Annotated in this window: 43 protein-coding genes and 8 pseudogenes (2 of these 51 cut by a window edge); 21 read left to right on the top strand and 30 right to left on the bottom strand. The window is 58.7% G+C overall.

What is annotated here, in order from left to right:
• On the top strand, positions 1-135 hold the 3' portion of the coding sequence (locus GA0061098_RS19310) for an extracellular solute-binding protein (RefSeq protein ID WP_245323432.1). 618 nt of this gene lie to the left of the window's left edge; 135 of the gene's 753 nt are visible here — the last part of the coding sequence; the start codon falls outside the window, past its left edge; its stop codon occupies positions 133-135.
• A gap of 44 nt (positions 136-179) precedes the next feature.
• Positions 180-470, top strand: coding sequence for a type 2 periplasmic-binding domain-containing protein (locus tag GA0061098_RS46165; protein ID WP_245323431.1), 291 nt, complete (start codon positions 180-182; stop codon positions 468-470).
• 608 nt (positions 471-1,078) lie between these two features.
• Here the strand turns inward: GA0061098_RS46165 and GA0061098_RS19305 are convergent.
• On the bottom strand, positions 1,079-1,972 hold the full coding sequence (locus tag GA0061098_RS19305) for an N-acetylglucosamine-6-phosphate deacetylase (protein WP_245323437.1): 894 nt from the start codon (positions 1,970-1,972) through the stop codon (positions 1,079-1,081).
• A gap of 316 nt (positions 1,973-2,288) precedes the next feature.
• On the opposite strand from GA0061098_RS19305, the gene GA0061098_RS47235 reads away from it, so the two are divergent.
• From GA0061098_RS47235 to GA0061098_RS19295, 3 genes are read left to right on the top strand one after another with little or no spacing between them, the layout of a single operon-like run.
• Entirely contained in the window at positions 2,289-2,771 is a 483-nt protein-coding gene (locus tag GA0061098_RS47235; protein ID WP_347337534.1) for a glucosamine kinase nucleotide-binding domain-containing protein, read from the top strand.
• Positions 2,768-3,922: a hypothetical protein gene (locus GA0061098_RS47230; protein WP_347337535.1), complete on the top strand. Its 1,155-nt coding sequence runs from the start codon at positions 2,768-2,770 to the stop codon at positions 3,920-3,922. The genes GA0061098_RS47235 and GA0061098_RS47230 overlap by 4 nt, the downstream gene beginning before the upstream one ends.
• Before the next feature lie 14 nt (positions 3,923-3,936).
• Positions 3,937-4,959, top strand: a complete 1,023-nt coding sequence (locus GA0061098_RS19295; RefSeq protein ID WP_245323430.1) for an SIS domain-containing protein — start codon at positions 3,937-3,939, stop codon at positions 4,957-4,959.
• 153 nt (positions 4,960-5,112) lie between these two features.
• Here the strand turns inward: GA0061098_RS19295 and dapB are convergent, their stop codons facing one another.
• From dapB to GA0061098_RS46150, 5 genes and pseudogenes are all read right to left on the bottom strand, one after another.
• Positions 5,113-5,928 (bottom strand): 4-hydroxy-tetrahydrodipicolinate reductase, encoded by an 816-nt coding sequence (gene dapB, locus GA0061098_RS19290; RefSeq protein WP_091959574.1) that lies wholly within the window; start codon positions 5,926-5,928, stop codon positions 5,113-5,115.
• 1,778 nt (positions 5,929-7,706) lie between these two features.
• Positions 7,707-7,976, bottom strand: a pseudogene (locus GA0061098_RS46155) (hypothetical protein).
• Between the two features lie 123 nt (positions 7,977-8,099).
• Positions 8,100-8,827 (bottom strand): annotated as a pseudogene (locus tag GA0061098_RS19275) (SOS response-associated peptidase).
• Between the two features lies 1 nt (position 8,828).
• A pseudogene (locus tag GA0061098_RS19270) lies at positions 8,829-9,240 on the bottom strand (hypothetical protein).
• Between the two features lie 8 nt (positions 9,241-9,248).
• Positions 9,249-9,452, bottom strand: a pseudogene (locus tag GA0061098_RS46150) (hypothetical protein); the annotation flags it as partial.
• Positions 9,453-9,645: 193 nt separating this feature from the next.
• Here GA0061098_RS46150 and GA0061098_RS19260 point away from each other — a divergent pair.
• The gene (locus GA0061098_RS19260; protein WP_165637469.1) at positions 9,646-10,551 is read left to right on the top strand and encodes an FkbM family methyltransferase; all 906 of its coding nucleotides are present in this window, start codon (positions 9,646-9,648) and stop codon (positions 10,549-10,551) included.
• Between the two features lie 54 nt (positions 10,552-10,605).
• Here the strand turns inward: GA0061098_RS19260 and GA0061098_RS45085 are convergent, their stop codons facing one another.
• Complete coding sequence (locus tag GA0061098_RS45085) at positions 10,606-10,761, bottom strand: hypothetical protein (protein ID WP_165637468.1); 156 nt, start codon at positions 10,759-10,761, stop codon at positions 10,606-10,608.
• A 126-nt stretch (positions 10,762-10,887) separates the two neighbouring features.
• Between GA0061098_RS45085 and GA0061098_RS43885 the strand changes: the two genes are divergently transcribed.
• Together GA0061098_RS43885 and GA0061098_RS19250 are read left to right on the top strand one after the other, a co-directional pair.
• Positions 10,888-11,190 (top strand): hypothetical protein, encoded by a 303-nt coding sequence (locus tag GA0061098_RS43885; RefSeq protein ID WP_129590892.1) that lies wholly within the window; start codon positions 10,888-10,890, stop codon positions 11,188-11,190.
• Positions 11,191-12,240: 1,050 nt separating this feature from the next.
• Positions 12,241-12,474, top strand: a pseudogene (locus GA0061098_RS19250) (hypothetical protein); the annotation flags it as partial.
• Positions 12,475-13,337: 863 nt separating this feature from the next.
• Here the strand turns inward: GA0061098_RS19250 and GA0061098_RS19245 are convergent.
• From GA0061098_RS19245 to GA0061098_RS19225, 5 genes are all read right to left on the bottom strand, one after another.
• Positions 13,338-13,874, bottom strand: coding sequence for a hypothetical protein (locus tag GA0061098_RS19245; RefSeq protein ID WP_129590891.1), 537 nt, complete (start codon positions 13,872-13,874; stop codon positions 13,338-13,340).
• A complete protein-coding gene (locus tag GA0061098_RS43875) occupies positions 13,852-14,076 on the bottom strand; it encodes a hypothetical protein (protein WP_129590890.1) in 225 nt (74 codons plus the stop codon). The genes GA0061098_RS19245 and GA0061098_RS43875 overlap by 23 nt, the downstream gene beginning before the upstream one ends.
• Positions 14,077-14,730: 654 nt before the next feature.
• Complete coding sequence (locus tag GA0061098_RS19235) at positions 14,731-14,958, bottom strand: hypothetical protein (protein WP_091959290.1); 228 nt, start codon at positions 14,956-14,958, stop codon at positions 14,731-14,733.
• 668 nt (positions 14,959-15,626) lie between these two features.
• The gene (locus GA0061098_RS19230; protein WP_091959287.1) at positions 15,627-16,055 is read right to left on the bottom strand and encodes a GlcG/HbpS family heme-binding protein; all 429 of its coding nucleotides are present in this window, start codon (positions 16,053-16,055) and stop codon (positions 15,627-15,629) included.
• The gene (locus GA0061098_RS19225) at positions 16,048-19,059 is read right to left on the bottom strand and encodes an FAD-binding and (Fe-S)-binding domain-containing protein (protein ID WP_165637467.1); all 3,012 of its coding nucleotides are present in this window, start codon (positions 19,057-19,059) and stop codon (positions 16,048-16,050) included. Before GA0061098_RS19225 ends, GA0061098_RS19230 begins: the two co-directional genes overlap by 8 nt.
• Positions 19,060-19,277: 218 nt before the next feature.
• Between GA0061098_RS19225 and GA0061098_RS19220 the strand changes: the two genes are divergently transcribed.
• Positions 19,278-20,477: a pyridoxal-phosphate-dependent aminotransferase family protein gene (locus tag GA0061098_RS19220; RefSeq protein ID WP_091959284.1), complete on the top strand. Its 1,200-nt coding sequence runs from the start codon at positions 19,278-19,280 to the stop codon at positions 20,475-20,477.
• 63 nt (positions 20,478-20,540) lie between these two features.
• Positions 20,541-21,338 (top strand): enoyl-CoA hydratase/isomerase family protein, encoded by a 798-nt coding sequence (locus tag GA0061098_RS19215; protein ID WP_091959281.1) that lies wholly within the window; start codon positions 20,541-20,543, stop codon positions 21,336-21,338.
• Between the two features lie 698 nt (positions 21,339-22,036).
• On the opposite strand, the gene GA0061098_RS19210 is transcribed toward GA0061098_RS19215, so the two are convergent.
• The 4 genes from GA0061098_RS19210 to GA0061098_RS19195 form a co-directional block, all read right to left on the bottom strand.
• Positions 22,037-23,404: a transposase gene (locus GA0061098_RS19210; RefSeq protein WP_091959279.1), complete on the bottom strand. Its 1,368-nt coding sequence runs from the start codon at positions 23,402-23,404 to the stop codon at positions 22,037-22,039.
• Positions 23,405-23,645: 241 nt separating this feature from the next.
• The gene (locus GA0061098_RS19205) at positions 23,646-25,022 is read right to left on the bottom strand and encodes a hypothetical protein (RefSeq protein WP_091959276.1); all 1,377 of its coding nucleotides are present in this window, start codon (positions 25,020-25,022) and stop codon (positions 23,646-23,648) included.
• A gap of 1,177 nt (positions 25,023-26,199) precedes the next feature.
• Entirely contained in the window at positions 26,200-26,694 is a 495-nt protein-coding gene (locus tag GA0061098_RS19200; protein ID WP_091959273.1) for a hypothetical protein, read from the bottom strand.
• Positions 26,695-26,949: 255 nt separating this feature from the next.
• A complete protein-coding gene (locus tag GA0061098_RS19195) occupies positions 26,950-27,303 on the bottom strand; it encodes a hypothetical protein (protein ID WP_091959268.1) in 354 nt (117 codons plus the stop codon).
• A gap of 298 nt (positions 27,304-27,601) precedes the next feature.
• Here GA0061098_RS19195 and GA0061098_RS19190 point away from each other — a divergent pair, with 298 nt between their 5' ends.
• From GA0061098_RS19190 to GA0061098_RS19180, 3 genes are all read left to right on the top strand, one after another.
• The gene (locus GA0061098_RS19190; protein ID WP_165637466.1) at positions 27,602-28,576 is read left to right on the top strand and encodes a Bug family tripartite tricarboxylate transporter substrate binding protein; all 975 of its coding nucleotides are present in this window, start codon (positions 27,602-27,604) and stop codon (positions 28,574-28,576) included.
• 179 nt (positions 28,577-28,755) lie between these two features.
• Positions 28,756-29,298, top strand: a complete 543-nt coding sequence (locus tag GA0061098_RS19185) for a tripartite tricarboxylate transporter TctB family protein (protein WP_091959262.1) — start codon at positions 28,756-28,758, stop codon at positions 29,296-29,298.
• Positions 29,299-29,309: 11 nt separating this feature from the next.
• Positions 29,310-30,830: a tripartite tricarboxylate transporter permease gene (locus GA0061098_RS19180; protein WP_091959259.1), complete on the top strand. Its 1,521-nt coding sequence runs from the start codon at positions 29,310-29,312 to the stop codon at positions 30,828-30,830.
• 1,040 nt (positions 30,831-31,870) lie between these two features.
• On the opposite strand, the gene GA0061098_RS19175 is transcribed toward GA0061098_RS19180, so the two are convergent.
• Entirely contained in the window at positions 31,871-32,353 is a 483-nt protein-coding gene (locus GA0061098_RS19175) for a hypothetical protein (protein WP_091959256.1), read from the bottom strand.
• 1,127 nt (positions 32,354-33,480) lie between these two features.
• Here GA0061098_RS19175 and GA0061098_RS19165 point away from each other — a divergent pair.
• Positions 33,481-34,353, top strand: coding sequence for an outer membrane protein (locus tag GA0061098_RS19165; RefSeq protein WP_091959253.1), 873 nt, complete (start codon positions 33,481-33,483; stop codon positions 34,351-34,353).
• 66 nt (positions 34,354-34,419) lie between these two features.
• Here GA0061098_RS19165 and GA0061098_RS19160 read toward each other — a convergent pair.
• Positions 34,420-34,894 (bottom strand): annotated as a pseudogene (locus tag GA0061098_RS19160) (CoA transferase); the annotation flags it as partial.
• Between the two features lie 4 nt (positions 34,895-34,898).
• Here GA0061098_RS19160 and GA0061098_RS19155 point away from each other — a divergent pair.
• From GA0061098_RS19155 to GA0061098_RS19140, 3 genes and pseudogenes are all read left to right on the top strand, one after another.
• A complete protein-coding gene (locus GA0061098_RS19155) occupies positions 34,899-35,336 on the top strand; it encodes a tripartite tricarboxylate transporter permease (protein WP_091959250.1) in 438 nt (145 codons plus the stop codon).
• Between the two features lie 523 nt (positions 35,337-35,859).
• A pseudogene (locus GA0061098_RS47225) lies at positions 35,860-36,077 on the top strand (tripartite tricarboxylate transporter permease); the annotation flags it as partial.
• A 1,153-nt stretch (positions 36,078-37,230) separates the two neighbouring features.
• Positions 37,231-37,533, top strand: a pseudogene (locus GA0061098_RS19140) (tripartite tricarboxylate transporter permease); the annotation flags it as partial.
• Between the two features lie 94 nt (positions 37,534-37,627).
• On the opposite strand, the gene GA0061098_RS19135 reads toward GA0061098_RS19140, so the two are convergent.
• Positions 37,628-38,821, bottom strand: coding sequence for a CaiB/BaiF CoA transferase family protein (locus GA0061098_RS19135; protein WP_165637465.1), 1,194 nt, complete (start codon positions 38,819-38,821; stop codon positions 37,628-37,630).
• 979 nt (positions 38,822-39,800) lie between these two features.
• Here GA0061098_RS19135 and GA0061098_RS19125 point away from each other — a divergent pair.
• Positions 39,801-41,705 (top strand): nucleoside-diphosphate sugar epimerase/dehydratase, encoded by a 1,905-nt coding sequence (locus tag GA0061098_RS19125; RefSeq protein ID WP_091959237.1) that lies wholly within the window; start codon positions 39,801-39,803, stop codon positions 41,703-41,705.
• A gap of 280 nt (positions 41,706-41,985) precedes the next feature.
• Positions 41,986-44,280: an FG-GAP-like repeat-containing protein gene (locus GA0061098_RS19120; protein WP_091959234.1), complete on the top strand. Its 2,295-nt coding sequence runs from the start codon at positions 41,986-41,988 to the stop codon at positions 44,278-44,280.
• 54 nt (positions 44,281-44,334) lie between these two features.
• On the opposite strand, the gene rfbB is transcribed toward GA0061098_RS19120, so the two are convergent.
• Positions 44,335-45,426, bottom strand: a complete 1,092-nt coding sequence (gene rfbB / locus GA0061098_RS19115; protein ID WP_091959231.1) for a dTDP-glucose 4,6-dehydratase — start codon at positions 45,424-45,426, stop codon at positions 44,335-44,337.
• Positions 45,427-45,449: 23 nt separating this feature from the next.
• A complete protein-coding gene (rfbA, locus tag GA0061098_RS19110; protein ID WP_091959228.1) occupies positions 45,450-46,325 on the bottom strand; it encodes a glucose-1-phosphate thymidylyltransferase RfbA in 876 nt (291 codons plus the stop codon).
• Between the two features lie 103 nt (positions 46,326-46,428).
• On the opposite strand from rfbA, the gene rfbC reads away from it, so the two are divergent.
• Together rfbC and rfbD are read left to right on the top strand one after the other, a co-directional pair.
• The gene (rfbC, locus tag GA0061098_RS19105) at positions 46,429-46,983 is read left to right on the top strand and encodes a dTDP-4-dehydrorhamnose 3,5-epimerase (RefSeq protein ID WP_091959225.1); all 555 of its coding nucleotides are present in this window, start codon (positions 46,429-46,431) and stop codon (positions 46,981-46,983) included.
• On the top strand, positions 46,983-47,891 hold the full coding sequence (rfbD, locus tag GA0061098_RS19100; RefSeq protein WP_091959222.1) for a dTDP-4-dehydrorhamnose reductase: 909 nt from the start codon (positions 46,983-46,985) through the stop codon (positions 47,889-47,891). The genes rfbC and rfbD overlap by 1 nt, the downstream gene beginning before the upstream one ends.
• Positions 47,892-48,038: 147 nt before the next feature.
• Here the strand turns inward: rfbD and fcl are convergent, their stop codons facing one another.
• The 9 genes from fcl to GA0061098_RS19055 form a co-directional block, all read right to left on the bottom strand.
• On the bottom strand, positions 48,039-49,004 hold the full coding sequence (gene fcl / locus GA0061098_RS19095; RefSeq protein WP_091959219.1) for a GDP-L-fucose synthase: 966 nt from the start codon (positions 49,002-49,004) through the stop codon (positions 48,039-48,041).
• The gene (gene gmd, locus GA0061098_RS19090) at positions 48,985-50,070 is read right to left on the bottom strand and encodes a GDP-mannose 4,6-dehydratase (RefSeq protein ID WP_091959216.1); all 1,086 of its coding nucleotides are present in this window, start codon (positions 50,068-50,070) and stop codon (positions 48,985-48,987) included. Before gmd ends, fcl begins: the two co-directional genes overlap by 20 nt.
• Before the next feature lie 274 nt (positions 50,071-50,344).
• Positions 50,345-51,079, bottom strand: a complete 735-nt coding sequence (locus tag GA0061098_RS19085; RefSeq protein ID WP_091959212.1) for a glycosyltransferase family 2 protein — start codon at positions 51,077-51,079, stop codon at positions 50,345-50,347.
• Positions 51,072-52,181 (bottom strand): glycosyltransferase family 4 protein, encoded by a 1,110-nt coding sequence (locus tag GA0061098_RS19080; RefSeq protein ID WP_091959209.1) that lies wholly within the window; start codon positions 52,179-52,181, stop codon positions 51,072-51,074. Before GA0061098_RS19080 ends, GA0061098_RS19085 begins: the two co-directional genes overlap by 8 nt.
• Position 52,182: 1 nt before the next feature.
• The gene (locus tag GA0061098_RS19075) at positions 52,183-53,508 is read right to left on the bottom strand and encodes a capsular biosynthesis protein (RefSeq protein ID WP_245323429.1); all 1,326 of its coding nucleotides are present in this window, start codon (positions 53,506-53,508) and stop codon (positions 52,183-52,185) included.
• 474 nt (positions 53,509-53,982) lie between these two features.
• Positions 53,983-54,942, bottom strand: coding sequence for a WxcM-like domain-containing protein (locus tag GA0061098_RS46990; RefSeq protein WP_091959203.1), 960 nt, complete (start codon positions 54,940-54,942; stop codon positions 53,983-53,985).
• Positions 54,908-55,858 (bottom strand): glycosyltransferase family 2 protein, encoded by a 951-nt coding sequence (locus GA0061098_RS19065; RefSeq protein ID WP_091959200.1) that lies wholly within the window; start codon positions 55,856-55,858, stop codon positions 54,908-54,910. The genes GA0061098_RS46990 and GA0061098_RS19065 overlap by 35 nt, the downstream gene beginning before the upstream one ends.
• Positions 55,855-56,955: a DegT/DnrJ/EryC1/StrS family aminotransferase gene (locus tag GA0061098_RS19060; protein WP_091959197.1), complete on the bottom strand. Its 1,101-nt coding sequence runs from the start codon at positions 56,953-56,955 to the stop codon at positions 55,855-55,857. Before GA0061098_RS19060 ends, GA0061098_RS19065 begins: the two co-directional genes overlap by 4 nt.
• 4 nt (positions 56,956-56,959) lie before the next feature.
• Positions 56,960-57,671: the end of a hypothetical protein gene (locus GA0061098_RS19055; RefSeq protein WP_129590889.1), read on the bottom strand. 950 nt of this gene lie beyond the right edge of the window; only the last 712 of its 1,662 coding nucleotides appear in the window; its start codon lies beyond the right edge, outside the window; its stop codon occupies positions 56,960-56,962.

Genomic DNA, 57,671 nt, shown 5'->3' with positions numbered 1-57,671 from the left:
CGAGCCCTCAAGAAGCTTGACCAGATCAAACCGCAAATCCAGATCTGGTGGCGCACCGGCGACCAGAGCCAGCAGGGTTTCCGCAACGGCGAATACGTCGTCGGCATGATCTGGGCACGCGCGCCTCGGCTTTGAAGGCGGAAGGCCAGCCCGTTCAGCTTTCCTACGATGGGGCCTTCATGCTCGCAGACACGATGCAGATCCTACGCAACGGCCCCAACTCCGCTGGAGCGGAGGCGCTGCTGAAGTTCTATCTCGACAATCCCAGCGTGCAGGCGAGACTCGCAGAACGTCTCAGCGTCACCCCGCCGAGTCTCGACGCCGTGGCGATGATGAGCGAGGCCGCCCGCGCCAACATCCCGAGCTCGCCAGAGGCCTTCCAGGCCATCGTCAAACACGATTCGGCTTGGATCGCTGCCAACCAAGCCAGAATGCTTGACACCTGGAACGTCTGGATTCAGCGGCAGTAGCACAACAATATCAAATCGGACTTTGTCACTTCTCCAGCCCCGTGGTCGCGGTCGTTCCCGGTCAAACCGAAACAGTGTGACGCGGAAATTGCCGATGCATTCCGTCTGGCCACCCTTGCTGAGACGGAGCACTGCGCACTGTCGGTACTCACTGGTCTATCCGGAGTAGAGATTCCCGTCGCATCCACGATGCTGACAGTACTTGTTCCCCTCAAGTACACGTCCTGGACATTCGAGCGCTTTACTCACTTGGTATTGATAGAATGGCTTAGAACCCGCTGTCGTCTGAGTTAAGTGGCTGCGGCCATGACTAAGAATGACTAGATTGTTTGTTGCGAGACGCTGGTGATGTAGTGAGTTTGCGCTCGCGTGCGAGCAGACCTTTTCATCAAGGTACTTGATCGGGCAGAGCACATCGCCCCAACTCGCAAGGGTACTGCCCTTCAGCAAAAGTCGCTCTCCGCTGGCGTCAAGAGGGACGTTTCCTACTTGGGCTAGGTCGCCTCAACAAGGCGTAATAGCATCCTATTTTAGGAAGGCTCGCCAAAACAGCCCGACCGGCGACCCATGTTTCGATGACGTCGAAATTGCTACGGAACGCAACGAGGTCAGCGCGATACCCAGGTGCGATAAGTCCCACTTAAGTTCATGCCAAGGAAGGTCGCGGGAGTGCGTGAGGCCATAGTCAATGCCCCAGTAAGAGTGAGACCGACCAATGCTACGGCGTTGCGTACGGCCTGGATCATTGTCAGATGGGCGCCCGCAAGTGTGCCGTCCGGGGCGGTCAAGCGATCATCTTGCAGCGTGATTCGTCTCCCCTGCAACTCAAATTGCCGATGATCTGTACCGATCAGGGGCATCGCATCTGTGATCAGCATCAGGCGATTGGCCCCTTTACACCGCGCGGCGATACGCAGGCTAACGGGATCGACGTGGATCCCGTCACAGTTGACGCCGGCGAATAGCCGATCGTCATCCAACGCGGCACCTACGACGCCCGGCTCGCGTGAGGTGAGTTGCGACATCGCATTGAAAAGATGGGTTATGCCGCTCATCCCGCGATCTGCAGCCGCTCTGACTTCAGCTGCGCTAGCGTCAGTATGGCCGGCAGAGACCCGAAAACCCATCTGGATCAATTCGTCAATGATTGACGATGCCACACATTCCGGGGCGATCGTCACGATGGAGCGACCATGCCGGCCGATGCTCTGCATTGCCAATAAATCGCGCCTCGTAAGCGCACCAATGTGACACTCAAGGTGGACGCCCTCGCGTGCTTTGCTGAGGGCCGGCCCTTCTAAGTGAAAGCCGAGAACGCCGGGTATTTGGATGCAGTCGGCCGCGGCCGCCGCCAGGCGCTCAATCACGTCGGTGAAATCGGTGATGAGGGTTGGTAGGCAGCTGGTCGTCCCAAACTCGCGGTGAGCCGCAACGATGCGGCACACGCCTTCTTCCGTCGTCTCGTCGTTGAGAAGGACACTGCCGCCGCCGTTTGCCTGGATATCAATGAAGCCAGGCGCAAGGATGGCGTCTTCGGGGAGGGCGACTGCTTCGGGCGAGTTTGCCTGTCCAAAGCTGACGCGTTCGATGATTCCGCCGGACGGTAACCTCCGCAGGACCTTGCATGCTGGTTCCGTCGAACATCTGCGGTGTAGCGATCTTGAAATGGGCCGTCGAATTGTCGTGGACCATGAAAGTTAACCGCTTGGCCGTTAGCGCAAAATCTACGGTCAACCCGAGGCAACAGGAAAGGTTCGGATTGGACCGGGCAGCCTGGTCACACTGGACCTACAACCGAGGTCTGTGCGTTGGAACGTCATGAGCGGAAAGGACCCACTTTACCTGGGAGTGGACGGCGGCAGCACGCAATGCCGGGCGCGCCTCGAGGATGAGGACGGCACGGTGCTCGGCGAGAGCGGCTCGGGGCCGGCAACCACGCGCCTTGGCATCGATCAGGCGTGGTCCTCGGTCATGCACGCCTGCACTGCTGCAGCGGCGCAGGCTGGACTGGCTGCCCGGGACTCCCCTGCGATCCACGCCGGAATCGGCATTGCTGGTCTCAGCCGGCGCGGCGCTCATACGGCCTTGATGCAGATTGCGCATCCTTTTGCATCTGTTCACTTCGTCAGCGACGGCCTCGTCGCATGTCTCGGAGCCCACGGTGGTGCGGATGGCGCAATCGTGGTGGCTGGTACGGGCTCCATCGGCGTTGGAATCGTCTGTGGCCGCGAACTGCGTGTTGGCGGATACGGCTTCCCGTCTCTGACCAGGGCAGTGGGGCTGATATCGGATTGCAGGTGATCCGACGCGCGCTGCTCGCGGCAGATGGACGCGGCGAGGGGTCGCCGCTGCTCAATGAGGTCTTTGCTCGGTTTGACTGCGACGCCCAGGCGGTTGCCTGGTCGGAGCAGGCGACAGCCTCGGACCATGCGGTCTTCGCGCCTATGGTGTTTCGGCACGCACTCCAGGGCGATTCAATTGGCCGGCGCATCGTCGAAGATGCTGCGGGCGCAATCGGTGATCTGCTCAACGTGTTCTTGCAGAGGGGCGTCGACCGCTTGTCATTAGTCGGTGGCCTATCGGCCGAGCTCGGAGCATGGCTGACGCCTGATTTGCGGGCCAGGCTCAGAGCACCGCACGCCGACGCAGTTGCTGGTGCGCTTATGGTGGCGCGCCGCCGATTTTCCCCTAATGAGGTGATTGCGGAAGGCGCGCCGGCTGTCACATTTCATGCGACCAGCGATGGCGGGCGGCTGATCTACGTCGGAGCCGGCACCTCGGGGCGAGTAGCCGTGCAAGACGGGGCAGAGTTGATGCCGACCTTCGCATGGCTTCAAGAGCGGGTCCCACTTCATCATTGCGGGCGGGCGCCGAGCCTTCGTCACCAGCGTCGAAGGCGCCGAGGACGATGTTGCCGAAGCGATCCGCCAGATCGATTCCGCCAAGCTGTCTGCGCAGGACGTGGTGATCGCGGTCGCTGCCAGCGGCACGACCCCTTTTACCGTGACAGCTTTGCAGCGTGCGGGTGCCTGTGGAGCGGTCACCATAGGCGTTGCAACCGTGCCACGCCGCTGCTGTTGTCTTCGAATTATCCCGTGCTAGTGGGGACCGGACGGGAATTGATCGCTGGCTCGACGAGGATGAAGGCGGGAACGGCGCAGAGGGTCGTGCTGAATTTGCTGTCCACGGCCATAATGGTGCGTCTTGGCCGCGTCTATCGCGGCATGATGGTCATGCGACCGACGAACTCAAAGCTGAAGCGGCGTGCGGAAGCCATGGTCGCTCGGATCGCGGGATGCAGCGAAGCGAAAGCCGCCTCCGCCCTCTCGCGAACGGGCGGAAATATCAAGACTGCCGCTCTTGTCGTGCTCGGCTATGACCTAGCGGAGGCTGAGAGCATTCTGTTGAGCCATAAAGGAAATCTGCGCCGTGTGCTCGACAATCGTAGCTGACAGAGGTGTGAACGATGGTGGAGACCGCACCTTCCGCGATGGCGCCCGAAATTGGCGAGAGCCCAGCAGTTGCGGCCCGCGTCATCCGCAGCCGCCCTTCGATCGCTGCCATTGCGCAACGCCTTAACGTCGAAGCTGCGCCGCTTGCTGTTCTGTGCGGCCGCGGAAGCTCCGGACACGCCGGGGTATTCTTGCGCTATCTCATTGAAACGCGGCTTCATCTGGCTGTCTCAGCGAGTGCACCTTCCGTTGTCACTGCCTTCCGCAAGCCCGTGACGCTGAGGAACGCGCTTTTCATCGTAATCTCGCAATCCGGGGCCAGCCCCCATCTCGTAGCTGCAACGCGGTCTGCGCGAGATTCGGGAGCTCGCACCGTTGCAATCGTCAATCTAGTGCCGTCTCCAGTCGCCGACGCGGCTGAATTCATCATTCCGGTCGAAGCAGGTACCGATCAGTCGGTAGCAGCTACAAAGACCATGATCGCCTCGATGGCCGCGGGCGCCGGACTTATCGCCGAGTTGGCCAATGATAAGGCTCTCCGATCAGCACTTGACCGGCTACCCGGGCGCCTCGATCGGGCGCCCGCTCTCGATTGGAGCAAACTATCTGCGGATCTCAAGAAAGCGTCCGCTATATTTGTGGCCTCGCGAGGTCTCGGGCTGGGCGTAGCTTACGAAAGCGCACTAAAGCTCGCCGAAGTTCTGCGGCTGCCGTCGTTGGCGTACAGCGCCGCTGAACTACAGCACGGCCCACGGGCCGCTTTGTCCTCCCGAACCCCCGTTATCATGATGCGTCTTGCCGACGAAACGGCCGCCGTCATCGATGCTGTCACGGCTGAACTACGCGAGAGCGGGATTGCGGTACATCTGTGTGGGGGACCCGATAGCAGTTTGCCGTGGCCTGGCGACGATCATCCCGCTACGGACGTCATCACAATGCTGGTGCCATTCTATCGCTTGATAGAACGTCTGGCGAGGGAATGGGGATTTGATCCCGATCGACCGCCCCAATTGAGAAAGGTGACATGGACCTTCTGAGCCGCTTTTCGAGTATACCGCCCACGTCTAAACAGGGGGGCGAGGGGCCATCTCTGCGCGCTCCGCTAATAGCAAACCGAGAGTTCAAAAGGAAGTTCTCGTACGGCATCGAGCCTTTGGGCTTTGCAACCTGTTGATTTATTGTTTCATCCATCACATTCCGGCGAGACCCAGCACGTCGGACATGGAGTATAGCCCAGGCTTCTTGCCATGCGCCCATAGGGCCGCCTTTAGCGCACCATAGGCGAACAGTATGCGGTCCTCAGCTTGATGCGAGAGTGTCAACCGCTCGAACGGCCCGGCAAACATCACCTGGTGGTCGCTGGTTACGGTGCCGCCACGCAGTGAGGCGAAGCCGATGTGGCCGCTCTTTCGCGGGCCGGTAATACCGTCGCGACCGCGAACGGAATGGTCTATCAGTGAAACGCCCCGGCCCTCGGCTGCGGCCTGTCCGAGCATCAGTGCAGTGCCAGAGGGTGCATCCACTTTTCGGCGGTGATGAGTCTCGACGATCTCGATATCGAAGTTCTCGTCGAGCGCCTTGGCCACACGCCGGACCACCGCGACGAGCAGGTTGACGCCGAGGCTCATACTGCCCGATTTGACAACGATGGCACGGTTCGTGACGCTCTTGATCACTGCGTCATCGGAGTCCGAGAGACCGGTCGTGCCGATGACGTGAACGATACCGCGCTCGGCCGCGATCGCGACGTTGGCGATTGTCGCTGCCGGTACGGTAAAATCGAGAATGCCATCGGCTTCCTTCGATACAGCCCAGAGATCGGCGGAGACCTTCACGCCGTTGGCGGGAAGACCGGCCAGCACACCGGCATCTTGACCGAGCAGCTCCGAGCCCGGCGTTGCCAACGCACCGACGAGCACCGCTCCTTGGCGCTCCGCGATGGCCCGCGTTAAAGCGCGGCCCATCCGGCCGCCGGCTCCGGCAACAATCAAGCGCATATCGGACATGGTGTGACCCTCAAAGACCATTGGTGTTGTTCCATTTGAATCCTCAGAGTGGACTTGTAAGTCTCCACTCGTTCACTGCCGCTGAGCTCATGCCTAACTCTGTCCACAGTCGTCCGAATATAACTCGCGTGCCGTCTTTTCTTGTCCCATCTTACGCCGGTCCGCCAGGCTGCCAACCGCACTTAAATTTCTCCCAATGAAAGTGCTGACTTGGTTGGCCAGGCGCATTTCACAGAATCCGCGCGGCTACTCTACAGAAGGTCCCTTTGGCTTACGAAGCATGAAATAGCCGCATGCTTGGCTTCCGAGCGCCCGCAAGACCGCGCGAGGGTAAGCGCACCATTTGTACAAAGTCGGAGGTGCACTCGCGAGCGGTTGCGGCGCCTCGCTGGGACCGGCTTAATGCCGCAGGTTCACAGGGAGAGAAACATGCCGAAATTCCCAGTTGCTGTGGCGTTTGTCGCTGTTCTCGCACTTGCAGGATGTGGGAGAGATCCCGGACCAAAAGGCGACCCGGGTCCGCAGGGCCCCGCCGGCCCGCAAGGTGCTCAGGGGATCCAGGGCGTTCTCGGTCCCCAGGGACCAGCCGGTGCACAAGGGCCGCAGGGGCCGCAAGGGCCGAAAGGCGACAAGGGGGAGAAGGGCGACCCTGCAACTGTTAACATCCGAGCGGTACAGGCAGATGGCGCCGTAAATTGCGATAACAGCGAAGCGCTGGTTTCTGTGTTCTGCCCGACCGGCGGCGCCTCCGACGGCGCAAAGTGCAGCACTTCGCCGACTGTCGGACTTTGCATGAAGAAGTAGGCCTGGTCCCAGTTTTGGGTTGCTCTTTATTTGTTGCAACCGGAATAGCCCACTTGCATCTCAGTCAACTCCCCGCCGGTCGTAAGGTCGGCGGGTTTTTCACGCCAAGGTGCGGTGTTCAACGGGCCTCGGATCTGCCACCATGTCGCGGAGTGTCGACGTGCGGGGCTGAGGCGGCGGTCACTGCTTTGACGAGGCATCGGGCTGCGCGTCGCGGGCAGGATTTTACACGTTCGTTGGCCGCCGTCCCGAGATTGTATTCTCCCGCACTCTGGGCGCCATCATACTGCGAACAAGCCATATTGCGCGGCACGGATGATGCCGAAGCCTTAAGTCTCGCTGCACTCGTGCAGGTTTGCCTCGGACATGAACTAGCGCGAAGCACCGAGCTGGCCGAAAGATCGATTGCTCTGAACTCCAATTCGCCCTTCAGTTGGTATGCTATCGGGCTGGCTAAGCTTGCAGCGGGGAATGCAGCCGAAGCAGTTACGGCGATCGGTCGTGGCATCCGGTTGAATCCCCGCGACCCAGCCGGATACGCCTATCTCGGATCGTATGCTTTGGCGCTCTTTGTGTTGAAGAATTATCAAGACGCCGTCAAACATGCGGTGCGGGCGTTGGCCGTTCGTCCAACTTGGGCACCGGCCCTTCGGATTAAGGCTGCTTCCTTAGCGAAGCTAGATATGACTGAAGATGCCAGGATGGCGTTGCTTCACGCTCGCAAGATAGATCCACATGGCTCAAGCTCGCTTATGGCGAGAATGATTCAACTTCCGCCGAGCGATCTCGAGAACTGCATTGGTGCTCTTAGGGTCGCGGGTTTAGATGGAGTAGAGCGCCACTTTTGGCGCGTTAACCCGTGCGAGCCACGCCTTGATGGCGAGATCTGCAATCTAAGCCAGTCTTTAAGCGGACCCCGGTGGCACCGCTATGCTGAGAACAAAGGAGGCATCTCTACGCTTGCCGTAACGGTGTCAGAGATCATGAGGTGGGCTTTCCGGGCAGATATCGCCCAACGAGTCCAGTACGTCCCGAATTTCAGCCATCGCTTGGTTCGGTGAAAGACCGGGCGGAGGATCCTGCTTCGCGATATTTAGGGCTCGGTCGCGTGCGTGAGGGTCGGCACGCTCCTGCATTCAGCCATGCTCCTCGCACTCGCGAATGGCGCCAGCTTCTTGCAGCACCGAGATTGCCCAGCCTCGAAGTGTGCGGATCGGTCGATATCGCTCTTTCGTCATCAGCATAGAGGTCGCTCCTGCCGGGACGAATCCTTCCGGCCCTGGCTGGTTCCGTGCGATTAGCACAGGGCAGGGATTCTACTTTGCAGAGCCTCAGTCTTGTCCACGTGTTCCGCGTCCTGTGCAGAACTAGGTCGTGGTCTCTGGGTCTTCCTTTTCGCCGGTTGCGACGATCTTAAGCGTGCCATCAGGAAGTGTGCGCTGCAGCGCCTTGGCCCCTTCCCAAGGGGCACGCAGCCAAGTGTCATATTCTTCCGTAGTCGTCAGAATCGCTGGCATTGCTTTTGGGTGGACGCGTTTCACCTCCGCATTCGGCTCGCAGGTTAGGAAACCGAAGATATCGATCGTGACTTCTCCTTCCTTGACTTTCCGCACCGATGTCCAATTCGTCCAGATGCCCGCGAAGGCGACGAGGGGACGAGAAGCGTCGAGAGCGAACCACACGGGCACCTTCTTGTCCTCGATCGTGTCGTACTCGGAAAATGACGTCAGCGGGACCAGACAGCGATTGTCCGGTCCGAGCCAGCGCGGCCAATGTTTGCTGTTGGTGTTGCGGATGTTGGTCATGCCGCCGTCTGGCTCCATCCGGAGCAGTTCCTTGAAGTCGACCGTCTTGCCCTTCGCCTGGAGCTTCTCAACTCGCTTCTTCGTCGCCTTCATCAGGGCATCCGACGAGCACGGCATGCCCCACCGTGCCATGACGATCTCTCGCCCCTCCGATGCATTTCGCATGATCGGTGCTGGATAATCCGGAAAGATGCCCGAATGCTCGGCAAGTTGCCGACGCTGCTACTGAGCGCACCGAACAAGTGACGGATCGCGTCCACGTTCTTCGTCATCGAGTAGAGATTGCACACGTCAAGTCTCCGAAGTGGTCTCGCGAGGGCGTGCCGTCAGTTGCAGGAGCGTGGCGGACGGCCGACGGCCGGCCTTCGCGCACTTGCTACAGCGGAGCCGGCTCGACAAGTCGTGAACCGCCGTCGCCGGCGGGTGCCGCAACGCAGCCAGATCGACATCCCTTTTTGTCTTGCAGCGCGATATCTAACCATGAGTAAGCTTGGTCGATTGTGGGGGAGGGATCGATTGGTCCTCCGTCAGCCCACATCTTCTCGTTCCAAGATTCACACAGCAGCTTGTCGGCTTGACGGATGAGGGCTTCGGCCGATTGCAGCCCGAGAATCGTGGTCATCGCACGGGACTTGCTGAGCTCTTTGCCGAGTGCCTTTCGGCCGCTTCCGGAGAGTGGTGTCGGATGGTACTTGGGCGCCATTCGCCGGCCTAGTCGAACGTCGGCCAGCAGCCGTCCTCTTCGTAACGGCCTGTACGCTGAGTACAGGTATTGTCCAATAGCCGCTGGCCGACCTCCTTCCAGGCCGCGTCTGGACCATAGAGGCGGGTGGCGTCGACCTTCTGGATCTCAACCAGCCTGCCGCACCGGCGGCAGCCCACCCGTAAGACATGCTGAGGAATCTGGCTTAGCCGCCGCGTCCCGGTCCCGGAAGGGCTCTCGGTAAAAAGAGTGGGTCCATAGCCGGTCGCGAACAGCAGGCTTTACGGAACTTCGCGGGTGATCTAGTTTCCAGCCATGTTCGGAAAAAACAAGCTAGATCGATACAAGCACGAAGAATACGCCTACTTTAGATCGTCTCCGGAAGTCTTAGCGGCGATTGAGGTGGTGACCGAGGACGATATCCGGGACGCTGATGGAAGCGCGCGGCGCGTCTGGGAATATAATGAGCGCGAAGCCGAGGTGCTCCAGTATATAAACGCGCAAAAATGGCAGCCTCGAGCTCTGATTTGGTGTGATGCCGTGTGGGCCAGCCATAACGGGACCGAGTTCGTTCAGACGCGGTTTCGTCATGTTGTCCACCATGGCGATAAGTTCTTTGAGTTTGACTGCCTGAACAAGGCGGCTCTAGCGCGTGCGAAATCAACCCTCACGAAAGAACCGGGGACTATCGCGTGGATCGATGGGTTCGAACGTAAATCCCATTTCTGGGATATTGGGGCAAATATCGGGACCTTTTCGATTTATGCCGCGGTGATTCGAGATTGTGTGGTCACGTCCTTTGAGCCGGCCGCGGCAAACTTCACGGCGTTGAATCGGAATATCATTGCGAACAAGCTTGACAAGAAAATGAGGGCGCTAGCTGTCGCGGTTGACGCACAGTGCAAGGTTGCTGATCTGCACATGCGGGATAACGAAGAAGCAAGCGCCCTGCATGCTTTCGGGACATCGACTGACTATCAGGGGGAGACGTTCATGCCGTCGCATCTTCAAGGCGCGCTAGGCGTTTCGATCGATGCTCTTGTTTCTGTTTTCGGAATGCCGACCCCGAACTACGTCAAGATCGACGTGGACGGACTTGAGCGCGCCGTGGTGGCAGGCGGTCGACAGACATTTGCCGATCCTCAGTGTAAGTCTGTGCTGGTCGAGCTTGATCTGAACGATCTCTCCGAGGTCAGCCAGATTACCGACGTCATGAAGGCCTGCGGCATGTACCGGGACGATAATGTGCCGGGGAATACCGGGCGCGACCACGGCAAGGTCATGGTCTACAACATGATTTTCAGGCGCTAGCTCAGCTGAGCAAATAAGGACGCCAAGTGTTGGATGAGCTGCCGCGGCGACTGTTTACTGCCCTAAACAATAATTTCGAAACAGTGCAGCCGGCGTGAACCACCAGCACCCTCCAATGAAGCTTGCTCCCGCGAAAAGCGGCGGCGCGAGCGCCAGGATCGCGGTGACCCAGAAGTTTATCTCGAGATCCTGATCGGGCTGATTGCTCATCGTGAGTTCCCTATCTCGTAGCAACCTAATTTACGTCGACTAAATGGAACTTGGAACTAGCGCCAAGGTTGCGCTCTAGTCTTTCTGAGTGGTTCAATACTCGGGACTCAGGATGAGGGCTATTGCATGGCGATTGCAGCGAATGAACAGGGTGATCGGGTCTTTCGGCCAGAATTCACGCGATCAGCAACAGCGTTTGCCTTCAGGACAATTTGTGCCGCAAACATCGGAGTGATGTTCTATTTGTTCGAGTTGGCGGTGAATGATTCTCTGTTCAAAGCATCGGCAATTTTCGTATTGATCACCTATCTCTCCATGTTCAACTACTGGAGGAGATTTCTCGGTCCGGTCGCCATACTTCTCCTCCTTTTCGCGCTGGCGCGTTGGTTAGGCATCGATTTCGCTGCGGAGTTCGCCAGGTTTAGATAGAGGCTGCAAACTTGATGTGTTTCGCCGTCTAAGCCAAGCCGAAGGCTTGTAGGCCCTACGAGGGGCCTCCAAATCAGCTCGGTGCGGCGGCCGACTTGCATGTTCATCCCGAGTTATTGTCGGCTCGGCAGGGGCTTGCAGGTCATCGCAGCCCCCGTCCGCCAGAAGTGCACTCTCCCGCGAACGACAATCTGTGAAATGAGGCGCGCCGGGGCGCGGGTATACTGGATTTGCCAGCCGACGTGGGAGAGCTCTTGGTAGGCGTCGCTGTGAATAGTCGCGCGACAGCCGTAATGAGCGGCAGCTGATCACCCACTGCCGACGGCGCAGTTTCCTCGATGTTCTTTGGTCCCGCGCCAGCGGAGCGCGGCACGTCGCCCGGCTGTTCTTTCGATTTACAGCATCGCAAGAGTGCTGTGGGGCGCTGATCTTCGCTGTAGCCCAGAAGGAGTCGGACAACAATTTTTTCAGGCTGCGCCACTGGCAAATGCCGGACCTACTAAAGGCCCTGTTCCGCGCCTACGGCGATCTTTCGGACGAGACACGCGCCAAGCTGCCCCTCAAACAGATATGGGCACCAATTTCGGCCGATGCCGCGCGATGAGCTTTGTTCCGCCTCCAGCTAGCGGTAGCCGAGGGAGTAGTCCGCCGGGTTGTGGGTCGGTCCAGCCGTAGCCGAGACCTAAACGCGGCGACTCTCTGATCAAGAAGATCTTCGACAGCTGTGGTCCAGGACCGGCAATGCGGGGCCCATCCGGCTGCCGCGCCCGGCAATCAAATGCTTGGGCAGACAAACACCCGAACCGGGACGGCAAGAAAGCCCATCCCCTGTGCGATCAAGCCTGCGATGGCGAGAACCCGACGCGCGCGCTGCTGTACAATATTGCCCTTGGCAGCTGCGTAATCTGATCCGGGAGAACGGGCTGCCATTAAAGCCCATCCCGAAGCCACGGCCCGCCAGTTCGCATGCATTGGTTGACGGAAGAGCTGGTGGCCCTCGGGCACGACGTGACGCTATTCGCCAGCGGCGACTCGCAGACATCACACGCCTTGTTCTGCAACGACGCCCAGATCAGCAAGGCCTATCCGAGTGAATCCGACGTCTGGAAGCTCGCGTATAGGAGCGGCCTGGTCGTGGACGTCAGCGCCGACGAGGAGCGTCCCGGGCCACGCCGGGTGCTCGACAACGACTACGAGATCAGGCCCTGCCGGGTCGCCCAGGGTGAGGACCCCCCCCAAAACAAGGCCGAGGCCGACCGCCAGTCGACGATGGAGCTCGAGCTGCTCTGGCCGCCGGTACCGTGCAGGCTCAGCAGGGCATGTCTCGTAAAGGCTTTGTCCGCAGTTTAGATAGCTGCAAGCAGCTTGCTGCCGAGCGTGGGTTCTCGAGTGCGGGCGGAATAATGAAGGGACAAGGCCGCGCAAAGCGAAAGTTTGTCATCAACTCCATGCGCGGCAAACAAACCTGAACGAAGGCATTGAAAACCCGCAGGCCGTCGACGTCGGGGGTTTTTATGATCCCAGGGATCGATTCGGAGACATCTCGGTTAGACGAGCATGGGCATCCATGCGATGACGCGGGCGCTATTGGTCGGCCTTCCTGGCCTACTTGTCTCTGCTTGCGGCTCTGATCAGTTCACTTCAGCTCCTGCAGTTCGATCAGCAGCGCCATGGGCGCGAGACCTCAGTGAACCGCCCCCAAGTCGACGGCCGGCTGAAACGGCGATCTCAGGTATTAAAGCGGACTTGAATGCTGCGCGCGCGAAAGCTTCGCGTTGATCTGAGTTCGACAGCAAAGACAGCGCGCGTCGGTTCACGCTGGCGGGCCGCTGTGCTAGTGATTGCAGCGCCGCGCCAATCGTGCGGAACGTCGCGGCTAGGGCCGCAGGAGCCGCCCCACAGCGGTTCCTGCGGCCCTTTGTCTGGAAGGGCTGTGCGGATTCGGCCACAGCAAACCAGATTGAGAGGGGACGCGGGAACGTCCTCTCTGCCTCTGGCTTGATGCTGCGGCGACGGTCTCGGTCCCACGGGGCAGGAACCTATCCGGAGCCCCAGCATCATCATGCCCCCGGCCGATGCTGGGGCCGCCACGGGACTATTTGTAAGCCTCTGATTTCCACTCTGGAAGTCCGGCCGCACCTCCTTCGCTATGCTCCAGCCGGGCTTTGCGCGACGTCAATGACATGGCGATCGGGCCCGACAGTGATCACGATCGTGTAGCTCTTTTGAGCTCCGCCCTGGTCGGTCGGTGGCGCAAGGTGCAGTTGGCCTCTGTACCATTCGGCGGGCAGGAGGGTGTTGTCCTTGATCACCGCCTGCTCGAGCACGGCCATGCTGCGCTGACCTGTCTCAATGATCGCAGAGATCATTGCTTCGTTCTGCGCGGCCGCGCTGTTTTGTGCAATCGCCGCTGCCGTCGGGCTGTAAAACGTGCCGATGCGGCCGCTCGGCGTCGTGTAGCTTTCATAGCCGGCCCGAGAGGCGCTGTATGCGTTGGCGCCAGCTGCAACGCCGCTGAGCAGCGCAGCGGCGACCTGCCGGTTCTTTTCCTCCTGAACCAGCATCTCGTAGGTGACGATCTTCATTTCGAAGTCCGATCCGGCGGCGTGCTGCACCGCTTCGACTTGTCCGACCCGAAACTCGACGGGTTGGCGGCTCAGCTTATTGATGCCCACCACGAACACGGGCCGGCCGTTCGCTTGGAGCTGACGTGCTGCCGGTCGGACGAGGACCACGGAGCTTTTCTGTCGAGATGACGAGGGCAGGCTGTCCGTCTCTCATGAGAGCTTGTTGCTGCGGATTGGAGGCCTTGAATGAGACCGTCTCGTCGGCCGTCATGCAGCCGGCCAGCATGGCGCACGCCGCCGTCATCATGAAAATGCGCATACTGAAATCCCCCCTCGAAAGGGATTAGGCAAGCTCAACCGCTGCGCGAGATCAATAGGCCCTTCGCCAAACCGGTAAAAATACGGATGAAGCGTGACCGGTAAGCGAGCGCAAGGGCGGTTTGGCGATAACCCCCTTCGGTTAATGGGGCCTGTTCTCAGCGAGCCGGACCTTCTCTCTCAATCTCTCCAGGTCAGCCATTGCTTTAAGCAATCTCATCAGATCGGCGACCATGTGTGTCAGAGTGGGTTTGCGCTTCTTTAAGACTCGAGATTTCTGTTTCATCGAGAAACGGCTCCCTGCCAGGACCGACGGAGATTGACCGGCTTCGCAAGGAACATGCCATCGGAGTGCGGCCGACGATTTCACGCCACAAAGGGCTGGAGGCTTGGGCAGGGACTATCGGGAGGGCGGCCCCTCCCATCCGTGGGATTGGCGCGTGATCTGGCCTGTGATGTCGATCTCCCGCTCGTCAGAGAGGCGCCAGGCTGCCACTCCGAAGCAGATGGTCAGAATCACGGCTGTTGTTAGCAGCAGCATCGACAGAAAATGGCTCACGCCTACACCCCTGAACTCGACGCACTGGCGAGCGACCACGTAACGTCGATTCGGAAAATGCAGATGCGTTGACCTAAGTTTGGAATACCCCCAAGCTTATGTGGGAGAGAGCAAGTAGCCCCGGTCGCACTCGCTATTCGGTCCAAGCCACGCCACTCGCGGCGGTAATTGGGTATTCGGTTCCGCCTGATGTTTGGGGATCGAGTCAATCAGGCCCAACTCCACCAAGCGCGCGACGAGTTCGTGATCGAACAGTGGAGTGCTGATCCACGGTTCGGTAGATAGCTGTTTCAGGAACGCGCGCTCGAAGTCGGTTAAGTCCATGGTTGCCTCTCTAGAGACAACTTGAGCTGCTGCCTTGCCGTCTTCCGCTCAGGTGTGAGCGAATGTATCAGGAGAGACCGAAAGCGCTTGTCAGCCCGATTGTGATGGGGACCAGCCCCACGACAGTCCATAGGGCAGCTGAGCTTGAGTCCACGCCAGCAACAAGGATCCAGAGACCGAAGCCCACAATGAGTGCCGAAATGGCGTAGCCGACCACCTTTTCCATCGTTCGACGAGCAACCAAAGGATCGATGCCACTGCGAACTCGACAGGGGTCGAAACGTTCCTACGTGGCAAAGTCGCCGCCGCCGAAGCGCGACTGCAAATCTTTCGATACGGGGTCTGCAGCTGCCATCGGAAATCTCCCATCTTTTAGTAGTTGCCCGTCTCAAAAACGTGGGGAAAGTCTGCTCGATCGGGCAGGGCGGGTGGCATGGGTCTTTCAATTCGCTTTTATCTCTTCGCCGAAGACGGCCTTCAACCTTGACATCAACTGGGCTCGAATGAGGATTTTAGTTTACGAGATGGTAGGCCCTGGTGATGCGCAGAAGCCGGTCGGGGTGTCCGCAGCAAGTCCATAAGCCGTTCATTCTCGTCCTGCTTCCATGATCGAGCCCGCGACTCTCGGCATCGGCGCGCCTTTGTGATAGCCGGTGCTGCTCACGAACCTATCCGGCACTCGCCTTCAGCCCCGCCGCCTGGATACCCGCCACCGCGCAGGCCTCGTCATTGTCTGAGGTGTCACCGGAGACACCCACCGCGCCGAGCAGCGTCGCGCCGTCCATGATCAGGACGCCGCCGGGGACGGGCACGAGCGCGCCCTTGGCAATCGTGTTCACGGCGTCGATGAAAAAGGCCTGCTCCTGGGCGCGCTGGAACAGGGCACGTGAGCCCATGCCCATGGCGAGCGCGCCATAGGCCTTGCCGTGTGCGATCTCGCCGCGCATCAGGCTGGTGCCGTCCTGCGCGGCGGCGAGCTTGAGCACGCCGCGCGCGTCGAGGATGGTGACGACCAGCGGCTTGAGCTTGAGCTCGCCGGCCTTCGCGAAGGCGGCGTCGAGGATCTTGCGGGCGGTGTCGAGCGTGAGGTCAGCCATGGCTGGTTTCCTTTGCGATTGAGTTGGTTGAGGAATTGGATTCGGCATTATCAAGGCTCATCGCCAGCACGCGCGCGACGTGAAGCGCCTCGCGCTGGGTGCCGTCATGGATCTGGTGGCGGCAGGAGGTGCCGTCGGCAACGACCAGCGTCGACGGGCCTGCGCGCCGCACGGCGGGCAGCAGCGACAGCTCGGCCATCTCGATCGAGGCCTCATAGGTGTCGGCGCCGTAGCCGAACGCGCCGGCCATGCCGCAGCAGCTTGATTCGATGGTCTCGACCGCAAGGCCAGGGACGAGGCGCAGCACCTGCTCGACCGGCTTGAGGGCGCCGAAGGATTTCTGATGGCAATGGCCGTGGACGACGGCCTCGTCAGCGATGGTGCCGAGCGGCAGTTGCAACCGGCCGGCCTCGGCCTCGCGCACCAGAAATTCCTCGAAGGTGAGCGCATGGGCGCCGACCGCCTTGGCGTCGTTGTCCTTGCGCAGCGAGGCGAGCTCGTCGCGCAGCGTCAACAGGCAGCTCGGCTCGAGGCCGACGATCGGCACGCCGCGCGCGGCAAAGGGCGCAAAGGCAGCGACCAGCCGATCGAGCTCGACCCTGGCTTCATCGACGAGGCCGGCGGAGAGGAAGGTGCGGCCGCAGCAGAGCGGGCGGCCGCCGCTGGTGGGCTTCGGCAGATGCACGCGATAACCGCCGGCCGCGAGCACGCGCAGGGCGGCATCGAGGTTCTCGCGCTCATAGATGCGATTGAAGGTGTCGGCGAACAGCACGACCTCACGGCCATCAACGGGCCCGACCACGCCAGCCGCTGGCGCAAAAACGTCGCTGCGGAAGGCGGGCAGGGCGCGGCGCGCGCTGATGCCGGCAAAGCGTTCGAACAGCTTTCGGAGCAGCGGGCTGCGGTTGCGCAAATTGGCCAGCGGCGCTAGCCGCGATGCGAGGCCGGCATAGCGCGGGAGATAGCCGACCAGGCGGTCGCGCAATGTCAGGCCGTGCGAGGCGGCACGCGCGGCCAGCACCTCGATCTTCATCTTGGCCATGTCGACGCCGGTGGGGCATTCGTGGCGGCAGGCCTTGCAGGAGACGCAGAGTTTGAGCGTTTCCATCATCTCGTCGGACGAAAGCGCATCCGGGCCGAGCTGGCCGGAGATCGCGAGCCGCAGCGTGTTGGCGCGGCCGCGGGTGACGTCCTTCTCGTTGCGCGTGGCGCGATAGGACGGGCACATCACGCCGCCCTCGAGCTTGCGGCAGGCCCCGTTGTTGTTGCACATCTCGACCGCGCCCTGGAAGCCGCCGCCGGCGCCGGGATAAGCCGACCAGTCGAGCTTCGTCTTTAGCTCGCCGACGCGATAGTCGGGCTTGAAGCGGAACAGCGAGCGGTCGTCCATCTTCGGTGCATCGACGATCTTTCCGGGATTGAGCGTGCCATCGGGATCGAAGCGCTGCTTCACCTCGCGGAAGTCGGCAACGAGGCGTTCGCCGAACATCGTCTCGTGGAATTCGGAGCGCACCAGGCCGTCGCCATGCTCGCCGGAATGCGAGCCCTTGTACTCGCGCACCAGCGCGAAGGCCTCTTCGGCGATGGCGCGCATCGCCTTGACGTCCTTCTCCAGCTTCAAATTCAGCACCGGGCGCACATGCAGGCAGCCTTCGGAGGCGTGCGCATACATCGTGCCGCTGGTGCCGTGTTTGGCAAACACCTCGTTCAGCCGTGCGGTGTAGTCGGCGAGGTGCGGCAGCGGCACCGCGCAATCCTCGACGAAGGAGACCGGCTTGCCCTCCTGCTTCATCGACATCATGACGTTGAGGCCGGCGGCGCGGAAATCGGCGATGCCGCTCTGCAATGCAGGCTCGGTGATCTCGACGACGCCGCCCCATTTGCGTTTGTCGTTGGTCCAGCCGAAGCCGAGATCGCCCATGAGCTCACCGAGCTGTTTGAGACGGAGGACGTTGTCCGCCTGGTCTTCTTCGGCGAATTCGACCACCAGCACGGCGTCCGGATCGCCCTTGATGGCGGCAGAGATGATGGGGCGGAACATCGCGATGTCGCGGCCGAGCGCGAGCATGGTGCGGTCGACCAGCTCGACCGCGATCGGCTTCAGCTTGACGAGGTGCTGGGCCGCGTCCATCGCCTCGTAGAAGCTGCCGAAATGGCAGACGCCCAGGGCCTTGTTGCGGATCACGGGCCACAGCTTCAGCTCGACCTTGGTGGTGAAGGCCAGCGTGCCCTCGGAGCCGACCAGAAGGTGCGCCATGTTGTTGCGCGCATTGCGCGGCACCAGCGCATCGAGATTGTAGCCGCCGACGCGGCGCTGCACTTTGGGAAACCGCGCGGCGATCTCATCGGCCTCGCGCGTGCCGAGATCGAGCATGTCGCGGAACAGGGCGCGTGTGCTGTTGCCGGCGTCGAGATCGGAGAGATCGCGCGAGACCTCGCCGTAACGGCTCAGCGTGCCGTCGGCCAGCGCTGCCTCCATCGACAGCGTGTTGTCGCGCATGGTGCCGTAGCGCAAGCTGCGTCCGCCGCAGGAATTGTTGCCGGCCATGCCGCCGATGGTGGCGCGCGAGGCCGTGGAGACGTCGACCGGAAACCACAGGCCGTGCTTTTTGAGCTGGCGGTTGAGATCGTCCAGCACGATCCCGGGCTCGACCACGCAGGTGCGGCCCTCGACGTCGAGCGAGAGGATGCGGTTCAGGTGTTTCGACAGATCGACCACGATCCCGTCATTGACGGTCTGGCCGCATTGCGAGGTGCCGCCGCCCCGCGGGGTGACTTTGCGCCCCTCGTCGCGGGCAATCGCCAGGGCCAGCAAGGCCTCGTCCATGGTCTTGGGCACGACCACGCCGGCCGGCATGATCTGGTAGAACGAGGCGTCGGTGGCGTAGCGGCCACGGCTGAAACGGTCGAACAGGACGTCACCGGTGATTTCCCGGGCCAGGCGTGCCGCCAGGCCACCCTTTTGAGCCGATTCCGATGATTTTCCAGCCACTTCCGCCGCCATGGTCCGCTTTCGCCTGTTCGCCGGCACCGTCTTGCCTCCCGTCACGGCCCTTGGCAAGCGAGCCCTGCTTCTTGGGCATTGACGGACCCCGCCGGGCGAGGGACAAGCCCGGCGAATAGTGATATGCGAGCGGCTCGCCGGAGGCTCCCAATTCGGGCCGACGACGCTAGCGCCAAGACAAGCTTCCAAGACAGCCTCAAAGACCGGGAAGGACGCCGATGACCGTGCACACTGGAAGGCATTTCTTACAGATTCCAGGACCGACCAACGTGCCCGACCGGGTGCTGCGGGCGATGGACATGCCGACCCTGGACCATCGCGGTCCGGAGTTCGCCGAGCTCGGTTTTGCGGTTCTCGCCTCGATGCAGCGGGTGTTCCGCACCAAGCAGCCCGTGATCATTTTCCCCTCGTCCGGCACCGGCGCCTGGGAAGCGGCGATGGTCAACGTGTTCGCGCCCGGCGACAAGCTCCTGATGTGCGAGACCGGCCAGTTCGCCGTGCTGTGGCGCGGCATCGCCGACAAGTTCAAGTTCGACGTCGACTTCATCCCGAGCGACTGGCGTCACGGCGCCGACCTCGCCGAGATCGAGAAGCGCCTCGTCGCCGATAAGCAGCACGCGATCAAGGCGGTCTGCGTCGTCCACAACGAGACCTCGACGGGTTGCGTGACGCCGCCGCTGGAGGTGCGCAAGCTGCTCGACCGCGTCAAGCATCCGGCGCTGCTGATGGTCGACACCATCTCCGGCCTCGGCTCGATGGAATACGAACACGACGCCTGGGGCATCGACGTCTCGGTCGCCGGCTCCCAGAAGGGCCTGATGCTGCCGCCCGGCCTCGGCTTCAACGCCGTCTCGGAGAAGGCGCTGGCCGTCGCGAAAGCCAACCCCGGCATGCGCTCCTACTGGGACTGGCAGGAAGTCATCAACTTCAACAAGCTCGGCACCTTCCCCTATACGCCCGCCACCAATCTGCTCTACGGCCTGCGCGAAGCGGTCAAGATGCTGGAAGAGGAGGGGCTGGAGAACGTCTGGACCCGCCACAAGCGCCACAGCGCGGCGACGCGTGCCGCGATCAAGGTCTGGGGCCTGGAGACGCAGTGCGCCGACCCGGCTGCACACTCGCCGGCGCTGACCGGCGTGCGCGTGCCTGATGGCCACGACGCCGACGCCTTCCGCAAGGTTGTGCTGGAAAACTTCGACATGTCGCTCGGCACCGGCCTGAACAAGGTCAAGGGCAAGGTGTTCCGCATCGGCCATATCGGCCACTTCAACGATCTGATGCTGATGGGCACGCTCGCCGGCGTCGAGATGGGCCTCGATCTGGCAAAGATTCCGCACCGGAGCGGCGGCGTCCTGGCGGCCATGGACGTCCTGAAGGGACGCGACGTGGTGCCGATGACCAAGGCTCAGGTGGCTTAAAAGGCTCAGGTGGCCTGGCGGCTCAACTGGCCTGAACCGACCTAGAGAAGAAGAGAGCGCGCGATGAACGCACCGACGACTGCCAACGAAGACCTGCTCTACTCCGTCCAGGACGGCATCGCGCGGATCACCTTCAACCGCCCGCAGGCGCGCAACGCAATGACTTTCGCCATGTATGATCGCATGGCGGAGATCTGCCAGGAGATCAACGCCGACCGCTCGATCAAGGCGCTGATCCTGACCGGCGCCGGCGACAAGGCCTTCGCCTCCGGCACCGACATTTCCCAGTTCCGTGCGTTCAAGACCGCGCAGGACGCACTCGACTACGAGGCGCGCATCGACCGCGTGCTCGGCACGCTCGAGCAGTGCCGCGTGCCCGTGATCGCGGCCATCGCCGGTGCCTGCACCGGCGGCGGCGCCGGCATCGCAGCCTGCTGCGACCTGCGCATCGGCACCGAGACGACGCGGATGGGCTTTCCGATCGCGCGCACGCTCGGCAATTGCCTGTCGATGTCGAACATCAGCCGCGTCGTCGCGCTGGTCGGTCCCGCCCGCACCAAGGATCTGATCTTCAAGGCGCGTCTCGTCGAGGCGCCGGAAGCGCTGGCGCTTGGCCTCCTCAACGAGGTCGTGCCTGACGTCGAGACGCTGCAGCGCCGCGCCGACGAGACCGCAAAGCTCGTTGCCAGCCATGCGCCGCTCACGCTGGAAGCGACCAAGGAAGCGGTGCGCCGCATCCGCCGCACGCTGTCGCGCGAAGAGGGCGAGGACTTGATCCTGAAAGCCTATATGAGCGAAGATTTTCGCGAAGGCATGGATGCCTTCCTCAACAAGCGCACGCCGAACTGGAAGGGCAGGTAGCCCGCGTCCGGCCGGCCGCGCCATATTAAGGCGTGTACTCATAAAGGCGCAGACGTCGGCTTTGAGATCTAAACAGAAATATTCTGCTCAATCAGAGCATTGCCGGTTTTGACTCAAAGCCGAAATGAAGCTCCATCCACCCAACGTTGTCAGTTGAACAGGGATTGACCTGCAACCTAAGATTGGCGCGACCCATTTTTTGGTAAGTGGCTCTAGGTTACAAGCGCAGCATGAGTGAAAAAGCTGCGGAGGGCACTTGGTACTATGATGGAAGCATCCCGCAGCGCATCGCAGCTTACCGGAAGGAAGCGCGTCTCGCGTCGTCCCGCTTTGACCGCGACACAGACGATGAGCCATCAACAGTCGAAAGCCGACCTATACCCGAAACCAAGGATGGCTTTTTGTACTATTGTTTGCTCGGAAACTCGGGCGAACATCTATCTCCCGACGAATTGAAGGCGTGGGCGGATTCTCAACCGTGGGGCCCAGTTAAGTGGGACGAAAAGGGTTAGCTAGAATGTCGCGCTTGAACGGCTGCTCTTGGCTCATAGCTGACCCGCCACGGCGTCCGCCGATCTGTCCGCTCGTGGACCGATTTTGTTGCAAAAGTCGGCTGTAACCGACGATGCCGTTCGGCCATTTCACCTGGGCGTCGGGATTTGGTCCCCGACCCCGACACTCTCTACGCAACTCTTACGCTACGTAGTACACAGAACCTGAGCGGGAGGCGCTCGCGCAACCAGCGATGCGAGCCGCCGCAAGTTCTGGGCGATGGCAGCCAGAACGAACTCATCCTGGGCGCCTTGTGGACCACGCAGTCGAAGCCGGCCGGGCTTGAGGATGCGCTTCAGGTGCGCAAACCGCATCTCGATTTTCTTTCGCTCACGTCGCGACTGCTCAAAGCCCTCGGTGCCAGCGAAGGAGCGTGCAACGTCTCGGGCGTGTTCATGGACGTCGCGCGGGATCTTGCGTGCGGGCTCTTTTGGGCAGCACTGCGGTTTGAGCGGGCATACATCGCAGTCGATCTTGCTGGCGCGATACAGAAGCGTCTTGCCCTCTTGCACGGTGCCACTCGTTCCAAGCCGCTTTCCGCCCGGGCAGTGGTAGACGTCGCTGGTCGGATCATATCGAAAGTCGTTGCGCGAGAAGGTCCCATCCTCTCGCTTTGACTTGTCGATAACCGGAATGTGTGGCGCGATGTCCTTCTCCACCAGCCAGTTCAGCATCGGAGCCGATCCATAAGCGGTATCGGCCGCGAGCCGCTCCGGCTTGAGGCCAAAACGCTCCTCTGTACGTTCGATCATTGTCTTTGCGGTACCGACTTCGGCTTGCCGAATGGCACGAGACGCCTCGACGTCCAAGATGACGCCGAACTTCATGTCGATGAGATAGTTGTCAGAGTAAGCGAAGAATGCCGGTCCCTTGTGCGCGCCGGTCCACTGGGCCGCGGGATCGGATGGCGAGACGAACTTCGGCACAACGTCGCTGGCGGCGCCCCACGCCGTATCATCGAGAGTCGCCAGATACTCCTTCACGGCGCGGCTGGACCTCCCCGGATCGCGGTCCCTGCGCCAATCCTGACCCGCGATCGAGCGCTGCTTGTTGGCGTCGGCCGCAATCAGGCTCGCATCAACTGCAAAGCCTTCACCACCAACCAGACCGGCCGCAATACACGCCTCGACGACCCGCTCGAACACGTGGCGAAAAACATCTCCCTCGCGGAAACGCTCGTTGCGGGCACGCGAGAACGCTGATGGGTCGGGAATAGCATCTTCGATGCCGAGCTTGCAGAACCAGCGATAGGCGAGGTTCACCTGTACTTCGCGGCAGATCAATCGCTCCGAGCGGATCGCAAAGACATACCCAACCACCAGCATCCGGATCATCAGTTCCGGATCGATCGACGGACGGCCCATGGACGAATAATGGGGCGCAAGCTCGCTACGAAGCCAAGACAGATCGAGAGCAGCATCGATCTTCCGCACCAAATGATCTCCGGGGACCGCATCGCCAAGACGAAACTCGTAGAACAGTTGACCTTGGTCACTCTTCAGACGGCCCATCATTGGATCGACCTCGCCGAGAATCGCGTCAACACAACGGAATCATCGTTCGAGGTCTTACTCAACCGACTTTTGCAACAAAATCGGACCCTGAGCAGACGTGGCGCTCGTTAGCGCCGATTAGCAACTCAAGGATACGCAACGCCAATACGTACGTCCGATTGCAGCACTTTTAGCTCGGCGGCGCTATCACCCGCTTTCGCAGATATCGAAGAGAAGACGCACCAAGTGCCGAGAGTTGAACTCAACGCAACCTTTCCGGACCGCTGGCCGAGGTGCGCTGCGACTCTTTGAGGAGCCGCACCGTCATGGCCGTGGCAAGGCCTGTGGCGATCAAGTAGGCGGGGGACATGTTCCACCCGCTTCCTGCGAGCACTAAATAGCACAGCAACCCCGCAGTCGACACGGTGAAGCCAAGCCAGGCAAGCCTCGGAAAGCGAAATCCACTTTCTTTGCCGCGCCAAAGATCAAGCACGAGGTAGAATGCGAGAAAGGTGTTGCAGAGCGCTGCCGGCGGCAGACCCATGGCGATCCCGCGATCGTATGCGAGATAGGATAATACACCGTCGACTTGGGCAATAACCGCGAACGGCAGATAGCGCAGATTGATGCAGGACAGGGCGATGGACGCAGTTTCGAACGCGTAGAAATAGCGCTCGTGCATCTTCGGCAGTAGGTACGGCATGAGCATGAGCGATACACACGCGACAAGCAGAATAAACTCCGGCTCCGAGCGCTTGGAGCGCGCGATGAAAACCGACAACGCAAGCCCGCTCGCTGCTGCAAGCACTACGCCGACGGCGACTCCGATTGCGTACGGTGTGCCCGAAGCGAATATCCAGATGTTCGCTGCACTTATGAAGAGACGATCAAAAGTGTTAATCTGGTCCATATAGACGCCGAGCACGGAGACCAAGGATCTGCCCGCGACGAGAACTGGAATGGCGAGGAGCAGATAGACCCCAGGAACAGTGGCAAGCCACGCTACATGGATCCTGCGGCGCAGAATCATGCCCAATACGAAGGGGCTCAAGAATACGGCCTGGGCCTTCACCGAAAAAGCCACCGCGAACGGCAGAATGCCATTCCGGTCTCGCATGAACAGCGCCACGGAGACCAGCGTGAAGATAGTCCAGATCGAATCTGCCTGCCCCCACATTGCGCCATTGAAGATCACTGTCGGCGCAAGCCAAACCGCGCAGAATGCCATGGACGTGCGCAATGGCACTTTTGTGGCCCGCCAGACCATCTGGGCGACAACGACCGCGCAACCGAACTCGAATATTGCCGAGATCGCCTTCACGAGGGAAAGTGGCTGGCCGAGCCCATCAAAACGGGCGGCGATCAGCAGGAGGTAGCTGTAAAACGGGGTATAGTTGGTGAAGGGTTCGGCCAGCGCTCCAATACCGTAATCTCGGGTAAAGACATACCAGGGGAGCAGAAACTGAAAGGTGTCGCTGGTGGCGTGTTCCCGGACGAGGTAACGCAGCACAAGGCCTAAAAACCCGCACACTACCATGAGGGCGAGCGCAAGAGGCGAGCCCCTGAGCGAAGTCTCGTCTGGACGAATGAAGCAGTCGGGCTGGGGCGACCTGCCGGTTCCAATAGTTTCTTTTGTCACGCGGTCACTCTTGTTGGTGATTTTGAAAATCGAGAAAGGAAGGATGGGAGATTAGCGATGAAATCAACCTAAACGAGTAGCGCCTTAAAGGTTGTAGTGATGCCAGTTGTGCAACTCGCTAATTGCTCTCAAAATGATCGTGTGGTTACCGAAACCTTAGAGGAACCGGCGATCGTCGGAAGCGGCCGGCAGCAGAAGGCGAGCCCGTATTGAGCTGCCTTCGGACTCCTCAGGTCGTTGAATGCGGCGGTGGGAGTAGCCCAGGCTGTTTGGGGGAATGCTTTGGAGTTAAGCGTTCCGCAGTGTTATCGACGGTGCAATCCTAAGGGCTGGCGTGCCGATGAGCGGGAGGGGCTGGCAAGACTCGGAATTGCGCCTCATCGCAACGGCCTGCAATGAACGGATATCCATTTGCGCCCGTTTCTGTCTATCCCGACCTGCATTTCCAGCCGTCGTGGCCGCGGGGCAACATATTCGGGCGCTCGCTCCCCGCGCAGGTGACCAGAGACAGGTGCGTGGTGTCCGCCGCACGTCACCGTGCGAGGGCATGGACGCCTTCCTCAACAAGCGCGCGCCGAACTGGAAGGGCAAGTCCTTCAAGAGACCGCTGCATTGCGCCTCCGTGTCCAGTCCCAACGCGCCTCCGACAGCCGCCGCCCAAGCGATCTCAATAATGCCGGTCTTTGCACGTCGCGCAGGCGTACAATACCGGTTGTCAAGGGAGGCGGTTGGCTATCTTGCCGTCCCAACAAAGTGTCCGTCTGCCTCGCCGTCCTTAGTGAATCTTGGACAGACGCAAAAGCCTCCCGGTGAGCTGCGGGTTGGACACATGACCTTTGGTGTTCCCGACGGCAGTTCGGAAGCATTCACGAGGCATTGCGATTTAGGTTTTGGATCCTGCGACCCACCCTTGGCGAACACGGCTGTACCAGCGCCGGCCAGCATTAAAACAATAAGGACGCCTTGAAGGAAGTTCATGCGTAGTCCTTATAGCGGCGGCAATCAAATGAGCGGTTCTTCAACAGGATCGAGCAACATCATCGGATAGCGACGCGCTACGGAAAATTTACCGCCAACTGCCTCGCTCTTCCAGTTCGCTAATCAGGCTATGGCTCGGCGCTAAACTAAATAAGTCCTATCCTAGATTGATGCCGGAACCTGTGGGGAAGCTTTAGCTTCATTCCTCGCGCCGATAAGTATTCCGCCGTGTCTGTGTCTCGCGAATTTCTTGGTAACTCGTCGCTTCATCTATGAGACGCATCGTGCATGAGCGTGCGAGCTGCTTGGCGATAATTTGGGCGCGGTTTGCGATGTCGTGCTGAGTGGCTTTTAGGACTCCAGCATGTTGTGCGCGCGCAAAGACATCGCAGACGTTTGGGAGGAAGTTCGGCGCGTACCCGAACGCCTTAACGCCATGCCTGGTGCGGAATTCGATCTGGTCGGCTATCGCGAAAAGGTCTTCGCCGATAAAAGGCTTGAGACTCTGCACTGTCAAAAAAGCAGGGAGATTGGGGCCGCTCCTGTAATACTGACGTCCTTTGGGCGGGCGAATGCGGCCTAGGCCTACCATTAGGCCACTCTGAGTGATCACGCGCTGCCCGTTGTCGAGGACCGCAACCTCAATCTCGATGGTTCCGAAATGAAGGACGCCTTCATGCGTCGCTTGCGGCAAGTGTCTCGCCCAGCGGGCTTTAGCGGCCTTCCGAGCTATTTCCCTACGCTCGTCACGTGATAGGGCGGCTGCCCTTGCAGCGCCGCCAGCGGCTCGGGCGGGAACTCCCCACTGGACTTTCCACCGCGTTCTCCGCCGCTCGTGGTCGAGGTCTAAACTTACTTTTCTACGCGTACTCATGCTTAACGAATATGGTTAGATCAGAAAAATGCAAGCGCGGCGTTGCACAAAAATGGGCTCGGTGAAGCCTAGCAATTACGCGGCGAGCAACTCCGGATCATTTAGTACGGCCTTGACACGTTCTGGTGACGAGCACTGCCAGGCTGCTGTACAAAATGCGGCCAGCATCATGTCCTTGCACCGAATTTGTGGAACCGGCCGAAACATCGCCGTGAGAGCCTGCGCAACGTTTAGTGCCTGGTATATATTCCGCTCTTGGTAGAGCTTCGGACCAAAGACGCTTCCCAGCAATCCGCCCCAGAAATTGTGCGTGTGCGAACGCACTAAGACACCCTTCTTGCCCACAGAGATCCAGCAGGCGTCTCCGCTGTCCAATAAGATCGTCGCGTCGTGGCCGAATTTTTCGTTGATGTAGAGCAGGCGCGGCATCACTCATCACTCTTAGCTTCTTTGTATTTTCGGAAATTACGCTTAATCGAATTGGCCTATTCTAAAATAAGGCCTTGATCAGGGCCACGGCTAACTCCTCCGAGCCTACGAGCCCGGCGGATCGCTTGTAGCTCAGTTGCGCGAGGCTTGTCTCGTTTGGATCTCATTCCAAAGTCATAACGGGGATGACGTCGGACGGCTTGAACTTGGCCGGATTCATCAGCACAATGGTCACTGAATTCATCTCTGAATTTCCAATCCGAACAAGAACATAGGGAAGACGCCCGTGGGACATGGAATGAAGGCCGCGATTGCGCTGACAGTCGCGCTTTGCGGCACGCCGGCTGTTGCAGGCTGGGAGCCGGCCAAGCCCGTCGAGATCGTGGTGGCGGCGGGCGCGGGCGGCGCCTCCGACCAGATGGCGCGGATGATGCAGGCCGCGATCCAGAAGAACAATCTGATGAAGCAGCCGATCGTCGTCTCGCTCAAGGGCGGCGCCTCGGGTGCGGAAGCGCTGATGTATATGAAGTCCAGCGAGGGCGATCCGAACAAGGTGCTGATCGCCTATTCGCTGATCTACATGCTGCCGCTGTCGGCCAAGATCCCGTTCAACTGGCGTGAGCTGACCCCGGTTTCGGTGGTCGCGCTCGACCAGTTCGTGCTCTGGGACAACAGCGCGGGCCCCAAGACGGTGAAGGAGTTCGTCGCGGCTGCGAAGGCGGCGAGCGCGCCGTTCAAGATGGGCGGCACCGGCTCCAAGCGCGAGGATCACGTGCTGACCGTCTTCCTCGAACAGAAGACCGGCGCAAAATTCTCCTATCTGCCCTACAAGTCCGGCGGCGAGGCCGCGACCCAGCTGGTCGGCAACCACACCGAAGCCAACGTCAACAATCCATCGGAAAATCTCGAAGTCTGGCGCGCCGGCCAGGTGCGTCCGCTCTGCGTGTTCGACAAAGAGCGCATCTCCTACACCAGCAAGGTGACGGACACCCAGTCCTGGGCCGACATCCCCACCTGCAAGGAGGAGGGCGTTGACGTGCAATATCTGATGCTGCGCGCGATGTTCCTGCCCGGCAAGGTGACGGCTGAGCAGCAGGCGTTCTATGTCGAGCTGTTCCACAAGGTGACGCAGACCGCCGAGTACAAGGACTACATGGAGAAGCAGGCGCTGAAGCCGATCTTCCTCACCGGCAAGGACATGGTGCAGTTCCTCGAGGAGGATGATGCCATCAACAAGTCGCTAATGACCGAAGCCGGATTCGTCGCGAAGTAGTCGTCTTCTTCACCTCGCCCCGCTTGCGAGGAGAGGTCGGATCGCATCGTAAGATGCAATCAGGGTGAGGGGGACTCTCCGCGAGTCCATCTTTCACCGTCCTCGTGGAGACCCCCTCACCCTGACCCTCTCCCCGCAAGCGGGGCGAGGGGATTGGCCACAGCGTTTGTTGTTCGCTCATGTCCCAAACCGATCTTGAAATCGTCGTCGACGATCCGACCGCGCCTGAAGACGACTCGCCTTCCGTCGTCTCGTCCGTCACAATCGAGATATTCGTCTGCCTGCTGCTGCTCGCGCTGGCCGTCACGCTCGGCTACGACAATTGGCGCACCGGCGCGTCCTGGGATTCGACCGGGCCCGAACCCGGTTATTTTCCGTTCTATCTCTCGGTCATCCTCGGCGGCGGCAGCCTCTACGGCCTGATCGTGGCGCTGCTGGCGCGGCGTGCGGCGTTCGGAACCTTCGTCACGCGCGCACAGGCCCGCCGCGTCATGGCGGTGTTCGTGCCGACGCTGCTGTTCTGCCTCGTGATGCAGTTCCTCGGCCTCTATGTCGCGAGCTTCCTCCTGATCTCGGGCTTCATGCGCTTCGTCGGCAAGATCGCGCTGTGGAAGTCGCTGCTCACAGCTCTTGTGTTCACGGCGATCATGTTCGTCACATTCGATGTCGCCTTCGACGTCATCATGCCGAAAGGGCCGCTCGAAGCGGCCTTCGGCCGCTAGGCGGTCCTGCGATGGAAGCTTTCGGTCTCCTGCTTCACGGCTTTGCCGTCCTGCTGACGTGGAAGACGCTCGTGCTGATGATGGTCGGGCTGGTGCTCGGCATCTTCGTCGGCGTGCTGCCCGGGCTGGGCGGTCCCAACGGCGTTGCCATCCTGCTGCCGCTCACCTTCACGATGGATCCGACTTCGGCGATCGTGATGCTGTCCTGCATCTATTGGGGCGCGCTGTTCGGCGGCGCGATCACCTCGATCCTGTTCAACATCCCCGGCGAAGCCTGGTCGGTCGCGACCACTTTCGACGGCTATCCGATGGCGCAGCAGGGCAGGGCGGCGGAGGCGCTGACCGCGGCGTTCACCTCCTCCTTCATCGGCTCGTTGGTCGCGGTGCTGCTGATTACGTTCCTCGCGCCGATGATCTCGTCCTTTGCGCTGAAGTTCGGCCCGCCCGAGTTCTTCGCGGTGTATCTGCTGACCTTCTGCTCCTTCGTCGGATTGGGGCGCGAGGCCAAGCACAAGACCGTCATCTCGATGTCGCTGGGACTGCTGCTCGCCGGCATCGGCATGGATACCGTGTCGGGCAATCTCCGCATGACCTTCGGCTCGCCGGAGCTGCTCCGCGGCATCAACTTCCTGGTCGCCGTGATCGGCCTGTTCGGTATCAGCGAGATCCTGCTGACGATGGAGGAGCGGCTGGCGTTGCGCGGGCACGCCGCCAGCATTTCGCTCCGCGTCGTGCTCGGCGTCTGGAAGGACCTGCCGAAATACTGGACCACGCTGCTGCGCTCCTCCTTCATCGGCTGCTGGCTCGGCATCACCCCGGGCGGCGCGATCGCGGCCTCCTTCATGGGCTACAACCTTGCCAAGCGTTTCGCCAAAGATCCCGAAAGTTTCGGCAAGGGCCGCATCGAGGGCGTGTTCGCGCCGGAGACGGCGGCGCATGCGTCAGGCACCTCGGCACTGCTGCCGATGCTGGCGCTCGGCATTCCCGGCTCGGGCACCGCGGCGATTCTGCTCGGCGGCCTGATGGTGTGGGGCCTCAATCCCGGACCGCTGCTGTTCGTCGAGCACAAGGACTTCGTCTGGGGCCTGATCGCATCGATGTATCTTGGCAATGTCGTCGGCCTCGTGCTGGTGCTGACGACGGTGCCGATCTTCGCCTCGATCCTGCGCGTGCCGTTTGCCGCGGTGGCGCCGATGATCGTGGTGTCCTGCGCGATCGGCGCCTACGCGATCCAGAACGCGATGTTCGACATCTGGCTGATGCTCGGCTTCGGCATCGTCGGCTACGTCTTCAAGAAGATCGGCATTCCGCTGGCGCCGTTCACCCTCGCGCTCGTGCTCGGCAATCGCGCCGAGGATGCCTTTCGCCTGTCGATGATCGGCTCCGGCGGCGACCTCAAGGTGTTCTGGTCGAACGGCCTGGTCGGCTCGATCACGACGCTGGCGATCGTCCTGCTGTTCTGGCCGGTTGTTGACCGGATTCTGACGCGCCTTCGGATGAAACGAGCTAAAGCCACGCCACTGCAAGTTTAGACAAATAATGTTCGCTGGCGCGCGGCCTGGTGAGAAAGTCGCTATACTTTATCGTCAACTTAGCTTGCGCTGAAATCGTTAAGTTGGTTCTCGGTTCGCATATCTCGTCCGCTATAGCCTTCGCAAAATCGAACTTTGTGTTACGAGCTGGCTTCGTGGAAAGTAAGTCTGTCTGGTCGCTCGTGGTGTAGATGGGTACGTATGGCGTATGCCACTGGGCGATGATCTCGCCACAAGTGGTACATGAGAACTGCCCCGTCTCCGGCCTGGCACAGGCTCTTATGGAACGTAGGTAAACGGACTGGCACACCGGGCAGACCATACAAGAGTCATTTCGGCTGGCCCTCTTTGTTGCCGTTTGCTCTGATTGGAAAGTAGTATTTGGATGAGGCTATCGCGCCGCCGCCAGGCGGTCAATTTCTGTGGCTGTTCCGCCGCTTCAATCTACTTCTTTGGCCAATTCCGGCGGGGGCGCCACCATCTTTGCTCGGCAACCTTAGCAGCGTAAGCGGCTGGCCGGTTAAGGGGATTTGGTCCCCCTTTTGGTGCCGATATGCTTGACCCACGCCTCCAAGACATCTGGTTCATTAATAAAAAATCGGCCCGCTTAGCACTCCGGCCTCGATTCCTCCTCACCACCTGCCTGGTCGCGGTCGTCTTGAATGTCGCGACGTCGTTTGTCGATGCACGCTTCTATAGGGGGAATCAGCAGCGGGTTTGTAGTGCTTTTGGCCGCATTCTGCGCAGGAGGTTGTGCGCTGGGCCAATTGAGGGTGATCGCGTTCAAAATGCGCTCGGTCCCTCTGCGCAACGACCTATCTCCTTACGCTTATTGTCTTCTTCTTTGGTGGTTGGCTCCTTGGCATCATGGGGACTGCCCGACTACGGGCTGCCATGACTTCGGCATCGTTCTGGCGGTGGCTGGTCTTGGCCCGAACCCTGAGGGTAGATGAAGCGTCAACTTGTCCGCATAGACATGAGAGAACCCCGCATTCTTCATTGGATCCGACATACGCGGGCCACAGTGCTGCCGGATTCAATTAGAAGCTTCTGGCGAGTACAGCGATCATTCCGGCGAATGCGAGCTGCGAACCCACGCCAAATAATCCCGTCAACGCGCGCTTAGAGTGTATCCACCAATGAAAGCGTTGGAGCGCGTGAAGTAAGCCACGAGGGTAAAGGGTGTGAACGAATTGCAGGGCGTCTGGCAACATCGCGGTGAAGGCGCCGATCGCAATCGTCCAAATTGATCCTGCCGTTGCAAACATCCAAAGCGCAAGGCCGAGGCCAGCGCACGCATCAATTCCGATAATTGCAAAATCCCTCAGCGTCGCGCTGCTGAAGGACAGGCCGCGATTGTTAGCACCTTTGCCTAGACTTATTGAGCGAAGCGGATAGTCCCAGTGCGGAATTGCATCAATTGCAAAATGGCTTGCAAATCCCGCGATCGCCGCGGCTGCCGGATGTGATGGAATCAGGCTGGCTATCGCGCCACCGACGATTGCATGGGTGCTCAAAATCATCTGATTATCTATATACTTCCGGTATGCTTGGCATTGGGAACGATGGCATTGATTGGCTTGATCATGTCGTTGTCCTCTGAGGTGCAGTGGTTTGGCCCGAGAAAGCATCCTCGGACCCACCGCGGCAAAGAGGATGTAGAGGTGATTGGCCGACGATAGGCCTTCGGATCGACACCGATGTTTGTTTCAAGGAACGGCTGTTGGAGTTCCTAAGGCGCGGCGATGGGAAGCAGGGAGGCGGGATCGTCGTTCCCTTATCCTAAAGGAGATACTATCGACGAAAATGGCAGTGAAGAAGCACCCGACCACCATCAAGCCGCTAAAGACGGCCAGGAGCCAATTTTGGATCATCTTCGACCATGTCCTCGTTTGACGCTCGCCTTTAAGAGCAGCGAGAGCTTGAGCCGTCAAGTCTAACGGGCGCTGGGAAATGTTCTCTCTGAACTCATACCACCTTAGCGTCCCTGAGCCCTGCGATCTCGTCCGAGCCGAAGCCGACTCCTTTAAGACCTGGTTGGTCTGCTCGCCGAATTCCGGCGGCCACACCCATCCTGCTCGGCGTGCGTGACAACGTCAAAGGTTGGCCGACCAGGCGGATGTGGCGATCTTCGTCGTTCGCCACGTCCTGGCCGATGCTGAGATGTCTGACCTGGGCGTCCTCGAACATCTGGTCGCTGGCTTAGATCGGCCCGCAGGGCACGCCGCGTTGAGCGGGCAAGGGCTATCGCGTAGTCGGGATGGGGCACAGAGCTCCGGTTCGCCGATCGCCTGGGTGCAATCGCTACCCCGGTGGTGGCTAGCTGATGTAGCCGTCAGGGGTCTTGAACGGGGACCTTGGGGTGTTCTGGTCGAACGGCCTACTCGGCTCGAGCACGACGCTCGAGATCGTGCTGCTGTTCTGGCCGGTGGTCGACGGCCTTGCTCGGCCGTGTCGGCTGGGGCCGGCGAGGCAAAGCGGCTGCACCATGAAAAGTCAGCTTAATCAGTAGTTTAGCTTAATTGCGTCGCCGTAGTCCAATCGCTCAGGCCTAGTGGTTGTTCCCAAATGTTGCTGTTATGCAACAGCTTAGGCCAGCGTTGTCCCTTATGCTCCCGGTGGCTTTCTTAATTTCTCACGGGGCATTGCGATGAAGCAGATTGTGATGGGAATTGTGGCGGCATCGTTGGTCGCGACCAGCGCAGTGGCCGCTGATCTGGCAGCGAAACCCTATGTGAAGGCTCCGGCCGTCGTTGATCCGGTCTGGAGCTGGACCGGCTTCTATGCCGGATTAAACGCCGGATATAGCTGGGGCAGGGCGGAGACGAGCGTAGCGCCGATCGCACTGCCGTTCCCGGCTCCACAGTTCGGTTCGTTCGGTCAGAATGTCGACGGTTGGCTAGCCGGCGGACAGCTGGGCTACAACTGGCAGGTGGATCCGAAATGGGTCGTCGGCCTCGAGGGCGACATTCAAGCGACAGGCGAGCGGTCGTCGCGGACGGTGACGACGACGAGCGCGCGTTACGGTTCGAACATCATTGGCATCCCGGGGGGGACGGATTTCAACTCCATTGCCACGTTGACCGGTAATCTTTCCTATGATCTGCAATGGTTCGCGACGTTTCGCGGGCGCGTCGGCATCCTCTCGGATCCGCAGACCCTGTGGTACGCGACCGGTGGTCTCGCTGTCGGCGAGTTCAAATATTCGTCCGCGACCGCCCTTGGAATCCAGGTCTTCGGGCCGGGTCTCGGTGGCACCACTCCGCTCGGCGCGTTCAACTTCCCGATCGGGGCCGGGGTGACGAGCACCGATATCCGAGTTGGCTGGACGGTGGGTGCGGGCGTCGAGCGCAAGTTCACCCGGAACTGGTCGGCCAAGCTCGAATATCTCTACATGGATTTCGGGAGTAAAACTTACTTCGTCGGAACCGCCAATCAGGCGGACGTCAGCTTCCACGATCACGTGCTGCGGGTCGGCTTTAACTATGCGTTCACCCCGACGCCCGTCGTCGCGAAGTACTGAGCTGTCCAGCGCGAACTACCGGTGATGCCCGGCAATCCTACCGGGCATTGTCGTTTCTTACCCGAGTCACATCACCTTTAGGTCGCGCAGCTTTGCGATCTCGTCTGCGTCGAAGCCGAACTCCTTCAAGACCTCGTCGGTCTGCTCGCCGAATTCCGGCGGCTGCGCCACCATCTTGCTCGGCGTGCGCGACAACGTCACGGGCTGGACCAGGCGGACATGGCGGCCCTCGTCGTTCGGCACATCCTGGGCGTTGCCGAGATGCCTGGCCTGCGAGTCCTTGAACACCTGGTCGATGGCGTAGTTCGGCCCGCAGGGCACGCCGGCCGCGTTGAGTTCTCGGACCCAGGTCTTGGTCGAGTACGTCACGGCGCGCTTCTCGATCTTGGCGTTGAGCGCGTCGCGGTTCTTGGAGCACGCAGGTCTATCGCGTAGTCGGGAAGGACATAGAGCTCCGGGTCGTCGATCGCCTAGGCGCAATCGCTATCACGTCTTCCGCCGGTGATGGCTAGCTGATGTAGCCATCAGAGGTCTTTAACAAGACGGTGAGCGATCGCGGCCTCTTTCGTGGGCTACACCTCACCAAGCGTTTCGCCAAGGATCCCGGCAAATGCCGCATCGAGGGCGCGTCTGAGACGGCGCCGCATGTGTCAGGCACCTCGGCGCTGCTGCCGATGCTGGCGCTCGGCATCCCCCTGGTCGGGCACAGCGGCGATCCTGCTCGGTGGCTTGACGGTGTGGGGACTCAATCCGGGCCGCTGCTGTTCGTCGAGCACAAGGACTTCGTCTGGGGCCTGATCGCCTCGATGTATCTCGGCAATGTCGTCGGCCTCGTGCTGGTGCTGACGACGGTGTCGATCTTCGCCTCGATCCTGTACGTGCCGTTTGCCGCGGTGGCGCCGATGAGCGTGGTGTTGTGCGCGATCGGCGCCTACGCGATCCAGAACGCGATGTTCGACATCTGGTTCTGCCCGGCCGTGTGAATTGGAGGCGGCAGATGATTACTCTAACGTAACAGGAGGTATAAAATCAGGTATCAAATTACCTGCACCACTGTGTCCAAGGCGCAGGAATTGCTCGCCATTGGCTCGACTCTCTGCCGTGGGATTTAGTTGATGTAGGCTCTGCGAGCGCCGATTCCACTGAGCTTCCATGATAAGATAACATTCGCGCCCAACCTGCACTCGGAGAGGAAACATGATCTGGTCGACGCGAAAGCTCCCGCCAGAGGATTCAGTTTTCAATCTACCCCTGAAACGGATGATATTGCAGATTGCTGCTACGGTCGCGGCAAGCCTCCTTGTCTCGTCTTGCGTGAGTTCGAATGAAACCTCGTCGAAAGCCACGGTTGCAACCGGGACTCTTTAGGCACGAGACCTCAATGAGCCGCCGCCCAATCGCCCGCCAGCGCGCAGACCTGACTTCTAACTGAGTCTCCCGATTTTCCCACTTCTTCTGCTCGGGTGATCTGGACGCTGTGTCGGGCAATCTTCGCATGACCTTCGGCTCGCAGGCTTCGGCATCGTCGGGTACGTCTTCAAGAAGATCGGCATTCCGCTGGCGCCATTCACGCTGGCTCTGGTGCTTGGCAACCGAGGATGCTTTCGTCTCTCGATGATCGGCTTCGGTGGCGACCTGAAGGTGTTCTGGTCGAAAGGCCTGGTCGGCTCGATCACGACCCTGCGATCATGCTGCTGTTCTGGCCGGTGAGACCCAGTAGTTGATCGCTACGATCGTGGCCTGAGACGGTATCCGACCCGGCCCTCACGAACTTGATCGGATGGGTGCTTTCACATCGACAAGGAATCCTAAGTGACGACATGGCTCGTTCGGCTGCCACGTTGGTCCGCGCTGGTAAGCTAGCTCGCTATTCAATGACAACTTCGTTCCTGGGTATATCCTCTGCGCTGCGGAGCTTGATTCGCCATGCTCGAAACCATTCTGTTGTTGCTGGCAGTCGGGGCTGTTGCTCTCGTGCTGATCGCATTTTGGGGTTTGCACAGGCATATTTGATTGCGGTGCTGGTCGAAGACTGCGCGGCCTGTGTTAGCTTCTCGGGTTGCGTCGTCCCTTTTTTGTGCTCGTCGGATCCGCCAGAGATATCGGGCGTAAGAAGATCCAGGGCTGAGCCGTTCGCCACTCTAGGTTTTTTCACCCGCCGCTAAGACGCAGTCGGTGCTCGGGCTCTCAGGGATCGCGGAGACCGAAGAGGCACAAGGAAGCGCTAGAAACTGTGAACATTGGGGCGGTGCAAGCGATGGCGGCATAGCGCCACCAGCGGAAAATGCGCATGTCCTTGCGCTGCGAAGCGGAAGGCGGTAAGCGGTGCCAAGCGCGCACCTGAATGGCGTCGCCAGGCGCTCGCATGAAAGTTGAGACGTTAGAGCCTCAGGCAAATCTCAGCTTCTCTTTATGGCACTCATTATCGGGAGACCCGGACGCTTTCACCACATCCTCAGTCTGCTCCCCGAGTTCAGCGGCCGAGCCGCCATTCTGCTCGGGGCCGCCCGACGCAATTAGGGGCCGACCATGGGGTCTCTGCGCTGAAATCAGGTTCGATCGCTTGATGCGCTCCCCTAGGTCCTGGGAGAAGCCGCTCGACGCACCGTGCACGCTCATGCTTGTTTAGGTCGATCGAGCCAATTTGGTGCTTGAGATGCAGGAAGCTCAATTCCGATCGTGCCGTTTGCTGCTGACCTACGGCATGAGGCCAGTGAGGCTCGCCGCTGCGGTTTCGGCAAGCTTTCTTACTTCCTCTTGCGCGAGCTCCGACGAAATCTCTTCGAAGTCAATGATTGCTGGTGCTCCGGAGCCCGAGATCTGAACGAGCTGCCGCCTAGCCGACCGCCAGCACGGCGACCTGATTTCTGGACTCAGCCTCGCAACTTTTTCGCACGCCATCTGCGCACCTTCCGCTCCTTGGTCGGATTGGGGCGCGAGGCCAAGCACAAGACGGTCATCCCGATGTCGCTGGGCGGCTGCTGGCCGGCATCGGCATAGACTCAATCGGGCAATCTGCGCATGATTTTCGGCTCGCCCGAGCTGCTCTGCGCCATCAACTTCCTAGTCGCCATCATCGGCCTGTTCAGCATCAGCGAGATCCTGCTGACCATGGAGGACCGGCTGGCGCTGCCGCGAATCGCGGACCCAGTAGGAAGATCTTTGGTCGGTGTCGAGTGGAGTTAGTTGCTTTTTTTTTGTACCTCGAACAGGTGCGTCGGAGGCTCGTGGCCAAGCCCCGCAAAGAATTGCAATCTATTCCTGGGGAATGCACTTAAACGACTCGAGCCTCTTTTAGCGTGGCGATCTCGCTTGAAGTGAAGCCGAACTCCTTGAGAACTTCGTCAGTGTGCTCGCCAAACTCCGGGGGCAGGGCCACCATTTTACTTGGCGTGCGCGATAGTGTCACCGGTTGCGCCACCACGTGGACGGGGCGGTTCTTCTCATTCGGAACGGCCTCCGCCATGGCTAGATGGCGGACTTGCGGGTCCTGGAACATTTGGTCGATAGCATAGATGGGCCCGCAGGGCACGCCGGCCTCGTTGAGCTCGCGAACCCAGGTCTCGGTTGACTTCGTCACGGTGCGCTTCTCGATCTCGGCGTTGAGCGCATCGCGGTTCTTGGAGCGGGCAGGGGCCGTCGCATAGGCGGGATGGCCAAAGAGCTCCGGCGCCCCGATCGCCTGCGCACAGCGCTCCCAGATCCGGCCCCCTGTGGTGGCGATGTTGATGTAGCCGTCCGAGGTCTTGAACACGCCGGTCGGGATGCTGGTCGGGTGGTTGTTGCCGGCCTGCTTGGCGACCTCCTTCTCCATCAGCCAGCGCGCGGCCTGGAAGTCGAGCATGAAGATCTGGGCTTGGAGCAGCGAGGTCTGCACCCACTGGCCCTTGCCCGAGACCTCGCGCTCGAGCAGCGCGGTGAGGATGCCCATGGCGCAGAACAGCCCGGCCGTCAGGTCGGCGACGGGGATGCCGACCCGCATCGGGCCTTCGCCCGGCGCCCCGGTGATTGACATCAGCCCGCCCATGCCTTGCGCGATCTGATCGAAGCCGGGCCGCTTGTGATAGGGCCCGTCCTGGCCGAAGCCGGAGATGCTGCCATAGACGATGCGCGGGTTGATTGCGGCAAGGCTCTCATAGTCGATGCCGAGCTTCTTCTTTACGTCGGGCCGGAAATTCTCGACCACGACATCGGCCTTGGCGGCGAGGCGCTTGAACACGGCGAGGCCCCTCTCGTCCTTGAGGTTCAGCGTCATGGCCCGCTTGTTGCGATGCAAATTCTGGAAGTCGGAACCCCGCCGGGGGCCGCCCGGCTGCTCGCCGCCGGCATCCTCGGTCAGCGCGTCGACCTTGACGACATTGGCGCCCCAGTCCGCCAGCTGCCGGACGCAGGTCGGTCCGGAGCGGACGCGGGTCAGATCGAGCACGGTGAAGCGCGACAGGGCTTCCGAGGCTTGCGGAAAGGGCATATGAAAAGGCTCCGGGACAGATTGCGGACATACCATAGTGCCGGAAAGCGGTTGGCAATGGCAGACTGGAGTGTTCCGGTGCCTGTCGCCGCCTACGAATTGCTCAAAATGGGGTAAGCCGGATGCCTTCCTAGATCCGAGCGGACTTAGCGGTGACATCTGAAATTGGCCTTGCGGGTACGTTTGGGTCGGCAATTGGGCTCGACAGGGTATCTGCAGTCCATTGACAGGTATTTTAATACAAAGCGTCGGATCACGCCCGAACGGTCAACATTGAGCTGCTGAATCCTGGCAGACAAGTTAAGATAAGGGTAGATGAAGGAGGTCCTGACTTGCTGCATGGCCAGCGTACCAGTGAAGCAGTCGGGTGATGGAGGACTTATGACGACCGTCATGGCATGGGGTATGCTCCTCTTGTTCCCGCTGCTTCTCGCGGTACTTTTGCTCACCGCTACTATGAAAGTACTTGAGTTCCGAGATGGTGGAGTGGATTGAAGCGCCCAAGCTGCATCGAGACAGTTGTTGGGTGACTTGTTAGAAGGCATTGGGGGGCGGATGAGCTACTTACTTCTGATAATTTGGTCGATTGTTCTCGCCGCCTATTGTTACCGAGTTGGATTCCGGAATGGACAATTCGATGGAATGACGAAGATGTCGGAAATCTGGCCGATTGATCCAAATTGCGTCGGCTCGACTGCCGATGCTCGGAATGGTTAGCCATGCGCCCGCTTAGGCTGATGCCTCGCTGCCCTTAATTGTGGTTTGTTCTAGGGCAACCTTCAGAGGTCAGTTTTTAGCTAAGTTGAAGTTGTTGCTTCATCACAGGCGCTGGTCCAGCCGAGCATGTGCTGCACTGTTGCCCGCTCTGTCGCGAATGCAAAGCCCTTGAAATCCGGATAGCAAGAAAGCCAGCTATTCAGCTTCGGATCAAGGAAGAACCTAGGGATGTGCTCTCAGATCTGAGCACATTGTGATCGGAATGACGCCACCGTCCAGAGTTACCTATCGCATCCTTCTCATTGCTGCACACGACGCGATCGCCACCACCATTGCTGTGTTTGCGAGTTTCTATCTGCGGTTTGAGGGTGACATGTTGCTTGAGCGCCTGCCTTTTCTTGCAAGCGTTCTGCCATTCTTTGTCGCACTCAGCGCGGTCGTTTGTTATTTTTTCAATCTGACGACCACGAAGTGGCGTTTCTTTTCATTGCCAGATGGGCTGAATGTACTTCGTGCGGCCTCGGTTCTGACCATCGCACTTGTCGCGCTGGACTACATTTTTTTGGCGCCAAACCTCTATGGCACCTTCTTTTTAGGCAAGGTCACAATCGTTCTCTACTGGTTCCTCCAGGTGGCCTTGCTGAGCGCGCCTCGCGTTGCGTATCGCTATTTTCGCTATAGCCGCACCCTACGTCATGCTCGCAAACAGAACGCCATACCAACACTGATGGTTGGCAGGGCTGCCGATCTAGAAATACTTCTGCGTGCGATCGAAAATGGTTCTGTGAAGGGTATTTGGCCAGTTGGCCTGCTCTCTCCATCACGCGCTGATTGGGGACAACTGCTCCGCAATATCCCAGTGTTGGGGGGCTTAGACGATTTGAAGCATGTTGTGCAGGATTTGGCAGACCGGAAGTGGTCGATTGCCCGCCTTATCATGGGGCCTTCAGCATTTGATCCTGATTCTCATCCTGAGAAGATCTTGGTCCAGGCTCGGAAGCTCGGTCTCACGGTGAGTCGCTTGCCACCTTTGGACGGAGGTGAAGCGCCTCAACTGCGGCCGATCGTTGTCGAAGATCTACTACTCCGAGCGACTCAGGTCATTGATCATGGGCGAATTGAACAATTGGTCAGGGGGAAAGCGATCGCTGTTACGGGCGGAGCAGGGTCAATCGGTTCTGAGATATGCGAACGTGTACTTCTGCATGGAGCAAATCGCCTTCTTGTAATTGATAACTCCGAGCCGGCCTTATACAGCGTGTTGGAAGCGTTGTCGTTGGCCGCTCCCAACGCGGAAATAGATGGCAGAATAGCCGACGTTCGAGATCGGAATCGTATTTTTCAGTTATTGCACCAGTTTGAGCCGGATGTCGTTTTCCATGCTGCCGCACTAAAGCACGTTCCGATTCTTGAACGTGATTGGAGCGAGGGCGTCAAAACGAACGTATTTGGGTCGATCAACGTTGCGGACGCATCCGTGGCCTCCGGAGCCAAAGCTATGGTGCTGATTTCTACCGATAAAGCGATCGAGCCTATCTCGATGCTCGGCTTCACCAAAAGATTTGCTGAAATGTACTGCCAAGCTCTTGATCACGAGATTTGGCATTCACGCTCACGCGCTATACGGCTCACTTCCGTGCGTTTCGGAAACGTTTTGGCATCGAAAGGATCTGTGGTTCCAAAATTCAAAGCGCAGATCGAGGCGGGCGGGCCGGTAACGGTAACGCACCCCGATATGGTCCGCTATTTCATGACCATTCGAGAAGCGTGTGACCTAGTCGTAACAGCTGCGGCACACGCTGTCGTGTCGGGCAACCATGACGCTTCCGTCTATGTCCTCAATATGGGACAGCCAGTCAGAATACTTCAATTAGCCGAACGAATGATACGACTGTCGGGACTTGAACCCGGACGAGACATTCAGATTTCATTTAGCGGGATGAGGCTAGGCGAAAGACTGACTGAAAAGTTGTTTGGGCAAGAAGAGTCGCCTGTCAATATTGGGATCCCCGGGATTATGGCTGCAAGGCCGAACGAACCTTCCCTTATACAGATGAGACGATGGCTGGAGGCACTCGAGTGGGCAACCGCAAAAGTCGATCGGATTGCCATTCTTGCCGTGCTGCACGAAGCGATCCCAGGATCTGACGTAGCAAAGGCCGGCTAAGTTGCCGGTTACCTGAAGGAGTAACCGCCTCCAGCGACACTCCGTTGGGCGCATTCAACTGCACGAGCGCTCATGCTGAGAAAACGCGCTCTTCACCGTTCCCGTTCGCTTGTGCTGGTATCTGGACCTGCATGTTTATTCGCCCGTATGACTACGGTGCTAACATCTAACCAAGAAGTACGGAGGCAGTCGCCAAATTTAAGCCAAACGTTTACTTCTGAAGCTAGGATCGCCTACCGCGCAACGGATCGCGCGCCATTTCCTGCTCCGGAGACTTCCATTGGCTACTGCTGGAACCATTGGCAAAACCAACAACCCAGATATCGATGGCCTGCTATCTGGCTACAAGTGGGTTGGCACGATCACGTACAGCTTTCCCGACTCCCCCAGCGACTATTCGAAGCCGTACGGCGGCGGCAGCAGTGAACCGACGATCTCCGGCTTCGCTTCGGCGCCTAACCAAATCCAAGCAGCGATCAACTACGCGATCGGGCTGATCCTCAGTTACACCAACGCCGATATCCAGTACGCGGGCACCAACGGTGCCGACATCATGGTCGCGCAGTCGCCGGCGGCCAATCCGACCGCCTACGCCTACTATCCCGGCAATTACGCATCCGGCGGGGACGTCTGGTTCGGCACTCAATACAATTTCTCGCTGGCCAAGCTCGGCAATTATTACTTCACTACCGCGCTGCACGAGCTCGGCCATGCTTTCGGCCTGAAGCATAGCCAGGAGGCCGGCGGCCCCGCCAACGTCGCGGTGCCGAGCGCGCATGACGACAGCGAATACACCGTCATGAGCTATCGCAGCTATGTCGGCGGTTCGACCACGTCCGGCTACACCAATGAAGCGTACGGATATTCGCAGACCTACATGGCCAACGATATCCTCGCGCTGCAGACGATGTACGGCGCGGACTACACGACCCAGAGCGGCAGCACCGTCTACACATGGAATCCGACCACCGGGCAGGAGTTCATCAACGGTGTCGGGCAGCTCGCGCCGGGCGGCGGCGCCGGCGGCTCGGCCAACCGTATCTACGAGACCCTCTGGGACGGCGGCGGCGTGGATACTTACGACCTGTCGAACTACACGACGAATTTGAGCATCAACCTCAATCCCGGGGCCTCGTCGGTGTTCTCCTCAGTCCAGCTGGCGTATCTCGGCGACGGCCATTACGCGTCGGGCAACGTCTACAATGCCTATCTCTATGGCGGCGACGCACGCTCCTACATCGACAACGCCAATGGCGGGTCCGGCAACGACACGATCATTGGTAATCAGATCGGAAATCTCCTCCACGGCGGAATTGGAAACGACACTCTCTTTGGCGGGGCTGGAGACGACCGACTGTATGGGGATGCTGGTGTTGACACGCTCACGGGAGGTGCGGGAGCTGACCAGTTCATATTTTCCGGTCCGACTTCAGGCGCTGACAGCATCTTGGACTTCCAAGCCGGTCAGGATCAACTGGTCTTAAGCATGTCTGGCTTTGGTCTAGCGACGGCGGGCACACTTGCCTCCGCGGGAGTCACGTTCTTGACCGGCTCAAACCCGAGTTCTCCTACTCCGACACTTATCTACGATCCTTTGAACAGTGATGTCTATTGGGATAGCGACGGCAGCAACGCGAACGCAAGAACGCTCCTCGGTCACGTTGTCGTTAACGCTGGCGGTGACACGAACCTTGGCGTACTGAATGGCTGGAATCATGCCGCATCGGGCGACTTTAACGGCGATGGTACGGCTGATATTCTTTGGCAAAATCCTTCGTCAGGTGCCAACTACCTCTGGCTGATGACGGACAACCAACCGGTGCAGTCGGGCTCTCTTGGAACTGTGCTCGGTTGGGAGGTGCTAGCTTCTGCAGATTTGAACGGCGATGGCACAAGCGATCTAGTCTGGCATAATCAGGCGCGAGGCGAAAATTTCGTTTGGCTGATGCAAGGTGGACAACCGTATCAATCTTTTTATGGAGGACTCATACCGGGATGGCAGCTCACATCATCTACCGATCTTACGGGCGACAATGTTGATGATTTGCTGTGGCGGAATGCATCGACAGGCGAGAACGTTTTGTGGGTTATGAGGGACGGTCAGCCATCGAATTCGTACTCGCTAGGTACTCTTCCTGGGTGGAATCTACTGACTTCCGGCGACTTTAATGGTGATGGTACGGCCGACCTCGTCTGGCATAACCCTTCTACTGAAACCAATTTCTTGTGGTTGATGAAAAGCGGACAGCCCTATCAAAGTTATTATGCTGGCAACATACCCGGATGGAAGGCGGCCGCCGTCGGCGATTTTAACAGAGATGGAACGGACGATATTCTTTGGCAGAGTACGAATGGTGGGCAAGCCTACATGTGGCTGATGTCCAATGGCCAGCCGGCCCAAACATTCGATATCGCAATGCTCGCCGGCGCCACAATTCTTGGCGCGGGCGATCATAATGGAGACGGCGGCAAGGATATCCTCTCGCGCGACTCCGCCTCCAGCGTCGTTCATATTCTGGATGTTACAGCCGTGCTTTCGCCCAATCTGCACGCTTCCGATTGGGTTGTTGTTTAGGCTGAGGGGGAATAGCTTTACGCAGCTTGCGCTCACCAACCGAGGCGGCCTGCTTCAATGTGGGCCTACAGTGCTAGAATGCTCAAGTAATCCCACCCTTTGGCCAGCGTAGCCCCGCGCAAGGACTGCGCGCCACCACGCCTCTTGTTCGATGTACCACCGCACAGTCTTCATCATACCACTCTCGAAATTCTCCCGAGCATGCCAGCCGAGCTCGCGCTCTATTTTTGACGAGTCGATGGCATAGCGGCGGTCGTGGCCGGGGCGGTCCGTTACGAACGAGATCAGGTGACGACGCGCTCCCTTTGTGCTAGGCGAAAGATCGTCCAGCAAACGGCAAATTGTCTCAACTACCTCGAGATTTGTACGCTCGTTACAGGCGCCGACATTGTAGGTCTCGCCGACTCGCCCATGTTCTAGCACCAGCGTCAGCGCCTTGGCGTGATCCTCAACATAGAGCCAATCACGGATATTCCTGCCGTCGCCATAAATTGGCAGCGGCTCGTTTGCTAAGCCCCTGATGATCATATGTGGGATTAGCTTTTCAGGAAAATGATAAGGACCATAGTTGTTTGAGCAATTCGTAATCATCGTCGGGAGCTCGTAGGTCTCTCGCCATGCGCGAACTAGATGATCAGACGAGGCTTTGCTCGCAGAGTAAGGAGAATTCGGTGCATAGGCAGTCGCCTCGGTGAAGAGGCCGTTATCGCCGAGGGAGCCGAAGACCTCATCAGTTGAAATGTGCAGGAAGCGAAAGCGCTTGCGTTTCTCTTGGGATAGTGTGCGCCAATGATGTAGCGCTTCCTGCAATAGGATGAAAGTTCCGACAATATTTGTCTGGATGAATGTACTGGGGCCATCGATTGAGCGGTCGACGTGGCTCTCGGCCGCAAGATTCATTACGGCGTCTGGCTGGTATATCTCGAACAGCCTGCGCAAGCCGGGTCCCTCGCAGATGCATTGCTTTTCGAAAGCGTAGCGTGGGTTGCTATCAGCGCCTGGAATTGACTCTAAATTGGCCGCGTAAGTCAGCTTATCGATGTTTACCACCCGCGCGCTCGTATCTTTCAGCAGGTGCCGGGCCACTGCGGAGCCGATAAAACCGGCACCGCCAGTCACGAAGATCGTTGATCCTTCGAACTGCATCCTATTCCTCCTATCAGGCGTTCTCAGTTGATGAAGGAGCGGGCGACCGATAGCAAATACTCACCGTAGCTGCTCTTAGCTGATTTCTCCGCTACTCGCTCAAATTGTTGGAGGGATATATAGCCTTGGCGCAGCGCGATCTCCTCTGGGCACGCTATACGCAAGCCCTGACGTTGTTCGAGAATTTGCACGAAATGGCTGGCCTCCACGAGCGAAGCGTGAGTTCCTGTATCAAGCCAAGCAAAGCCGCGTCCGAGAACCTCGACATGCAAATCGCCACGCTCAAGGTACGCTTTGTTAACGTCTGTGATCTCGATTTCGCCGCGTGCCGATGGCTTAACATTAGCCGCGATGTCCAGCACATTGTTGTCGTAAAAGTAGAGTCCGGTGACGGCGGTATTCGATTTCGGCTGTTTGGGCTTTTCTTCAATCGAGATTGCACGCCCCCCGGCGTCGAGCTCAACGACGCCATATTGCCCGGGCGATTTGACAACATACCCGAAAATGGTTGATCCCTTCTCGCGGGACGAGGCGCCCGATAGTATCTGTGGTAAACCATGACCGTAGAAGATATTGTCGCCAAGAATCAGAGCAACGCGGTCGGAGCCGACAAAATCTCGCCCGACGAGGAAGGCATCAGCCAAACCGCGAGGTGTCGCTTGGGTGGCATAATCGAAGCATAGACCGATCTCAGAGCCATCCCCAAGTAGTCTCTGGAAGAGCGGCTTATCTTGTGGCGTAGAGATTATGAGGATGTCCTTAATTCCAGCAAGCATTAGGGTTGACAAGGGATAGTAGATCATGGGTTTGTCGAACACTGGAAGAAGCTGTTTCGAAACAACCGTTGTCACAGGATAAAGGCGCGAACCGGTGCCGCCGGCTAAGATAATGCCTTTCATAGGGCCTCCAACGCTCAATGTTCGGAAATATAGCAGATCGACTGAACTCTACAAGCTTGCTAAGCTTCGACGCACTCTTTGCGGGTGCATCTAGATCTCCTTCATGAATGTAGTCGCAACAGAACTTCCAGAAGTGTTCCTGATCGAGCCTAAGGTCAGCGCTGACGATCGAGGCTTCTTCATGGAGACTTATCACTTCCAGCGCTACAAAGAAGTAGGCATTCCACGACCCTTTTTGCAGGATAGTATGTCCCGCTCACGCCGCGGCGTGCTTCGTGGTTTGCATCTTCAGAATCCATCCAGCCAAGGCAAGCTAGTGACTACGCTTCGGGGGGCCGTGCTTGACGTCGCTGTCGACGTTCGCGTCGGCAGTCCCAATTTCGGGCGCTATGTTGCAGTTGAACTGAGTGAAGAGAACCGTCGCCAGTTGTGGGTGCCGCGAGGCTTCGCTCACGGCTTTCTGGTGTTATCTGAGGCGGCCGATTTCTTTTACAAATGCGACGAGCTCTACAGCCCGCGGGACGAAGTATCTATCCGCTGGAACGACCCGGAGATTGGCGTCGATTGGGGGGCTAGCGATCCAGCTCTTTCGCCAAAAGACGCAGCAGCGCCCTTGCTGGCCCAGGTCACTAACCTCCCAATTTATGGGAAAGTCTGATGCGCGTCCTGTTGACGGGAGCATCAGGGCAGGTGGGAAGTGCCTTACTGCGCCTTCTTCGGAAAAAGTACACGGTGATCGCCCCGGCGTCGCGTGAGTTCGATTTGTCTCAACCAGATACGCTTGCAGATCGACTTGACTCAATTAAGCCAGATCTTGTCATCAACCCTGCCGCCTATAACTGGGTTGATCAGGCCGAAGACGAGTCCGCACTTGCATTCCTGATTAACGGTACCGCCCCAGCCGTCCTGGCCCGCTGGGCTGCGGCACAGGGTGTGCCCATTGTTCATTTCTCGACCGACTACGTGTTCGATGGCAGCGGAGGGAGGCCCTGGCAGGAGGACGATCCTACTGGTCCATTGTCCTTATACGGTCAGAGCAAGCTAGCAGGTGAACGCGCTGTCCGGGAAGCGGGTGGTGCCCATCTTGTAGTTCGGACGGCGTGGGTATATGCGGCGGAAGGCGTGAATTTCATGCGCACGATTATTCGCCTTGCCAAACAACACGAGACGCTGCGAGTGGTCTCCGATCAGTTTGGAACTCCGACGACCGCGGGTACCGTCGCATCCACACTCGTCCAAATTCTCCAGCAAGGCGAGGCGGATCTCGGGAAGGTTTTCGATCGCGCCATGGGACTTCTACACGTCACGAATTCCGGCTGGACCGCGTGGCATGGCTTCGCCAGCGCGATCGTGCAGGGTGTACGCTCTCGAGGTGTCGTGCTGAAGGCTACCAGCATCGTTCCAATTGCCAGCAAAGACTATCCGGCTAAGGCTAAACGGCCAGCCAATTCCCAGCTGGATCTATCCCGTCTTAAAGACGTTTACTCTATCGAGCCTCCGTCCTGGGAGACGGCGCTTGCGGAAGAGCTGGATACGTTCTTGGCGCTGGATCGCTCGACCGTCTAGCAGCACGCCTGCTCGCTCCGTGTGGTGGCGATTGTCGCATTGCATTGCCTGCCACCTTACATTTGCGTAATGCGCAGTCTTTCAAACGGTAGTGCTACTGACCTCTTGGCCGTAAGTCCAAGAATGCGCTGGAGCCCGCTGCTCGCGTCAGAGGTCACCGGTAGGGTTCGCACCCCGCTCACTCTGATAGGCGCGGTAGGCAAACGCGATACCGCTTTCGAGCGATGTCGCTGCACTCCAACCCTGAGCCGCGAGCCGGCTGATATCAAGTAGCTTTTGCGGTGTGCCGTCGGGGCGGGAGGTGTCGAATCTGATCTCACCTTGGTAACCGACGACTTCGGCCACGAGGTGCGCGAACTCGGCGATGGTGATGTCCGCGCCAGTGCCAATGTTGATCGGCTCCGCACTCGAGTAGGTCTTCATTAGATGGACGCAGGCATCCGCCATGTCGTCGACATAAAGGAACTCGCGCCGGGGCGCGCCGGTGCCCCACACCGTGACGCTCGTTGTGCCCATGATCTTTGCCTCGTGGAAGCGACGGATGAGAGCGGCGACCACATGACTGTACTCGGGATGATAATTGTCGCCCGGCCCATAGAGGTTGGTCGGCATCACGCTGATGAAATCGCATCCGTACTGGCTGCGATACGCTTCCGCCATCTTGATGCCGGCGATTTTTGCAATCGCATAGGGCTCGTTGGTCGGCTCCAGAGGACCTGAAAGCACCGACTCCTCGCGCAGCGGCTGAGGCGCGAGCTTCGGATAGATGCATGAGGAGCCTAGAAACATCATCTTTTCGACGCCATTCAGATGGGCAGCATGGATAACATTTGCCCCAATGGCGATGTTATCGTAGATGAACTCGGCGCGCAGCTCATCGTTGGCGACGATGCCGCCGACTTTGGCGGCGGCAAGGAAGACGGCCTGCGGTCGCGACGTCGCGAACCAATCGAGCACGGCGGCCTGGTTGCAGAGATCGACCTCGCGCCGATCCACCGTAACGAGGTTCACGTTCTCCTGCGCCAGCCGACGCACGATCGCGCTGCCGACCATGCCGCGATGGCCAGCGACGTAGACGCTCTTACCCCTTAGCTCAAACGGCAGGCTTGCCATGGGCCGCGTCTCGTTTTGCCTCAGCGAGGTCGTTCGCTACCATTTCCTCGACCAGCTGGCCAAAGGTCCGCTTCGGCTTCCAGCCGAGCTTATCACGCGCTTTGCTCGCGTCCCCCACCAGAAGGTCGACTTCGGTCGGCCGAAAATAGGTTGGATCTATGCGTACAACCGGCTTGCCGCTCTTGAGATCAACGCCGATCTCGTCGACTCCTTGGCCGCGCCATTCGATGCGGCGTCCGACGTGCGAGAAGGCAAGCTCGGCCATTTCCCGCACTGAGCGCATTTCCCCCGTGGCAAGCACAAAGTCGTCCGGTTTGTCGGCTTGGAGGATCATGTGCATGCCCTCGACGTAGTCCCGCGCATGGCCCCAATCCCGCTTGGCCGACAGATTTCCTAGATAAAGTGTGTCCTCGAGGCCGACCTCAATGCGGGCGACACCGCGGGTGATCTTGCGGGTCACGAATGTCTCGCCGCGAATCGGGCTCTCATGGTTGAATAGAATGCCGTTGGATGAGAACATCCCGTAGGCTTCACGGTAGTTGACCGTGATCCAATAGCCGTAGAGTTTAGCGACGCCATAAGGCGAGCGCGGATAGAACGGCGTCGCCTCCTTCTGCGGAACCTCCTGCACAAGACCGTAGAGCTCGGAAGTGGAGGCCTGGTAGAATCGCGTCTCCTTCTCCATGCCAAGAATACGGATAGCCTCGAGAAGCCGCAGCACGCCAATCGCATCCGCATTCGCGGTATATTCGGGACTCTCGAAGCTGACGGCAACATGGCTCTGGGCGGCGAGATTGTAGATCTCGGTCGGCCGGATCTGTTGCACCAGACGGATTAGGTTAGTTGAGTCCGTCATATCGCCATAGTGCATCAAGAATGGAACATCTCCAGCATGGGGGTCCCGATACAAGTGATCGACACGCGCGGTGTTGAACGAGGACGAGCGCCGCTTGATGCCGTGGACAACATAGCCGAGCGACAGCAGATATTCGGCGAGATAGGCGCCGTCCTGGCCGGTAATGCCGGTAATTAGCGCCACGCGTGGCTGCTTATCCTGTACCTGCATCTTTCCTCCACAAAGCGCGAGCCGTATCGCCGGCATCACCTTGATTGTGTATTCGGGGCCCGAACCGAAGGCGTGAGCAGCGATAAATGCAATTCGCCCATTGGCAGTGTAGGGGTAGCATCAGCGCCTTATGAAGTCCATGCAGCTCGACCAAAAATCGGAATGTCAGTAGCTTAGTGGTCGAGGGGACTGCCCAGCCGGCGCAAGTTTCAAGTACAAGCGAGACCGGCTTTGCACGCAGCTGCAATCGTCTCCCCTGAGCTACCGCGATCGTCTAGAAGTGAGTCTTAGGAAGCCTTCCAGTGTGCTTGAGCAAATACCGGAGAACGCTTGTAAGATGGCGGCGGGCGTAGCGTATGTTCCTGTGGCTCGAGCGCTGAGCCTCATGGATGACCGATATCGTCGGATTTACGGCGATCTTCCAGCCGGCCTGCCAGAGGCGCACACAGATATCGACGTCTTCATAATACAAGAAGAAGTTTTCGTCGAACCCGCCAACCTGTCTAAAAGCTTCTGCTCGAAAGAACATGAACATACCTGCGGTCCAGTCGACCGTAACTGGCGAATTTCCGGTAACTATTAAGCGTCCATCGCCAGCGCCCACAGCTTTCTTGAGCAGTCCAAACGGCGTGGGGAATTCTCGCGCGCTGTCTTCCGGTGCGCCGAAGCGATCCGTAACAAGGGGGGCTATTAAACCCACAGATGGGTCATTCATCGTTTCTCGAAGTGCAGCGAAGGGGTCATTTAGAAGACGAATATCGGGATTGGAGATGCAAAAGAACGCGTGTTCCGACAATTCGAATGCTGCATTATGATTGGCGCCAAACCCCTTGATCTCAGTATTCTCAATCACCCGAAGATTCGGGAGAGTCAAAATGGGGGCGCGCTCTTTGATATTCGAGGTCAACAAGATATCGACGTCAGAAGCGAGCCGTTCTAAATCGCCAAGCAAATTGTTAGCCAGGTGAGACTGGCCATGGCTAACGATGGATAATAGAGTTCTATTCATAGATGGCCGCCCGTTCGATTACAGCGAGAGTTTCGCGCGCGGTGCGTCTCCACGAAAATTCTTTGGCGCGAGCTTTACCTAGTGTTGAAAGTCGCGCCAGTAACTCCGGATCGACCAGGAGTCGGGTCAGTCCTTCTCTTATTTGATCTTCGTTTGTGGGATCGACTAGAACACTCGCTCCTGCTGCGATTTCCTGGGTCGCGCCAATATCACTCGTCAGTACGGGTGTTCCGGCCATCATGGCCTCTAATATGGGCAAACCAAATCCCTCATAGAGTGAGGGATAAAGAAGCGCCTTCGCATGTCTCAATAAATTGAACAACTCTGCATCGGTCACGTGTCCCTTGAACTGAATCCCGTACTCTCGATCGTTTGAGTTCAGCGGTTCATTGACAAGCCATCCTTTTGCGCCAACCACAATGAGCTGAGTGTCCCCTCTCGCGGCCGCGTCAAGCCTACGCCATGCAGAGATCAGTCGAGCGAGATTCTTGCGCGGTTCGACTGTGCCGACGGATAACATATAGTTAGTTGCAGGCCCTTGAGTTGCAACACCGCGAGTGGGCAATTCTTCTGACAGATCTCGCGCCGCCAACAACGTGGTGATCGTCTTGGTTCGGCTAGAAGGAATGAGACGATGGAGATCCATCTTTGTGGCGTTTGAGACCGCAATCACGGCCTGAGCGGCGTTGACGGAGGCCTTTATAAGTGCGGGAAAATAGTAGCGCTTTATATGCTCGTGGACCTCAGGAAAGAGCTGGTGGGTCATGTCATGTATTGTTACAACCCGAGGAGTTCGGCTGGCGAGTGGCAGGACGAAACCTGTACCCCAATGAGCGTCTATTCCCAGCCTTCTGATATGTGCAGGAAGCGTTACCTGTTGCCAAAGCGCACGTAGGTAACGAGATCTTGGGGACATTATGAAGCTGAACCGGCTGTCGAGCTCAAGCTTCACGCAGTGAGCTTGCGTGTGGTCATTGCCGAAAATGATGAACTCATGCGCGATCGATCTGTCGAGATTCCACTCACGAAGTATCTCGGTAATGTACACGGCCGTGCCGGTCTTCGCGGCTCCCAGTCCAGTCGCATCGATGCTAATGCGCATGTTAAATGCTCGAGGGAGCGGAGGTCGGGACACCGTCCTCTGCATGATAGACAAATGGCTTGTTGAAAAGAATGCCTTCGCAAATCACGTCCAGACCCGACGATTTTCCCGGTTCAAGATCGGATAGTCCCTCGATATCTACTGCAAAAGGCGGCCAGCCATTGGCTTGCACGATAGCATCGATCGGGATCATCCTTCGAAAAAAGAAGTGATACGCATATTTCAATGCGCGGTCACGAGTATTGGCATCCAGCTTCCCTGCAAGCGGAAGGGTATCAAGCAACCGCAAATACTCTTCCTGTGAGCGAGCATCTAGAGTGAGTCCTTTGCCGCGGATCCACGCCTCGCCAGCAACGATAACGGGGATACCGCTCGACGTGAGTTCAACACCGGTCTTGGTTCCATAGATCAAAACGGCGTTGCACTTTGTCATCGCTACATAAGTGCTCACGCGGCTGTTCGGTGGAATAATGAAGATGTTCCCAGGAAGCGACTGAAAGGTCCGCCCGATTTCATCGATAGCAAGTTGGCGAGATGGCACTGTTCCAGTCATCTCAGCAGGATGAATTCGGATCAGAAGTTGAAGTTCGGGCCTTGCTGCGAAATAGGCGATAGTTTTCAGCAGCCAATCAAGCATCCCAGGAAATGCGTTGGCGCGATAATGAAGCTGGGCATCCCAGACCACATTGGTGAGAAGCCCAACGACTGGACGGGAAAAGTCTACGCCAATCTCGCGGCTAATGGCGTCAATGTCAAACTCAGGGTCGCGGTGAAAGGTGACCCAATCGTTCTTGCCGATCCAACGGCTCTGGAGATAATCCTCAATCTGGGTGCGATGTTCGGCTCGCCATTTCATGTTTACCCAATGCTCGATTGGCTCGTTCAGTAAACCCTGATGATAGGTTTCATCGTGATTGAAAATGAAGCAGCCGCGCCGGTAAGCTGGATGCCAAGTCACGACGCGCACTCCCTGACGCCGAGCGGTTTCTGCGATCAATCCTTGCGGGACGTATATTCCGTGATTGAGGACGACGACGTCGAATTTATCGCCGCCGAACAAATGGCGGCAGGCGTAGTAGGTCAAAAGAGACGCCTCGAAGTAGCGGCGCGTAATGAGTTCTGCGTAAGGTTCACCGCGTAGATCTCCACGGGCAAAAAAGCGGAGAGTGCCGGCCATAGCATGCTCACCGACTGGGACACCGTCGATCAAATAGGTGGGGATCTTGTCAAGAGCGATGGACCGAGCGAGCTCGCGGGCGCGGTTCCGGTCCGAGGTGCTCAATTGAGAGCTCAGTCCGATCTGATGGAGTTGCGCCTCTGCAAGCATCGCTGTTGCCGGCTTGTAGCAGGAACTGCACCGGTCGCGCGGGCCGTTTGTTGCGAAGTCCTCAAGGTCCGAGTGCCAGCTAATCTCGCACATCATGCATGCTGGTAGTGTCCGGTCGCATAGGAGGAAATGAACCGACGCTCCTCTGCGCGTGAGGGCAACGCCGAGAAAGCTCTCTACGGTCATAGAGGGCAGATGGCCGGCTGTCCCGGTAGCAATCAGGACTCGCGTGGGTCCAGCAGTACGAACACTTGCTGCCCACATATGGGAAGAAAGGTCTTGCGCGAGCAGTCTCGGCCAATTCGGTAGCCCAGCGAACCGTGCATGCCATCCCGTGCAGGCGAAATAACAGGCGCGGAACCAGCGACGCCGCTTAAGCCAGCGTGAAAGGCCCTGGCCGTACAATTCCGTAATTTGCCGCGGCAAAGAAACAGTTTTCGCTATGATTGCCGGGAGCATGAAATCGAACAACGATCAAGGCTCTTCACGGACCAATTCGACGAATTCGGAGTAGCTCCGAATGTAGTCGTCGGGATTGTATCGGTCGGAAGCGAAGACGAGCAACACCGCATCGCTCGTAAAGTTGTATTGGACGCCCCACACCATGGGCGGCAAGTAAATGCCTTTGTTGGGCGAGTTCAGGCGGACCTCGGCACGCTTGTGCCCATCATCGACTACCACCGAACAACTTCCGCGCACGCAGATCAAAAATTGATGGCATTGACGATGCGCATGCTGCCCTCGCGTTTCGATACTCGGGACATCGAAGACGAGAAAATAGCGCTTGGCTTCAAATGGAATGTCTGACGGAAAATTCCCCACGGAAAGGGAGCCGCGGATATCCTCGAAGCGTGCCATGCGATGGACAGTCACGTTCCGGACAGAGAGCCGTTCCGTGGAACCGATCTCCGGAACAGCTTTGGATAAGTCACGAGCGGTCTCGCTATTCGGCAGGCTCTCGACGTAGCCCTTTATCCGTGCGGGCGAGCCGAAGACGATCGAATGAGGGGGGATAGACTTCGTCACTACCGAGCCGGCGCCGACCATAGCGCCCCGGCCGATCGTGACACCCGGCAATATGATCGCGCCAGCCCCGAGCGACGCTCCGTCTTCAATTCGCGTTTCTAAAAATGCTTCTGGATATCGTTTAGAGCGCGGAAACTTGTCGTTAGTGAAGCTAACATTCGGACCGATGAAGACATCATTGCCGACCCGCATTCCGTCCCACAGCTGAACCCCTGACTTCACTGTAACCCGATCGCCAATGATAACGTCGTTCTCTATGAAGCAGTGCGAGCAGATGTTCGTGTCTGCGCCAATCTTGGCGCCCGAAAGAACAACCACGAACTGCCAGATCCTCGTACGCTCCCCAATGCGAACGGACAAAACTTCAGCAGTTTTATGGATCTGCGTTGTCTGTTCTGTAGTTAACATGCCTGATCGCCACGATTGAGAGAGGCCGCCGTTTGCTGTTTTCATAGCCTCGCCAGGCATAAGTCCCGACGAGTCCGATTCCAAGCAGGTTTACAGTGCCCCAGAACATGATCGCAATCATGAGCGCGGCGTATCCAGGAACCTCGATAATTTCCAGTAACCTTCCAGCGACGACGATAGAACTTATTACCACGGAAAGAAAGGTTCCGAATGCCCCAACCCTCGTCAGGAGCCGGATAGGATAGTCGGTGAACGAAAAAATGCTGTCGAGCATATAATCCAGTTTCTTCGATAGCGTCCAGGATGATCGACCTTCTTGCCGCGCCTGCCGTTCGTAAGGAAATTGCTTTCTCCGAAAGCCGAGCCAAAACACAAGGGCGATCAGGGACGAGCGAGCCTCCTCCAGATGGAGCAATCGATCGCGAAATGCTCGGTTACATCCAAAGACGTCAACGCCGCCCTCAGGCATGTCAGGCATGATCCAACGCCGATAGGCACCCCAAAACAGGCGAGCCGCCAGGCGAGACAACATCGGATCGTTGCGTTTCAGTCGTACGCCGATCGCCACGTCGCATTCTTCTGCTTCGAGGGATCGGTAGAAATCAAGCAGGAGCGAAGGCGGTTCTTGTAGATCGGCCGCCATCACGGCGAGGTACTCGCCGCGAGCTGCGGCGAGACCCGAGCGGATGGCTGCAAAGGACCCGAAGTTTCGGGAATGTACGAGGAGTTGCATCGGCAGATCGAGGCGATCCATCTCACTCTTGAGCATCCGGTATGATCCGTCAGGGCTGCCGTCCACAACGAATACGGCTTCAAGCTGGCCGGCTAGATCGCAGTTTAATGCTTTTAGCGCCGCGAGAAGACGAGGGATTGAGGCCTCATTCTTATACACTGGAATGATGACTGAATACTTCACGAGACCCAACTATTGACGGCCTCAATCACCTTGCCGACTTCCTCGTCTGTCATTTCAGGATAGCAAGGTAATGTCAGAGTTTGCTGGGCATTCTGCTCGGTGATCGGAAGCGTGATGCCAGAACACCTGATCGAAAGAAGCGGTTGTCGGTGATCGGGTATCGGGTAATGGATCTCAGCTGCAACTCCGCGTTCGTTTAGATGAGCGCGTAGCTGGTCGCGATTGCATACCCTAATCACATACAGATGGGCGACATACCCGTCGTCGTTCCGAACGGGAGGGGGCTCAACAAAGGGATGAAAGATAGACGCTGAGTACCGAGCAGCGATTTCGCGCCGCCGCGCGTTGTCTTGGCCCAGGAAAGGTAACAGCTCTGACAGAATCGAGGCTTGGAGTTCATCGAGTCGCGAGTTTTTCGCGCCTGCAAGGGTCACGACATACTTTGAGGACCAACCATACTGACGTAACTTGGCGATGCGATTTGCAACCGTATCGTCGCTTGTCACGACGGCACCACCGTCGCCGAGGCCGCCGAGATTCTTTGTTGGATAAAAGCTGAACGATGCAGCTCTGCCAAATGAACCGACTTGGCGGCCGTCAATCTTTGCCCCGTGAGCTTGCGCGCAATCTTCGATAAGAGGCACGTTACGTTCGTGGCAGTATGACGCCATTGATGCGATGTCCCTGACGGCAGCTCCATAGAGATGGGTAATGACAACGGCCCGGCAGCCTGCATCGACTGCTTGTACCACTTGCTCCAGCGTTGCATGGTGGCTTTCGGCGGCGACGTCCATGAAATGCGGAGATGCGCCGATTGCGAGCATTGCGGTTGTCGTATACATGCCAGCGTTTGCTACTGTAGCCACCATATCGCCCTGGGTGACCCCTAAACCGCGCAAAGCGAGTTCAATCGCATCAGTGCCATTGCCTAGTCCAATACAATGCGACACACCAACGTAGCGCGCGAAAGCTGCCTCAAAGTTCTTCACTTCAGGGCCAAGCACGACATAGCCTCTATCAATCACCTTGGCTATGGCCGCATCGATTGAACGCCGTCGATGTGCGTATCGTGTTTGCAAGTTGTTGATGAGTATCATCTGACTACTGCAAAGTTTTGTTAACGTACACGGCGACTTCTGAACCGAATGGGGAGCTCAGTCGTCCCCGAAGTTCCCATGTCGTGGTATCATCCGCCATTTGCCTGGCAACGTATCGTGCTAACTCCCTTGTGTAATCGTCCTTAACCACGTCGTTAGCCAGCGGATTATCGACGTCGACGAGCGTCATAAATACATTCACCGATTTAGCTAGGGCGGGCATTATCAATTCGCGATCCTTGTCTAGGACACCACTAAACCATTGGCCCCGGGACCCGTCCTGTGGAAGGCCGCGTCTTAGTTGCCACTGGCTTTGACGGATCTGAAATACATTTGCAAAGCGCGCGTGTCGATTGAACGCTAGCTGTGCTGTTGGGATGACGAAGCGCGCGTAATAGTCGAAATTGGAATCGAGAAAAGGAGCTTGGGAAATTGTTGAAGGCAAGTTCGCTACGACTAGATCAGTCAGGCGACGGTTAAATTCATAGAGCCGCTGAGCTTGCGGGCGCGGATAGAGAAACGCTTCTGAATTGATGTAGACCGCGTACGATGCAATGGAGAATGTTGGTAGAATGAATGTTAATCCGAGAGCGAAGCGCGAAAACGGCTTTTGCAAGGTAAGGTAGGATTGGTGGGCCGTTGAGACGCGAAAAGGAGCCAAGCTCAGCAAGAATAATCCAGGAAGCATATAAAACGTTTGGCTAATATCGTCCTCA

The sequence above is a fragment of the Bradyrhizobium shewense genome (genome assembly GCF_900094605.1).
Classification (GTDB): domain Bacteria; phylum Pseudomonadota; class Alphaproteobacteria; order Rhizobiales; family Xanthobacteraceae; genus Bradyrhizobium; species Bradyrhizobium shewense.
This window is presented reverse-complemented; position numbering and strand designations above follow the sequence as displayed.

Bases quoted from the DNA above. Each gene is read 5' to 3' on its own strand.
- GA0061098_RS19195 (WP_091959268.1), bottom strand. From the start codon at position 27,303: ATGCCGCGCCTGCTCTACATCAACGAAAAATTCGGCCACGACGCGACG.
- GA0061098_RS19225 (WP_165637467.1), bottom strand. From the start codon at position 19,059: ATGGCGGCGGAAGTGGCTGGAAAATCATCGGAATCGGCTCAAAAGGGT.
- GA0061098_RS19075 (WP_245323429.1), bottom strand. From the start codon at position 53,508: ATGCTTGCAGAGGCGCAACTCCATCAGATCGGACTGAGCTCTCAATTG.
- GA0061098_RS43885 (WP_129590892.1), top strand. From the start codon at position 10,888: ATGGCGATTGCAGCGAATGAACAGGGTGATCGGGTCTTTCGGCCAGAA.
- GA0061098_RS19060 (WP_091959197.1), bottom strand. From the start codon at position 56,955: ATGATACTCATCAACAACTTGCAAACACGATACGCACATCGACGGCGT.
- GA0061098_RS19185 (WP_091959262.1), top strand. From the start codon at position 28,756: ATGTCCCAAACCGATCTTGAAATCGTCGTCGACGATCCGACCGCGCCT.
- GA0061098_RS46165 (WP_245323431.1), top strand. From the start codon at position 180: ATGCTCGCAGACACGATGCAGATCCTACGCAACGGCCCCAACTCCGCT.
- GA0061098_RS47235 (WP_347337534.1), top strand. From the start codon at position 2,289: ATGAGCGGAAAGGACCCACTTTACCTGGGAGTGGACGGCGGCAGCACG.
- dapB (WP_091959574.1), bottom strand. From the start codon at position 5,928: ATGTCCGATATGCGCTTGATTGTTGCCGGAGCCGGCGGCCGGATGGGC.
- GA0061098_RS19230 (WP_091959287.1), bottom strand. From the start codon at position 16,055: ATGGCTGACCTCACGCTCGACACCGCCCGCAAGATCCTCGACGCCGCC.
- rfbC (WP_091959225.1), top strand. From the start codon at position 46,429: ATGAATGTAGTCGCAACAGAACTTCCAGAAGTGTTCCTGATCGAGCCT.
- GA0061098_RS19165 (WP_091959253.1), top strand. From the start codon at position 33,481: ATGAAGCAGATTGTGATGGGAATTGTGGCGGCATCGTTGGTCGCGACC.
- GA0061098_RS19085 (WP_091959212.1), bottom strand. From the start codon at position 51,079: ATGAATAGAACTCTATTATCCATCGTTAGCCATGGCCAGTCTCACCTG.
- GA0061098_RS46990 (WP_091959203.1), bottom strand. From the start codon at position 54,942: ATGTTAACTACAGAACAGACAACGCAGATCCATAAAACTGCTGAAGTT.
- GA0061098_RS19135 (WP_165637465.1), bottom strand. From the start codon at position 38,821: ATGCCCTTTCCGCAAGCCTCGGAAGCCCTGTCGCGCTTCACCGTGCTC.
- GA0061098_RS45085 (WP_165637468.1), bottom strand. From the start codon at position 10,761: ATGAGCAATCAGCCCGATCAGGATCTCGAGATAAACTTCTGGGTCACC.
- GA0061098_RS19080 (WP_091959209.1), bottom strand. From the start codon at position 52,181: ATGCGCATTAGCATCGATGCGACTGGACTGGGAGCCGCGAAGACCGGC.
- GA0061098_RS43875 (WP_129590890.1), bottom strand. From the start codon at position 14,076: ATGCGCATTTTCATGATGACGGCGGCGTGCGCCATGCTGGCCGGCTGC.
- GA0061098_RS19220 (WP_091959284.1), top strand. From the start codon at position 19,278: ATGACCGTGCACACTGGAAGGCATTTCTTACAGATTCCAGGACCGACC.
- rfbA (WP_091959228.1), bottom strand. From the start codon at position 46,325: ATGAAAGGCATTATCTTAGCCGGCGGCACCGGTTCGCGCCTTTATCCT.
- GA0061098_RS19125 (WP_091959237.1), top strand. From the start codon at position 39,801: ATGACGCCACCGTCCAGAGTTACCTATCGCATCCTTCTCATTGCTGCA.
- GA0061098_RS19215 (WP_091959281.1), top strand. From the start codon at position 20,541: ATGAACGCACCGACGACTGCCAACGAAGACCTGCTCTACTCCGTCCAG.
- rfbB (WP_091959231.1), bottom strand. From the start codon at position 45,426: ATGCAGTTCGAAGGATCAACGATCTTCGTGACTGGCGGTGCCGGTTTT.
- GA0061098_RS19210 (WP_091959279.1), bottom strand. From the start codon at position 23,404: ATGATGGGCCGTCTGAAGAGTGACCAAGGTCAACTGTTCTACGAGTTT.
- GA0061098_RS19175 (WP_091959256.1), bottom strand. From the start codon at position 32,353: ATGATTTTGAGCACCCATGCAATCGTCGGTGGCGCGATAGCCAGCCTG.
- fcl (WP_091959219.1), bottom strand. From the start codon at position 49,004: ATGGCAAGCCTGCCGTTTGAGCTAAGGGGTAAGAGCGTCTACGTCGCT.
- gmd (WP_091959216.1), bottom strand. From the start codon at position 50,070: ATGCAGGTACAGGATAAGCAGCCACGCGTGGCGCTAATTACCGGCATT.
- GA0061098_RS19180 (WP_091959259.1), top strand. From the start codon at position 29,310: ATGGAAGCTTTCGGTCTCCTGCTTCACGGCTTTGCCGTCCTGCTGACG.
- rfbD (WP_091959222.1), top strand. From the start codon at position 46,983: ATGCGCGTCCTGTTGACGGGAGCATCAGGGCAGGTGGGAAGTGCCTTA.
- GA0061098_RS19295 (WP_245323430.1), top strand. From the start codon at position 3,937: ATGGTGGAGACCGCACCTTCCGCGATGGCGCCCGAAATTGGCGAGAGC.
- GA0061098_RS19190 (WP_165637466.1), top strand. From the start codon at position 27,602: ATGAAGGCCGCGATTGCGCTGACAGTCGCGCTTTGCGGCACGCCGGCT.
- GA0061098_RS19235 (WP_091959290.1), bottom strand. From the start codon at position 14,958: ATGGACTTAACCGACTTCGAGCGCGCGTTCCTGAAACAGCTATCTACC.